General features: G+C 58.7%; 43 protein-coding genes, 1 tRNA gene and 1 pseudogene (2 of these 45 cut by a window edge). 19 read left to right on the top strand and 26 right to left on the bottom strand.

Annotated elements, in window-relative coordinates:
* Together KBY08_RS05605 and KBY08_RS05600 are read right to left on the bottom strand one after the other, a co-directional pair.
* Positions 1-736: the 5' portion of a stage II sporulation protein M gene (locus KBY08_RS05605; protein ID WP_111522087.1), read on the bottom strand. 245 nt of this gene lie to the left of the window's left edge; 736 of the gene's 981 nt are visible here — the first part of the coding sequence; its start codon is at positions 734-736; its stop codon lies off the left edge, out of view.
* Positions 733-1,458 (bottom strand): RDD family protein, encoded by a 726-nt coding sequence (locus KBY08_RS05600; protein WP_011268792.1) that lies wholly within the window; start codon positions 1,456-1,458, stop codon positions 733-735. Before KBY08_RS05600 ends, KBY08_RS05605 begins: the two co-directional genes overlap by 4 nt.
* Positions 1,459-1,637: 179 nt before the next feature.
* Between KBY08_RS05600 and sbcB the strand changes: the two genes are divergently transcribed.
* Positions 1,638-3,068, top strand: a complete 1,431-nt coding sequence (gene sbcB, locus KBY08_RS05595; RefSeq protein WP_054091832.1) for an exodeoxyribonuclease I — start codon at positions 1,638-1,640, stop codon at positions 3,066-3,068.
* Between the two features lie 73 nt (positions 3,069-3,141).
* Here sbcB and mvaT read toward each other — a convergent pair whose 3' ends face one another.
* The gene (gene mvaT, locus KBY08_RS05590) at positions 3,142-3,522 is read right to left on the bottom strand and encodes a histone-like nucleoid-structuring protein MvaT (protein WP_002554971.1); all 381 of its coding nucleotides are present in this window, start codon (positions 3,520-3,522) and stop codon (positions 3,142-3,144) included.
* Between the two features lie 358 nt (positions 3,523-3,880).
* Here mvaT and purU point away from each other — a divergent pair, with 358 nt between their 5' ends.
* Positions 3,881-4,732 carry a formyltetrahydrofolate deformylase gene (purU, locus tag KBY08_RS05585; protein ID WP_003406331.1) on the top strand — a complete coding sequence of 284 codons (852 nt, stop codon included), beginning with the start codon at positions 3,881-3,883 and terminating at the stop codon, positions 4,730-4,732.
* Positions 4,733-4,809: 77 nt separating this feature from the next.
* On the top strand, positions 4,810-5,010 hold the full coding sequence (locus tag KBY08_RS05580; RefSeq protein ID WP_011268790.1) for a hypothetical protein: 201 nt from the start codon (positions 4,810-4,812) through the stop codon (positions 5,008-5,010).
* 222 nt (positions 5,011-5,232) lie between these two features.
* On the opposite strand, the gene KBY08_RS05575 is transcribed toward KBY08_RS05580, so the two are convergent.
* Positions 5,233-6,705 (bottom strand): inorganic phosphate transporter, encoded by a 1,473-nt coding sequence (locus tag KBY08_RS05575; RefSeq protein WP_003363847.1) that lies wholly within the window; start codon positions 6,703-6,705, stop codon positions 5,233-5,235.
* A 207-nt stretch (positions 6,706-6,912) separates the two neighbouring features.
* Entirely contained in the window at positions 6,913-7,110 is a 198-nt protein-coding gene (locus KBY08_RS05570) for a hypothetical protein (RefSeq protein ID WP_002554967.1), read from the bottom strand.
* 855 nt (positions 7,111-7,965) lie between these two features.
* Here KBY08_RS05570 and pcaR point away from each other — a divergent pair.
* The 5 genes from pcaR (at position 7,966) to KBY08_RS05545 (ending at position 13,312) form a co-directional block, all read left to right on the top strand.
* Positions 7,966-8,808 carry a pca regulon transcriptional regulator PcaR gene (pcaR, locus tag KBY08_RS05565; RefSeq protein ID WP_003363842.1) on the top strand — a complete coding sequence of 281 codons (843 nt, stop codon included), beginning with the start codon at positions 7,966-7,968 and terminating at the stop codon, positions 8,806-8,808.
* Between the two features lie 155 nt (positions 8,809-8,963).
* Positions 8,964-9,824, top strand: coding sequence for a CoA transferase subunit A (locus tag KBY08_RS05560; protein ID WP_024641851.1), 861 nt, complete (start codon positions 8,964-8,966; stop codon positions 9,822-9,824).
* Positions 9,821-10,600, top strand: a complete 780-nt coding sequence (locus KBY08_RS05555; protein WP_003406327.1) for a CoA-transferase subunit beta — start codon at positions 9,821-9,823, stop codon at positions 10,598-10,600. Before KBY08_RS05560 ends, KBY08_RS05555 begins: the two co-directional genes overlap by 4 nt.
* Positions 10,597-11,799 carry a 3-oxoadipyl-CoA thiolase gene (gene pcaF / locus KBY08_RS05550; protein ID WP_172452242.1) on the top strand — a complete coding sequence of 401 codons (1,203 nt, stop codon included), beginning with the start codon at positions 10,597-10,599 and terminating at the stop codon, positions 11,797-11,799. Before KBY08_RS05555 ends, pcaF begins: the two co-directional genes overlap by 4 nt.
* 211 nt (positions 11,800-12,010) lie before the next feature.
* On the top strand, positions 12,011-13,312 hold the full coding sequence (locus tag KBY08_RS05545) for an MFS family transporter (RefSeq protein ID WP_024650600.1): 1,302 nt from the start codon (positions 12,011-12,013) through the stop codon (positions 13,310-13,312).
* A gap of 63 nt (positions 13,313-13,375) precedes the next feature.
* Here the strand turns inward: KBY08_RS05545 and KBY08_RS05540 are convergent, their stop codons facing one another.
* Genes KBY08_RS05540 through KBY08_RS05530 form a run of 3 tightly spaced genes read right to left on the bottom strand, consistent with a single transcriptional unit; the run spans position 13,376 to position 19,131 of the window.
* Positions 13,376-14,836, bottom strand: coding sequence for an AdeC/AdeK/OprM family multidrug efflux complex outer membrane factor (locus KBY08_RS05540; RefSeq protein WP_011268788.1), 1,461 nt, complete (start codon positions 14,834-14,836; stop codon positions 13,376-13,378).
* Positions 14,833-17,967: an efflux RND transporter permease subunit gene (locus tag KBY08_RS05535; protein ID WP_011268787.1), complete on the bottom strand. Its 3,135-nt coding sequence runs from the start codon at positions 17,965-17,967 to the stop codon at positions 14,833-14,835. The genes KBY08_RS05540 and KBY08_RS05535 overlap by 4 nt, the downstream gene beginning before the upstream one ends.
* Before the next feature lie 3 nt (positions 17,968-17,970).
* On the bottom strand, positions 17,971-19,131 hold the full coding sequence (locus KBY08_RS05530; RefSeq protein ID WP_024650601.1) for an efflux RND transporter periplasmic adaptor subunit: 1,161 nt from the start codon (positions 19,129-19,131) through the stop codon (positions 17,971-17,973).
* Between the two features lie 255 nt (positions 19,132-19,386).
* Between KBY08_RS05530 and KBY08_RS05525 the strand changes: the two genes are divergently transcribed.
* Both KBY08_RS05525 and KBY08_RS05520 read left to right on the top strand, forming a co-directional pair.
* Complete coding sequence (locus KBY08_RS05525; RefSeq protein WP_003406317.1) at positions 19,387-20,046, top strand: TetR family transcriptional regulator; 660 nt, start codon at positions 19,387-19,389, stop codon at positions 20,044-20,046.
* A gap of 479 nt (positions 20,047-20,525) precedes the next feature.
* The gene (locus KBY08_RS05520; protein ID WP_024639163.1) at positions 20,526-21,659 is read left to right on the top strand and encodes a DUF3396 domain-containing protein; all 1,134 of its coding nucleotides are present in this window, start codon (positions 20,526-20,528) and stop codon (positions 21,657-21,659) included.
* Positions 21,660-21,673: 14 nt separating this feature from the next.
* Here the strand turns inward: KBY08_RS05520 and KBY08_RS05515 are convergent, their stop codons facing one another.
* Both KBY08_RS05515 and KBY08_RS05510 read right to left on the bottom strand, forming a co-directional pair.
* A complete protein-coding gene (locus KBY08_RS05515; protein WP_003406314.1) occupies positions 21,674-23,170 on the bottom strand; it encodes an MDR family MFS transporter in 1,497 nt (498 codons plus the stop codon).
* Positions 23,171-23,297: 127 nt separating this feature from the next.
* Positions 23,298-23,468, bottom strand: coding sequence for a hypothetical protein (locus KBY08_RS05510; protein WP_162885101.1), 171 nt, complete (start codon positions 23,466-23,468; stop codon positions 23,298-23,300).
* 164 nt (positions 23,469-23,632) lie between these two features.
* Here KBY08_RS05510 and KBY08_RS05505 point away from each other — a divergent pair, with 164 nt between their 5' ends.
* Positions 23,633-23,872, top strand: a complete 240-nt coding sequence (locus KBY08_RS05505) for a hypothetical protein (RefSeq protein WP_024641535.1) — start codon at positions 23,633-23,635, stop codon at positions 23,870-23,872.
* Here the strand turns inward: KBY08_RS05505 and KBY08_RS05500 are convergent, their stop codons facing one another.
* The 9 genes from KBY08_RS05500 to bglX form a co-directional block, all read right to left on the bottom strand.
* On the bottom strand, positions 23,873-24,496 hold the full coding sequence (locus KBY08_RS05500) for a flavin reductase family protein (protein WP_003406312.1): 624 nt from the start codon (positions 24,494-24,496) through the stop codon (positions 23,873-23,875).
* A 145-nt stretch (positions 24,497-24,641) separates the two neighbouring features.
* Positions 24,642-24,959: a hypothetical protein gene (locus KBY08_RS05495; protein ID WP_003406310.1), complete on the bottom strand. Its 318-nt coding sequence runs from the start codon at positions 24,957-24,959 to the stop codon at positions 24,642-24,644.
* Between the two features lie 592 nt (positions 24,960-25,551).
* Positions 25,552-26,877 carry an MFS transporter gene (locus KBY08_RS05490; RefSeq protein WP_024641536.1) on the bottom strand — a complete coding sequence of 442 codons (1,326 nt, stop codon included), beginning with the start codon at positions 26,875-26,877 and terminating at the stop codon, positions 25,552-25,554.
* Positions 26,878-27,092: 215 nt separating this feature from the next.
* Complete coding sequence (locus KBY08_RS05485; RefSeq protein WP_058822879.1) at positions 27,093-28,640, bottom strand: J domain-containing protein; 1,548 nt, start codon at positions 28,638-28,640, stop codon at positions 27,093-27,095.
* Complete coding sequence (locus KBY08_RS05480) at positions 28,637-30,331, bottom strand: molecular chaperone HscC (protein WP_024641538.1); 1,695 nt, start codon at positions 30,329-30,331, stop codon at positions 28,637-28,639. Before KBY08_RS05480 ends, KBY08_RS05485 begins: the two co-directional genes overlap by 4 nt.
* Before the next feature lie 166 nt (positions 30,332-30,497).
* Positions 30,498-32,888: a PAS domain-containing protein gene (locus tag KBY08_RS05475; RefSeq protein WP_011268781.1), complete on the bottom strand. Its 2,391-nt coding sequence runs from the start codon at positions 32,886-32,888 to the stop codon at positions 30,498-30,500.
* A 225-nt stretch (positions 32,889-33,113) separates the two neighbouring features.
* Complete coding sequence (locus KBY08_RS05470) at positions 33,114-34,448, bottom strand: sigma-54-dependent transcriptional regulator (RefSeq protein ID WP_103377943.1); 1,335 nt, start codon at positions 34,446-34,448, stop codon at positions 33,114-33,116.
* A gap of 6 nt (positions 34,449-34,454) precedes the next feature.
* Complete coding sequence (locus tag KBY08_RS05465; protein WP_111522085.1) at positions 34,455-36,212, bottom strand: ATP-binding protein; 1,758 nt, start codon at positions 36,210-36,212, stop codon at positions 34,455-34,457.
* A 69-nt stretch (positions 36,213-36,281) separates the two neighbouring features.
* Positions 36,282-38,579 carry a beta-glucosidase BglX gene (gene bglX, locus KBY08_RS05460; RefSeq protein ID WP_111522084.1) on the bottom strand — a complete coding sequence of 766 codons (2,298 nt, stop codon included), beginning with the start codon at positions 38,577-38,579 and terminating at the stop codon, positions 36,282-36,284.
* 330 nt (positions 38,580-38,909) lie between these two features.
* Between bglX and KBY08_RS05455 the strand changes: the two genes are divergently transcribed.
* Both KBY08_RS05455 and KBY08_RS05450 read left to right on the top strand, forming a co-directional pair.
* On the top strand, positions 38,910-39,593 hold the full coding sequence (locus tag KBY08_RS05455) for a TPM domain-containing protein (protein ID WP_032607961.1): 684 nt from the start codon (positions 38,910-38,912) through the stop codon (positions 39,591-39,593).
* Positions 39,594-39,618: 25 nt separating this feature from the next.
* Positions 39,619-40,236: a TPM domain-containing protein gene (locus tag KBY08_RS05450; protein ID WP_003406246.1), complete on the top strand. Its 618-nt coding sequence runs from the start codon at positions 39,619-39,621 to the stop codon at positions 40,234-40,236.
* A 59-nt stretch (positions 40,237-40,295) separates the two neighbouring features.
* Here the strand turns inward: KBY08_RS05450 and KBY08_RS05445 are convergent, their stop codons facing one another.
* Complete coding sequence (locus KBY08_RS05445) at positions 40,296-41,312, bottom strand: alpha-xenorhabdolysin family binary toxin subunit B (protein WP_060406367.1); 1,017 nt, start codon at positions 41,310-41,312, stop codon at positions 40,296-40,298.
* Positions 41,309-42,529, bottom strand: a complete 1,221-nt coding sequence (locus KBY08_RS05440; protein ID WP_024639172.1) for an alpha-xenorhabdolysin family binary toxin subunit A — start codon at positions 42,527-42,529, stop codon at positions 41,309-41,311. The genes KBY08_RS05445 and KBY08_RS05440 overlap by 4 nt, the downstream gene beginning before the upstream one ends.
* 296 nt (positions 42,530-42,825) lie before the next feature.
* On the opposite strand from KBY08_RS05440, the gene KBY08_RS05435 reads away from it, so the two are divergent.
* From KBY08_RS05435 to KBY08_RS05410, 6 genes are all read left to right on the top strand, one after another.
* Positions 42,826-44,046 (top strand): class I SAM-dependent methyltransferase, encoded by a 1,221-nt coding sequence (locus KBY08_RS05435; protein ID WP_111522083.1) that lies wholly within the window; start codon positions 42,826-42,828, stop codon positions 44,044-44,046.
* 151 nt (positions 44,047-44,197) lie between these two features.
* Positions 44,198-45,346, top strand: a complete 1,149-nt coding sequence (gene yiaY / locus KBY08_RS05430) for an L-threonine dehydrogenase (RefSeq protein ID WP_003406228.1) — start codon at positions 44,198-44,200, stop codon at positions 45,344-45,346.
* Positions 45,347-45,370: 24 nt separating this feature from the next.
* The gene (locus tag KBY08_RS05425) at positions 45,371-45,817 is read left to right on the top strand and encodes a GNAT family N-acetyltransferase (RefSeq protein WP_103377947.1); all 447 of its coding nucleotides are present in this window, start codon (positions 45,371-45,373) and stop codon (positions 45,815-45,817) included.
* 118 nt (positions 45,818-45,935) lie between these two features.
* A complete protein-coding gene (locus KBY08_RS05420; protein ID WP_111522082.1) occupies positions 45,936-47,201 on the top strand; it encodes a right-handed parallel beta-helix repeat-containing protein in 1,266 nt (421 codons plus the stop codon).
* Between the two features lie 111 nt (positions 47,202-47,312).
* Positions 47,313-50,576, top strand: a complete 3,264-nt coding sequence (locus tag KBY08_RS05415) for an AAA domain-containing protein (RefSeq protein WP_111522081.1) — start codon at positions 47,313-47,315, stop codon at positions 50,574-50,576.
* 798 nt (positions 50,577-51,374) lie between these two features.
* Positions 51,375-53,732 (top strand): DUF4214 domain-containing protein, encoded by a 2,358-nt coding sequence (locus tag KBY08_RS05410; protein WP_011268771.1) that lies wholly within the window; start codon positions 51,375-51,377, stop codon positions 53,730-53,732.
* A gap of 358 nt (positions 53,733-54,090) precedes the next feature.
* Here KBY08_RS05410 and KBY08_RS05405 read toward each other — a convergent pair.
* The 5 genes and pseudogenes from KBY08_RS05405 to KBY08_RS05385 all read right to left on the bottom strand — a co-directional run.
* Positions 54,091-54,164, bottom strand: a tRNA-Gly gene (locus tag KBY08_RS05405).
* 158 nt (positions 54,165-54,322) lie between these two features.
* On the bottom strand, positions 54,323-55,204 hold the full coding sequence (locus KBY08_RS05400; protein ID WP_011268770.1) for an alpha/beta fold hydrolase: 882 nt from the start codon (positions 55,202-55,204) through the stop codon (positions 54,323-54,325).
* A 126-nt stretch (positions 55,205-55,330) separates the two neighbouring features.
* Positions 55,331-56,023, bottom strand: a complete 693-nt coding sequence (locus KBY08_RS05395; protein WP_103360003.1) for a pseudouridine synthase — start codon at positions 56,021-56,023, stop codon at positions 55,331-55,333.
* A 242-nt stretch (positions 56,024-56,265) separates the two neighbouring features.
* Positions 56,266-56,451: pseudogene (locus KBY08_RS05390) on the bottom strand (cysteine-rich CWC family protein); the annotation flags it as partial.
* A gap of 41 nt (positions 56,452-56,492) precedes the next feature.
* Positions 56,493-57,671 carry the 3' end of a dermonecrotic toxin domain-containing protein gene (locus tag KBY08_RS05385; protein ID WP_111522079.1) on the bottom strand. 2,157 nt of this gene lie beyond the right edge of the window, so the window shows 1,179 of its 3,336 coding nt (coding positions 2,158-3,336); its start codon lies off the right edge, out of view — the gene reads right to left on this strand; the stop codon is at positions 56,493-56,495.

Genomic DNA, 57,671 nt, shown 5'->3' with positions numbered 1-57,671 from the left:
CCAGCTTGAGGCCCGCAGCCCCGGCAAGAGCGATGGCCGTCAGCTCGAAGGCGCCGTGACCGATGACGAAGGGCCAGAAGGTCTGTCCGTAACCGATGTCTGTCAGGTGCCCGGCGATTGCGCCGGTCATCAAGCCGTTGAAGAGCAGGAAAAACAGACTGCCCAGCCCGAACAGCAAGCCGCTGGCATAGGTCTGGAAGGCGATGCCGATGTTGTTCATGATGTAGTAGCCGAACATCATCCAGTCCGTATCGGAACCCCGTTCGACGGGCTGTCCGACACGACTGGCCGACGGGTCATACATACTCTGCATGTCTGCCAGTTGTTCGGGGCTGACGACGCTGTAGATCAGTTGTGGAAAACCATAGACCAGCAACGCCATGCCGATCAGGCTACCGAACAGCAGCAGGCTGGCAACCAGCACAAAGCGCCACTCGGCCCGCACGCGTCGCGGAAAGCCACTCAGAACGAAGCTCAGCAGTCGCACTCCGGCAGTGCTGCGGTGACGGTAAAGTTGCTGATGACCGCGCATGGCCAACTGATGCAGGGGGTCGACCAGATGGCTGCTGTAGCCGCGCTCCTGGGCCAGCGCCAGATGGTGGCAGAGGCGTCGATAATCGCCGGGAAAGGTCGCGCCGCCGCTGACATCGCCCTTGCCCTGTTCAAGGGCCGTCAGGCGCTGCTCGAAGCGTTGCCACTCCTGCTGATGGCGGGTTTCAAACAGGCTCTGCTTCATGTAGGCCCCAGCAGGTTGCGGGCGATGCCGTTTACATGAGCGACCGCCGTGTCGGCGGAGACACGCAAGGGTTCGGCAAGGATGGCCGCGAGTTCCTGGGTTCGCGCGCTGGACAGTTCAGCCTGCCGTTCCGCCAGGCCGAGCACCGCCCGCTGTTCATCCAGATGCAGGGCAAAAGGCACGATGACCGGATCGGCCTGCGGCAGGGTAGGGCGCGCTACCGGCCGGTCGCTGTAAATCACCAGCGTTCCCGCTGCAAGATCGCCCAGCCGTTTGAAGAACGGGTGGTTCAGACAAGTAATCGCCCCCAGCCCGTAGCCCAGCGGGAGCATGTCGACGAAGCGCAGCAGGTTACGGATCAGCGACGAAGACCAGTCGATGGGCGTGCCGTCGTCGTGCACCACCCGCAGCCCGAGCAGGCGCTTTCCGGGTGTGCGTCCCTGGTTGAGCACTTCAAACAGCACCATGTACCACCAGTTCACCAGAAAGAACACCAGAGCGGCCAGACCCATGCCGAGCTTGTCGAGTAACTGCAGAAGCACAAAGAACAGGCCGACGAGGGCTGCGCGAATGGCGAAGTCGATGCCGAACGCCAGTGCGCGGGAAACCAGCCCGGCAGGGCGCAGAAGCATATCGATGCCTTCTGGCGTCTCGATTTCAATGCGCGTGTCCAACGGCGTGGGCAGCGCTGCATTCCTTGGCGAAGCGGGACGGGATGACATTGTCGAAGGACGCGCCTGAAAACGAAAACTGATGCTAGCTAGCGCAGCGGAGCTAAGCAACCGACCATTCAATACGCGGGCTGTAAGAAAACATTTCCCGGTGCGCCGGATACGACCCGATTAGCCAATGACACCTGTCACGCCCTACACTTCGCGGGTCTTTTGTTCAGGATCAGCCCGTGACCTCCAGCATCTTCTGGTACGACTACGAAACCACCGGTATCAACCCGCGCAATGACCGTGCGCTGCAGATGGCCGGAATTCGCACGGATACCGACCTCAATGAAATCGCGCCGCCGGTCAATCTGCACTGCCAGCTCAGCGATGACATCCTGCCTCATCCTGTCGCCTGCATGATTACCGGAATCACTCCGGCCACGCTGGCAGAAAAAGGCTTGTGCGAGGCCGATTTCATGACGCGCGTACATGCCGAGCTGTCTGCGCCGGGTACCTGTGGCGCGGGTTACAACACCTTGCGTTTCGATGACGAAGTCACGCGCTACAGTTTTTATCGCAACTTCTTCGACCCCTATGCACGCGAATGGCAGGGGGGCAACAGTCGCTGGGATCTGATCGATGTCGTGCGGGCCGCCTATGCATTGCGCCCCGATGGCATTGTCTGGCCGGAACAGGACGGCCGGGTCACGCTGAAACTGGAGCGGCTGACGGCTGCCAACGGTATTGATCATGGACAGGCGCACGATGCGTTATCCGATGTCCGTGCAACGATTGCTCTGGCACGTTTGATTCGTGAAAAGCAGCCGAAGCTTTATGACTATCTGTTCGCCTTGCGCAGTAAGCAGAAAGTCCAGGAACAGGTTCGCCTGATGCAGCCTCTGGTGCATATTTCGGGACGCTTTTCTGCGGCGCGCAATTACCTGGGTGTGGTGCTGCCGTTGGCCTGGCACCCGCATAATCGCAATGCGCTGATCGTGTGTGATCTGCACCTGGATCATGCACCGTTGTTGCACGAGGACGCTGAAATACTCAAGCGCCGTTTATATACGCGGCACGATGCGCTGAGCGACGGCGAATTGCCCGTGCCGCTCAAACTGTTGCATATAAACCGTTGCCCGGTGATCGCGCCGCTGGGGGTGCTGCGCAGCGAAGATCAGCAGCGGCTGCAACTGGACATGGCCGGCTATCAGGCACGCGCAACGCAATTGAGTGAAAACCGCGAAGTTTGGCACGGTAAACTGGCTGCCATTTACGGCAAGGACGATTTCGCCGCAAGTGAAGATCCCGAACAGCAGTTATATGACGGTTTTATCGGGGACCGTGATCGTCGACTGTGTGAGCAAGTTCGACAGGCCGAGCCAGAACAACTGGCGCGTGATGCGTGGCCGTTTGATGATGCCCGATTGCCTGAATTGTTATTCAGGTATCGCGCTCGTAACTTCCCTGACACCTTGAGTGGCGAAGAGCAAACACGCTGGCGGGATTTCTGTCAGCAGCGCTTGCGCAACCCGGAATGGGGCGCTCCCAACACCCTGCATGACTTTACGGCCGCATGGGTAGAATGCTCCCTTAGTGCCGGGCCAGAGCAGCTGGAGGTGTTGCGGCAGTGGCAGGATTACGCACACAGGCTGAGTAACCGTCTGGGCGTATAAAAAATACCGGGCAATAAAAAACGCCAGCAGGCTGGCGTTTTTTCAATCGCAATGAACCGCGACCTGGTGAAGCTTAGCCCAGCAAAGTGGCCCAGCTTTCAACGTCGTCGCTGCCCCACTTGGCTTTCCACTCTTTCAGCGTCTTGTGGTTGCCGCCTTTGGTTTCGATGACTTCACCGTTGTGCGGGTTCTTGTATTGCTTGACCTTACGGGCGCGCTTGGTGCCGGCAGGTTTAACAGCGCCGCCACGAGGGGCCTTGTTTACCTTGGCATCCGGATCCAGCAGGGCAATGATGTCACGCAGCGACTTTTGGTATTCGCCCATCAGCGTGCGCAGTTTGCCTTCGAATTCCAGCTCGGTTTGCAGTTTGTCGTCTTGCGACAGGTTCTTCAAACGGGCTTGCAGTTCTTTGATGGCTTCTTCTGTAGCGCGGTATTCGTTGATCAGGGACATGAGGAGACCTTATGTTGTGAGGGTTGCAGGGATACAGTGCGGCAATAATAGTCACTGTAAATGAGCAAGTAAACATTAAATAAAAGTTTTATTTGAATTATTTAGCAATATACACACGTCCTACAGACGCCTGAACTAGGGACGCGTCACGCTTCCTTCAAAAGATCGCCGCTATAAAGCCCTTCTTATTACAGGTTTTGTTTAGCGGTGCGCACCCGGAAAACGCATACTGGCACGGTGCAATCTTTGGCCTTGGCGGTGTGCTTTTTCGGCCTCTGCATTCAGGCAACAGAGATACTGCAGTTTTGCTGCGCAGCCGCTAGAATAGCGGCTTTGCGAAGTTCTGGAGTTTCCCCCAATGCGCACTTTTCGTCTGGTGATTGCTTGCCCGGACCGTGTAGGCATCGTTGCCAAAGTCAGTAACTTTCTGGCGTCCCATAACGGCTGGATCACCGAAGCGAGTCATCACTCGGACAATCTCAGCGGCTGGTTTTTCATGCGTCACGAGATCCGTGCCGACACCCTGCCTTTTGATCTGGACGGGTTCCGTGAAGCCTTCACGCCGATTGCCGAAGAATTTTCGATGGACTGGCGCATTACCGACTCGGCGCAGAAGAAGCGCGTCGTGCTCATGGCCAGTCGCGAATCACACTGTCTGGCCGACCTGCTGCACCGCTGGCACAGTGACGAACTCGACTGCGACATCGCCTGTGTGATTTCAAACCACCAGGACCTGCGCAGCATGGTCGAGTGGCATGACATCCCTTACTACCATGTTCCGGTTGACCCGAAAGACAAGGAGCCGGCATTCGCCGAAGTGTCGCGTCTGGTCGGTCATCATCAGGCCGATGTCGTGGTTCTCGCGCGCTACATGCAGATTCTGCCGCCACAGTTGTGCCGTGAATATGCCCATCAGGTCATCAATATCCACCACAGCTTCCTGCCATCGTTCGTGGGTGCCAAGCCGTACCATCAGGCCTCGTTGCGCGGCGTCAAGCTGATCGGCGCGACCTGTCACTATGTGACCGAAGAGCTCGATGCCGGTCCGATCATCGAGCAGGACGTCGTGCGCGTCAGCCATCGTGACAGCATCGAAAACATGGTGCGCTTCGGTCGCGACGTGGAAAAGATGGTGCTGGCCCGCGGCCTGCGCGCTCATCTGGAAGACCGTGTGCTGGTTCACGACAACAAGACAGTCGTCTTCGGCTGATCTATCTTTTCGGGAGCGCGTCTGTCGCGCTTCCGACTCAGCTGTCGGCAATGGTGTAACGCGCAAGGTGACAGCCAATGACCGATCCTCTCGACAAAGCCACTTCCACCGCTCCGGCAACGCTTGGCGAGGGCTGCCTGAGCCGCTATGACCCTGCGGAACTGACTGCGGAAAATGGCACTGAGTTCGACGGTGCCGCAGCACTGTGGCGCGAGCTGCAGCAAGCGCAAGCGCCTGGTGAAGGGCTTGAGGAGGAGGGGGAGCAAGAGGATAAGTGAGTCAAACCCTTGAGCGGTGCAAGGCATGCACCGCCCGAAGGGTTTTAGGCTCTTTACGAAAAGTGGCTGCGCTCGGTGATGCTTCGTTAAAAACAGGCTCGGATGCGAGTCCAATCGGAATGCTCATTTACAACACGTAGAGTCGATCGCGACCCCGGCCGTTCCTCGCCTGTTTTTGCCTCGCCTGACCTTCGCTCGCCGACTTTTCGTACAGAGCCTAGATCAGGCCAGGGCCTTGGAAGCCAGCCAGAACAGCGCTGCGGACAAGGCGACCGTTGCCGGCAGGGTCAGCACCCAGGCCAGCAGGATGGTGCGCACGGTTCCGCCCTGAAGGCCGCTCTTGTTGGCGACCATGGTGCCGGCCACACCCGACGACAGAATGTGCGTGGTGGACACCGGAAGGCTGAACACGTTGGCCAGACCGATTGCGCAGGCGGTAGTGATTTGCGCGGACATGCCTTGTGCGTAAGTCATGCCCTGCTTGCCGATCTTCTCGCCGATCGTCAGGACTACACGCTTCCAGCCGACCATGGTGCCGATACCCAGCGCCAGTGCGACCGCCAGAATCACCCAGAACGGTGCGTACTCGGTGGTGGTGGTCAGGTCCTTGCGAAGCTTCTCCAGATCGGATTTTTCACGCGCTGACAGGTCTGGAAGTTTGCCGACCTTGCGGGCGGTGTCGTCCAGGCACAACAGATAGCGACGCACTTCGATGCGGCTTTCAGGGGCCAGCGCGTGGTAGTCGGACACGCCCTTCAGGCGGTCGAGCAGCGCGTCGATGGTAGGTTCGGTCTGCTTCGGATTACACGCGGAGCTGGACGGCAGGTCGCCTTTTTCGGCTTTGCCCATGGCCAGATATTCGCCCAGCGTGCTGCTGTTGCGCTGATAGAACTGGCTCAGATGCTGGGTCGCATCGCGGGTACGTTCGATCTGGTAGGTCGTGCTGGTCAGGTCAAGCACGAACTGGCTGGGCACGATGCCGATCAGCACCAGCATGATCAGGCCAATGCCTTTCTGGCCGTCATTCGAACCGTGTACGAAGCTGACTGCCATGGCGGAAATGACCAGTACCAGACGGTTCCAGAACGGAGGGTGCTTCTTGTCGTCCAGCTTGCGGCGCTGGTCAGGGGTCTTGTGCATCTTCGACAGCGGGCGCCACCATTTCAGGGCAACCAGCACCAGACCCGCAACGATAAAGCCGGCCAGCGGCGAGAACACCAGCGAAGCGCCGATATCGATCGCTTTCTGCCAGTTCACGCCATCGGCCAACGGGATATCGTTGAGCAGGGCATTGGCCAGACCCACACCGAGTATCGAGCCGATCAGCGTGTGCGAACTGGAGGCCGGAATACCGAAGTACCAGGTCCCGAGGTTCCAGGTGATGGCCGCCGCCAGCAGCGAGAACACCATGGCCAGGCCATGTCCGGTGTTGACGTTGATGAGCAGTTCGACCGGCAGCAGATGGACGATGGCATAGGCAACGCCCACGCCGCCCAGCAACACGCCGAGAAAGTTGAATACACCGGAGAAGAACACGGCCAGATGAGGCGGCATTGCTTTGGTGTAAATGACTGTCGCCACCGCGTTGGCGGTGTCATGAAAGCCGTTGATGAACTCGAAGGTGAGGACGAAAGCCAGGGCGAGCAACAGGCTCACAAGCACCCAGGCATCAAGCCCGCTGAATAAATCGATCATGTAGGTTTTCTGACCGGGTCTGAAGGGGGCGCGATTATGACAGAAAAAATACCGAACGACTTGTCGTCACCGCGAGGTGTCGCCTCAAACCAAAAAAAAGACGCATGAGCGCCGCCCCGTTGAATGCTCAATGAGGCCGTGAGGCGTGTAATTCCGGGTGCTGGAAGTCGAAGACGTAATCGGGCAGGGATCATCGGACCCGTGCTGTTACGGCTCTTCTTTCAGGCCTTCTTCCATCTTTTGCAGTTCTTGCTTGAACGCCTGGTCCAGCAGGCTGGCTCTCTTGCGCCAGGGCTTGCGTTCCGGTTCCGGTTGCGCGGCGTAGGTGGTGATTTCACCGCCGTAGACATCCTTGTAGCGTTGTTCCTGGCGCTCAAGTTCCGCGCGCAGTTCATCTTTAGTCACTTTAATACCTGATCGAGTCGAATGGGCTCTGGCGATGACGCAAAACAGTGCAAGTATGTTCACTCCAGTCTGGCTGTATACCCAATACAGTCAGCGACCTGTTCGGGCGATTGCGCGAAAGGGTTACTGGACATGCCTGTTGTTGTCTGCGGCTACGTGCACCAGAGAGAAATACCTGTCGTAGCGACACACGTTTGATTTCAAGCACAGGGCTTGCGCTGGCAGGCTTGCTGATGGTCTCGCGGCGATGGTGCACCGTGACAACGCTTCGACAGGACAGTCGAGGCAGAAATCGGGTGAATGGATCAATCGTTGCGAGGGTATTGCCAACCAACTGACCGATACTATCTCCAAGAACTTCTGCTACGTCAACAACAGAGGTTGAATGAGTTCACAGGTCTGGTTTTTTTGTACGATTGTTCCGAAGTTTCAGTGAGCCGTTTATATGACATAAGTTTTATAAAACAGTTTTCATTTTCGACGACAAAATGTTGGCGAAGAAATTCACCGTTTTTTATATGCAGGATGTGTGGAGTTGCGCGGCGGGCGCTGATCGAGAGCGGGAGGGGGAGGGTGTCGCGAGCATCGGGCACACAGCAAGCGCCTGAGTAATGAAAACGGCCTTGCTTGGTGAGCAAGGCCGCTGCCTTGGACTTCTCAGTGGGTACCTGACCAGTATTTCCAAGAAGTCACTTCATGGCAGAGGTAAAGGTATAAGTATATTTACATGGGGTCAATTGCGATTATCGGCCACCTGTTCGATAATCGCACAACCGGGGGTTGGCTTCGCTCCCCTGCAAAGAGCTGAAACCTGCGGTTTACAGGGCCTGAAAGGCAGTTACATAAGGTGTGTCAATGAACGACGAACTGCGTAAATCTTTTGCCTCATTGGCACCGCCCATCGTGGCGTCGCCCGCAAAGCGCATTCAGGCGCTGACCGGTGATCCGGATTTCATGACCTCGCTGGCGCGTGGGCTGGCCGTGATTCATGCCTTTCAGGAGCGCAAGCGGCACCTGACCATTGCGCAGATCAGCCATCGCACGGAGATCCCCCGTGCGGCAGTGCGTCGTTGTCTGCACACCCTGATCAAGCTCGGTTATGCGACCACTGACGGCCGTACCTACTCGCTACTGCCCAAGGTGTTGACGCTGGGCCACGCCTATTTGTCATCGACGCCACTGGCAACCTCGTCGCAGCCTTATCTGGACCGTATGAGCGACCAGCTGCACGAGGCGTGCAACATGGCCACGCTGGAAGGCGACGACATTCTTTATATCGCGCGCTCTGCCACCACGCAGCGGCTGATCTCGGTCGACCTTTCCGTGGGCGGTCGTCTTCCCGCGTACTGCACGTCCATGGGCCGCATTCTGCTGGCCGCACTGGATGACGTGTCGTTGCATGAATACCTTGACCATGTCGATCTGCAGCCCAAGACCAGCCGCACCATTCGCACCCCGGAAGCCTTGCTCGAATGTCTGCAACTGGTTCGGCAACAGGGCTGGTGCATTGTCGATCAGGAACTGGAACAGGGGCTGCGTTCAATTGCGGTACCGGTCTATGATGCGTCGGGCCAGGTGCTGGCGGCGCTGAATGTCAGCACCAGCGCCGGACGTGTGGCACGCAGCGAGCTGGAACAGCGCTTTCTGCCGATCATGCTCGATGCCAGTCGCGACTTGAGTACGCAGCTGTTTACCTGAAGTGGCCGTGTTTTGGCTGATTGAATTTGTTCGATTACCGAACGTTTAGTCGATTATCGGATTGTTTGCCCTCTTGCTCAGGCATAACCTCATTTTCATTCCGGCGCAGGTCTTCGCGCTGATCATTGAACGTGATGTTGGGTTCGGAGCACCTCATGGCAGACATTCTTTCTCTACGCGATGCGGTGAAGCAACTGGTCAACGATGGCGACACCGTTGCGCTGGAAGGCTTCACTCATCTGATCCCCACGGCCGCTGGCCATGAAATCATCCGTCAGGGTAAAAAGGACCTGACCCTGGTGCGCATGACTCCCGACCTGATCTACGACCAGTTGATCGGCGCCGGTTGTGCGAAGCGGCTGATTTTTTCGTGGGGCGGCAACCCTGGCGTTGGCTCCTTGCACCGTTTGCGCGATGCCGTTGAAAAACAGTGGCCGCGCGCGATGGAAATTGAAGAGCACAGCCATGCCGACCTCGCCAACGCCTATGTAGCCGGTGCGTCCGGTCTGCCGTTCGCTGTGCTGCGCGCTTACGCCGGCTCTGACCTGCCCAAGGTCAACCCGCTGATCAAGACCGTCACCTGCCCGTTCACCGGTGAGGTGCTGGCAGCGGTGCCTTCGGTGCGCCCGGACGTGACCGTGATTCATGCACAGAAAGCCGACCGCAAGGGCAACGTGCTGTTGTGGGGCATTCTCGGTGCGCAGAAAGAAGCCGCGCTGGCTGCACAGCGCTGCATTGTGACGGTGGAAGAAATCGTCGATGACCTGAACGCCCCGATGAACTCCTGCGTGCTGCCGACCTGGGCGCTGAGCGCTGTGTGTCTGGTGCCAGGCGGTGCTCACCCGTCTTATGCGCACGGTTACTACGAACGTGACAACCCCTTCTATCAGGCCTGGGACCCGATCGCCAGAGACCGGGAGACCTTCACCGCGTGGATCGATGAATACATCCACGGCACCGCAGATTTCAGTGAATTCCAGAGCAAGCTGGCTCGCGCTTCGGAGGCCAAACAATGACTTACTCCACCAGTGAAATGATGACCGTCGCCGCAGCCCGTCGCTTGCGCAATGGTTCTGTGTGCTTCGTCGGCATCGGCCTGCCTTCGAAGGCGGCGAATCTGGCACGTCTTACCTCTGCGCCTGACGTGGTACTGATCTACGAGTCCGGTCCGATTGGTGCCAAGCCCACGGTGTTGCCGCTGTCTATCGGCGATGGCGAGTTGGCTGAAACCGCAGACACAGTGGTATCCACCAGCGAAATCTTTCGTTACTGGCTGCAGGGCGGTCGCGTCGATGTCGGCTTTCTCGGCGCAGCGCAGGTCGACCGCTTCGGCAACATCAACACCACCGTGGTCGGTGATTACCACCATCCCAAAGTGCGTCTGCCGGGCGCCGGTGGTGCGCCGGAGATCGCTGGGTCGGCCAAGTCAGTGCTGATCATTCTCAAGCAGTCGGCGCGTTCGTTCGTCGACAAGCTGGATTTCATCACCTCGGTCGGCCATGGCGAAGGCGGCGATTCGCGCAAGCGTCTGGGCCTGCCCGGTGCCGGCCCGGTGGGCATCATCACCGACCTGTGCATCATGGAGCCGGAAGCCGGCACCCACGAGTTCGTCGTGACTACGCTGCACCCTGGCGTGACCCGTGAGCAGGTTATCGCCGCAACCGGTTGGGCGATCCGCTTTGCCGACACCGTTGTGGTCTCCGAAGAGCCTACCGAGGTCGAGCTGACGGCGCTGCGTGATCTGGAAGCACGGACTGCCGCGGCTCACGGTCAGGTTGCAGGAGAAGCGTGATGCGTGAAGTGTTTATTTGCGATGCGATTCGTACGCCCATCGGTCGCTTTGGTGGCGGGCTGTCTTCAGTGCGTGCAGACGACCTGGCGGCGGTGCCGATCAAGGCGCTGATGGAGCGCAACCCGTCGGTCAACTGGGAGGAGATCGACGAAGTGTTTTTCGGCTGTGCCAATCAGGCCGGCGAGGACAACCGCAACGTTGCGCGCATGGCCGCACTGTTGGCCGGGCTGCCACAAAGCGTACCGGGGGTCACCCTCAATCGCCTGTGCGCGTCCGGGATGGACGCCATCGGCACCGCTTTCCGGGCCATCGCGTCAGGTGAAATCGAGCTGGCAATCGCCGGAGGCGTCGAGTCGATGTCCCGCGCGCCCTTCGTGATGGGCAAGGCCGATGCCGCGTTTTCGCGCAACATGAAGCTGGAAGACACCACCATCGGCTGGCGCTTTATCAATCCGGCGATGAAAGCACAGTACGGCGTGGACTCAATGCCCGAGACGGGCGACAACGTTGCAACCGACTTCAGGATTTCTCGAGCCGATCAGGACGCTTTCGCCCTGCGCAGCCAGCAACGCACTGCCGTTGCCCAGGCTGCGGGCTTTTTCGAGGAAGAGATCGTGCCGGTGCGAGTCGCGCACAAAAAGGGCGAGACCCTTGTCGACAAGGATGAGCATCCGCGTGGCGATACCAGTCTGGAAACCCTGAGCAAACTCAAGCCGGTCAACGGCCCGGACCGCACGGTGACTGCCGGTAACGCGTCCGGGGTCAACGACGGTGCTGCTGCGCTGATTCTGGCGTCGGCCGAAGCGGTGAAAAAGCATGGCCTGACGCCGCGTGCCCGCGTGCTCGGCATGGCCAGCGCGGCGGTTGCACCTCGGGTGATGGGCATTGGCCCGGTGCCAGCGGTGCGCAAGCTGGTCGAGCGTCTGGGCCTGGCGGTGACTGATTTCGATGTCATCGAACTCAATGAAGCGTTTGCCAGCCAGGGGCTTGCGGTCTTGCGCGAACTGGGTCTGGCCGACGATGCACCGCAGGTCAATCCCAACGGCGGGGCGATTGCCCTCGGCCACCCGCTGGGCATGAGCGGCGCGCGGCTGGTGCTGACGGCGCTGCACCATCTGGAGAAAACCGGCGGGCGCAGAGGCCTGGCAACCATGTGCGTCGGCGTCGGGCAGGGGCTTGCACTGGCCATCGAGCGGTAAACCCTCCTGCTTCAACCTGTTGTCCAGCAACCCGGATCGTTTGTCTGCCTCCACGAAAAGGCGGGCTGATGATCCGGGTTGTTGTTCGTCCGGGCGCGGAATGTTCAACGATACCGCTATTCCTGTCGGCTGAATTGGCCTGACTGATTGTGCTCGATTAAAGACGGTGTTACAGATTGTTTCTTATGGACAGTTCTGCTTGGGGAAAATAATGACTACAACATCAAAAGCACCGCATTACACCGGCGAGGAGCGAAGCAAAAGAATTTTCGCGATTGTCGGCGCCTCATCCGGCAACCTGGTCGAATGGTTCGACTTCTATATCTACGCTTTCTGCGCAATTTATTTCGCACCGGCTTTCTTTCCTTCCGATGATCCGACCGTTCAGTTGCTCAACACCGCGGGTGTGTTTGCCGCTGGCTTTCTGATGCGTCCGATTGGCGGCTGGCTGTTTGGTCGTGTCGCGGACAAACATGGGCGCAAGAACTCCATGCTGATTTCGGTCACCATGATGTGTGCCGGATCACTGATCATCGCCTGCCTTCCAACCTATGCATCGATTGGTGCCTGGGCGCCGGCCTTGCTGCTGATGGCGCGCCTGCTGCAAGGTCTGTCGGTAGGTGGCGAGTACGGCACCACGGCCACCTACATGAGTGAAGTGGCGCTGCGTGGCCAGCGCGGCTTTTATGCTTCGTTCCAGTACGTGACCCTGATCGGCGGGCAATTGCTGGCCGTGTTGACGGTGGTCATTCTCCAGCAATTCCTGACCACCGAAGAGCTGCGTGACTACGGCTGGCGCATCCCCTTCGTGATCGGTGCTGGCGCTGCGGTCATCGCCTTGCTGCTGCGTCGCACCCTCAATGAAACCACCACGGCCGAAAGCCGGCAGGATAAGGACGCGGGCAGTATTGCGGCACTGTTCAAGCATCATGCTGCGGCCTTCATCACCGTGCTGGGCTACACCGCCGGTGGCTCGCTGATTTTCTACACCTTCACGACCTACATGCAGAAATACCTGGTCAACACCGGGGGCATGGAAGCCAAGACCGCCAGCTACATCATGACCGGCGCGCTGTTTCTGTACATGTGCATGCAGCCGTTCTTCGGCATGCTCGCGGACCGCATCGGCCGTCGCAATTCGATGCTCCTGTTCGGCGCGCTGGGTACGCTGTGTACAGTGCCGATCCTGATGACGCTCAAGACCACCACCAACCCGTTCATTGCCTTCGTGCTGATTACCCTGGCGCTGGCGATCGTCAGCTTCTACACCTCGATCAGCGGGCTGGTCAAAGCCGAAATGTTTCCGCCACAGGTTCGTGCGCTGGGCGTAGGGCTGGCGTATGCGGTGGCCAACGCGGTGTTCGGCGGCTCGGCTGAGTGGGTTGCCCTGAAGCTCAAGAGTGCCGGAATGGAAAACAGCTTTTACTGGTACGTGACGGCGATGATGGCGGTAGCGTTCCTGTTCAGTCTGCGTTTGCCCAAAGAGCCCAAGTACCTGCATCAGGATCACTGATCGCAGGTGTGTTTCGGCCATAAAAAAACCCACCTGATCAGGTGGGTTTTTTATGCACTGCAATCAGAACAACTGAACCGAAGGCTTCTCCTTGGAGATGGTTTCGGTCTGCCCGGTTCTTTCATACCAGCCGCCGCCGAGGGCCTTGTACAGGTTGACCTCGCTGGTCAGCTGCGACAGGCGGTCGGTGATCAGCGTTTGTTGCGCACTGAACAGCGAGCGCTGGGCGTCGAGGAAGGTCAGGTTGCTGTCGATGCCGATCCGGTAGCGACGCTCGGCCAGACGGTAGTAATCCTGGTTGGCCGCGACGAAGTCACGTTGCGCCTGGAGCTGCTCGTCATAGGTCTTGCGCGAAGCCAGACCGTCGGACACTTCCTGGAAGGCGGTCTGAATCGCCTTCTCGTAGTTGGCGACGCTGATTTCCTTCTGGATTTTCGAGTAGTCCAGGCTTGCGCGCAGGTTGCCGGCGTTGAAGATCGGGATGTTGATGCTTGGCTGGAACAGCCAGGCGCCCGATCCGCCCTTGAACAGGCCGGACAGCTCGCTGCTGCTGGTCCCGGCACTGGCCGTCAGGCTGATGCTCGGGAAGAACGCTGCACGTGCCGCGCCGATGTTGGCGTTGGCCGCCTTGAGCGAGTGCTCGGCCTCGAGAATGTCCGGACGACGCTGCAGCAGGTCGGACGGCAGGCCTGCCGGCATTTCGGTCAGCATGTCGGAATCGAGCAAGTGGCTGGCCGGCAGGTTGTCGGGCAGGCTGGTGCCAAGCAGCAGCACCAGGCTGTTCTGATCCTGGGCAACCAGGCGCTGGTACTGGGCCAGTTTGGCGCGCGCGCTTTCGACGGCGGTGCGCGACTGGCTCAGGTCCAGTGCCGAAGAAACGCCGACTTCGCTGGCGCGCGAGGTCAGACGGAAGCTTTCTTCGTAGGTCTTCAGGGTGTCCTGCGTCAGCTTGAGCAGTTCCTTGTCGGCCTGCCAGGTCATGTAGGCATTGGCGACGCTGGCCACCAGACTGATCTGGGTGCTGCGACGCGCTTCCTCGCTGGCGAAGTAGGTCTCCAGCGCCTGCTCGCTGAGGCTGCGGACCCGGCCGAAGAGGTCCAGCTCGTACGAGCTGACACCCAGGGTGGCCGAGTAGCTGCTGGTGATGCCTGGCTGACCGGTCTGCGACTGATCACCCGGCACGCGCTGACGTGAGCCGCTACCGGTGGCCGAAACAGCAGGGAACAGGTCCGAGCGCTGGATACGGTACTGGGCGCGGTAGGCGTCGATGTTCAGCGCCGCAACCCGCAGGTCACGGTTGTTGAGCAGTGCAGTCTGAATCAGCTGTTGCAGCGCCGGGTCATTGAAGAAGTGCCGCCAGCCTTGCTCCGCGGCGGCCATTTTGGCGCCTTCGACCGGCGAGTACGCCGGCCCTTGCGGATATTGTGCCGCGACCGGTGCTTGCGGCTGCTTGTAATCGGGGATCAAAGAGCAGCCGCCGAGAATGAACGCGGTAACTGCAAGTGAGATCAATGACTTGCTCATTGGCCAGCCTCATCGTGTGAAATATGTTTCTGCTTGCTCTTGAAGAGCCCTGAAACCGTTACGAAGAACAGGGGCACCCAGAAGATCGCCAGAATAACTGCGGTGATCATACCGCCAATTACGCCAGTACCGATCGAATGCTGACTACCCGAACCTGCGCCCGAGGAAATCGCCAGCGGCACAACGCCAAGGATGAAGGCCATGGAGGTCATGATGATCGGGCGCAGACGCATGCGGCAGGCCTCGATCGCCGCGTCGACCAGGCTCTTGCCCTGTTCGTGAAGCTCTTTGGCGAACTCGACGATCAGAATGGCGTTTTTCGCCGCCAGACCCACCGTCACCAGCAACCCGACCTGGAAGAACACGTCGTTGGACAGACCGCGCAGGCTGGTTGCCATCAGTGCACCGATAACCCCCAGTGGCACCACGAGGATGACCGCGATCGGAATCGACCAGCTTTCATACAATGCCGCCAGACAGAGGAACACGACCAGCAGCGACAGGGCATACAGGGCAGGGGCCTGTGAACCGGACAGGCGTTCCTCGTAGGACAGACCGGTCCACGAGATGCCGATACCTTGCGGCAGCTTCTTGGCCAGCGCCTCGACTTCGTTCATCGCGTCGCCGCTGCTGTAGCCAGGGGCTGGAGTACCGAGTACTTCCTCTGCCGCCACGCCGTTGTAGCGTGACAGTTTCGGCGAGCCGTAGGACCATTTGCCGCTGGCGAAGGCCGAGAACGGCACCATCTCGCCCGCGCTGTTGCGTACGTACCATTTCTTCAGGTCTTCAGGCGTCATACGCGCACCTGCATCGCCCTGGATGTACACCTTCTTCACACGGCCACGGTCGATGAAGTCGTTGACGTAGCTGCCACCCAACGCGATGGACAGGGTGTTGTTGATGTCCGACAGGGTGATGCCCAATGCACTGGCGCGCTCGTCGTCGATGATCAACTGGTATTGCGGTTCGTCGTTCAGACCGTTCGGACGCACGCCCGCCAGAATCTTGCTCTGTGCAGCCATGCCGAGGAACTGGTTACGCGCTTCCATCAGCTTGTCGTGACCCACGCCGCCCTGATCCTGCAGGTAGACGTCGAAGCCTGTGGCGTTACCCAGTTCGAGTACCGAAGGCGGGACGACCGCAAACACCATCGCGTCGCGCAGGCTGAAGAAATAGCCTTGAGCCCGCTTGGCCAGTTCGAAAACGCTGTTGTTGGAATCACGCTCTTCCCACGGCTTGAGCATCACGAACGCAATCGCCGAGCTTTGACCGCGGCCCGCGAAGTTGAAGCCGTTTACCGAGAACACCGACTTCACCGCGCCGCTTTCCTTGGTCAGCAGGTACTCACGCATCTGATCGATGACTTCCTGCGTGCGCTCGGTCGAGGAGCCGGCCGGTGTCTGGATCTGGGCGAAGATAACGCCCTGGTCTTCTTCCGGCAGGAACGCAGCCGGAATACGCATGAACATGAACACCATGCCCGCGCAGATCAGTATGTAACCCAGATACGCAGGCCACTTGTGCTTGAGCATGTTGCCGACGCCGCGCTCGTAACTCAGAACGCTGCGGTCGAAGGTGCGGTTGAACCAGCCGAAGAAACCCCGTTTCGGTTGTCCGTGCTTCTCGTGATCGATGGGCTTGAGCATGGTGGCGCACAGCGCCGGGGTAAAGATCAGCGCAACCACGACCGACAGGGCCATGGCCGAGACGATGGTGATCGAGAACTGCTTGTAGATCACCCCGGTGGAGCCGCCGAAGAACGCCATCGGCAACAGAACCGCCGACAGCACCAGGGCAATACCGACCAGTGCACCCTGAATCTGTGTCATGGATTTGATCGTGGCGTCGCGCGGGGAGAGCTTTTCCTCCTCCATGACCCGCTCGACGTTTTCCACCACCACAATCGCATCGTCCACCAGCAAGCCGATGGCCAGCACCATACCGAACATGGTCAGGGTGTTGATGGTGAAACCGAAGGCCGCGAGGATGCCGAACGTACCCAGCAAGACCACCGGAACCGTCATCGTGGTGATGATGGTTGCGCGGAAGTTCTGCAGGAACAGGTACATCACCAGGAACACCAGCACGATCGCTTCGATCAGGGTGTGCACCACGCCGTTGATCGATTCGCTGACCACCGGTGTCGTGTCATACGGATACACGACTTTCATGCCAGGCGGGAAGAACGGCTCCAGCGAGGAAACGGTCGCGCGGATGGCCTTGGCGGTGTCCAGCGCGTTGGCGCCGGTGGCGAGCTTGATCGCCAGACCGGAAGCCGGTTTGCCGTCGAACTGCGAGTCGGTGCTGTAGTTCTCTGCGCCCAGGCCGACCGTGGCGACGTCTTTCAGGCGAACCTGCGAGCCGTCGGTGTTGACCTTGAGGAAGATGTTGCCGAACTGCTCGGCGGTCTGCAGACGGGTCTTGCCGATGATCGTGGCGTTCAGTTGCTGACCGCTGATCGATGGCAGGCCGCCCAACTGGCCGGACGACACCTGGACGTTTTGCGCGGTGATCGCGTCTTTCACGTCCACCGGGGTCAGCTGGAAGTTGTTCAGCTTGGCCGGGTCCAGCCAGATACGCATGGCGTACTGCGAACCGAACACCTGGAAGTCACCCACACCGGAGGTCCGCGAGATCGGATCCTGCATGTTCGACACGATGTAGTTGGCCAGGTCTTCCTTGCCCATGCTGCCGTCTTCCGACACCAGACCGATCACCATCAGGAAGTTCTTCACTGCCTTGGTGACGCGGATACCCTGTTGCTGCACTTCCTGTGGCAGCAGCGGGGTCGCGAGGTTGAGCTTGTTCTGCACCTGAACCTGCGCCGTATCCGGGTTGGTGCCCTGATTGAACGTCGCAGTGATGGTCATGCTGCCGTCGGAGTTACTTTCCGAGCTGACATAACGCAGGTTGTCGATACCGTTGAGCTGTTGCTCGATCACCTGAACCACAGTGTCCTGCACCGTCTGGGCAGACGCGCCCGGATAGGTGACCTGGATACCGATGGCGGGCGGTGCGATGCTCGGGTACTGGTTGATCGGCAGGCTGGAAATCGACAGCGCACCGACCAGCATGATCACGAGGGCAATAACCCAGGCAAAAATGGGTCGATCAATAAAAAATTTCGACATGGGTTATTCCCCTTTGCTGCCTGCGGCTTTATCAGTGGCCGGGGCAGGTGCCGGGTTTGCTCCTTTGACGTTGGTCGCTTCGGCGACTTTCACTTCGGCGCCTGGTTTGACGTACTGCAGGCCTTCGGTGATGACGCGATCACCTTCTTTCAGGCCGTCTTCGATCAGCCAGTCGCTGCCCACGGTGCGATTGGCCACCAGCGTACGCATTTCAACCTTGTTGTCCTGATTGACGACCATGGCGGTCGGCGTGCCTTTCAGGTCGCGGGTCACACCTTGCTGCGGTGCCAGGATGGCCTTCGAATTGACGCCAGCCTGCAATTGGGCGTGAACGAACATGCCCGGCAGCAGACGGTGCTCAGGGTTCGGGAACACGGCACGCAGGGTCACGGAGCCGGTGGTCTGGTCAACCGACACTTCGGCGAATTCCAGTTTGCCTTCCTGGCCATAGACGCTGTTGTCTTCCAGGGTCAGCTTGACCTTGGCCGCGTTGTCGCCGGCTTTCTGCAGCTTGCCGCTGTCCAGATCGCTGCGCAGCTTGAGCATGTCGGCAGACGACTGCACCACGTCGACATAGATCGGGTCGAGTTGCTGGATGGTTGCCATCGCATCGGTCTGCGCGCTGCTCACCAGTGCGCCTTCCGTCACCGCGGAGCGACCGATACGACCGGAAATAGGTGCCAGCACCTTGGTGTAGCGCAGGTTGATCTGGGCGGTCTGCAGGGCTGCCTGAGCTTCCTGGGTCGATGCCAGCGCCGTGTCGTACTCCTGACGGCTCACTGCCTGCTCGCTGACCAGTTGCTTGTAGCGATCGGACATCGACTTGGCGGACTGCAGGGTGGCCTTGGCGCTGTTGGCGTTGGCTTCATAGACAGCCGGGTCGATCTGGTAGAGCTGCTGACCGGCTTTGACATCGCCACCTTCGGTGAACAGACGCTTGAGAATGATGCCGTTGACCTGAGGGCGAACCTCGGCGACGCGGAATGCGGTGGTCCGGCCCGGCAGCTCGGTGGTCAGGGTATAGGGCTGTGCTTTGATGGTAACGACGCCTACCTGAGGGGTTTGCGCAGGCGGGGCGGCCTGTTCCTTCTTGCTACAGCCACTGAGCAGGGTTGCCAGGGCGATGGCAGTGACCAGAACGGTAACAGCTGGCTTGAATTGCATGAAGATCCTCGGGGCAGGAGCCTGTTTTCTCAACAGTACGTTGAAGTGTTAAAAAATATTTCGGCTAGATAAGTAGCATGCTAAGGAATATACTTACATTCGCGGCTGTTTGTAAACACCCGCTGTGCGCATTCGGCCACTATTCAGGAAGCCGGCAGCCAATTCGGGACAAGGCGAGACAAATGCCGCCCGGCCATATCTCGAGGCATGACGCAAGACGCGTGCCTGAGGTGAATTTTTTGAGGTCTTATTGCCATGGTTCGTCGCACCAAAGAGGAAGCTCAGATCACTCGCAGCCAGATTCTGGAGGCTGCCGAGCAGGCTTTTTATGAGCGAGGCGTCGCCCGCACCACGCTGGCCGACATTGCAACCCTTGCCGGTGTGACGCGAGGCGCCATCTATTGGCACTTTAACAATAAGGCCGATCTGGTGCAGGCCATGCTCGACAGTCTTCAGGAACCCCTCGACGAAATGGCGCAGGCCAGTCAGAGCGAGGAAGAGGAAGACCCGCTGGGCTGCATGAGAAATCTGTTGATTCACCTGTTTCATGAGCTCGCACTGGACCCGAAAACCCGTCGCATCAATGAAATCCTGTTTCACAAGTGCGAGTTTACCGACGAGATGTGTGATTTTCGTCGTCAGCGCCAGGACAACGCCATACAGTGCCACGATCGGATCACCCTGGGGCTGAACAATGCCGTACGCCAGGGGCAGCTACCCAAAAGGCTGGACACTGCGCGCGCTGCAGTGGCCCTGTTTGCCTACGTCAACGGCATCATCTATCAATGGCTGCTGGTTCCGGACAGCTTCTCGCTGCCTGCAGAGGCCGAGCAACTGGTCGACGTGTGCCTGGACATGCTGCGTTTCAGCCCGACGTTGCTGATCGATAATAACCGCTCGACAGTGGGTGCCTGACTGAACATGACCGGCGGGGCAACCGCCGGTTCCGCCTGCCAGCGACGCTGTGCAGAGCCTGACTCCGATTCGTGCCTCTTATAGAGTGTGTTTACCGATCGTTTGCCGGTATTCATTGATTGCGCCCACCGTGCAGGTATCAGCGAGCGTTGATCTGACAAGATATTGTAGGAAGCAGGTAGGACATTTCCTGATACATGTAGCTGATTTCCCAAAGTAAATTCCGAGTATTGCCCCGCAGGAAAACTCCCTTCACTCTTCGCCTCCTGAAAGAATCAGAAGAGAGGAAGGTTGCATGTTTTTGCCGAATCTTGCGCCTATGTGCCTTGAAATCATCGCCAGTTACGCTGATGTCCACTCGAGCTGGCAGGGCCATGGCTACCCAATGAGTGGGGACATTTCCGGCGTGACCGAAACCTGCGAAGGGCATGCAGGTACGCGCAAAAACCTGACCCCCGCGACTGATGGGAGGGCGGGGCATGTCGGACACTGCAACTGATGCTGTGAGGTTATTGGCCAGGGTTACGCAACAGTCCGAACGCGTGGCCATGGATTCCGTGTTGGGCACACCGGTCATACGGTTGGGATTGATCACTACGCTGTATTTTCGCAATGGCCACACCGTGGAGATGAAGCGTCGCGTCGAAGCCTGTTTTTCGCGCTTTTACGATGCGTTCAAAACCAGACTCAAATGGCAACTCTTCAAACGCATGCGCCGCCTGAGTGGCTCCGGTTTCGCCTCGACCCGGCGTCAGATTGTCGAGAGTCCGCCAGACGAGCAGTTCATCTGGTCTATCGCCAGCGCCACTCAGGCTGAAGTCGCCACCTATAGCCTGTTCGTGATGAACACCTCAGAGGGGCAGGCCGAAAACGATCGATCGTGTCTGAAAATGGTTCTGCCCTGGTCATACCTGACCGAGCCCGACGGCTTGAAACATTACGAGGAGTGGATCAGGTACCTCAGCAGCGAACTGCAGGCCGAGCACGGTTTTGGTGGTCTTGCTTGTGTGTTGCCTTGCGATGGCCATCAGTATTTGCCGTGGGAATTCCGGCTTGCTCAGGATTTTAGCGGGCTGATGGTCGACCCCGGCCCGCACATTGAAAGCCTGCGTCTGCTGGACCGCATCAAGGGCGTCAGCTGGTACACCGTGCTCGGTGATGCGTTCGTCAGGCAGTTGGGGGGCAGCGACAAAATGCGCGGCGAGATGAGTGCGCACAGTGAGATCGTTTTCCACACCTATCGCAACGGCCTGATCATTCGCGCCGGCGAGGTGCCTGAGCTGGGCGGGCGAGGGCTGCCGCCGCCAAAGCCTTATGTGACGGTCAACAGGATGATCAAGCCGATTCGCCTGCAGGACACCGGCAATCTTCATCCCTACCTGGCTCCCGGAATCGGTTTTACCGATGAGACCACTGCGCAGTGGTATGCGCGATTCGATGAAAAGCCGCTGCCGCCGGTCGATGCCGGGCAAGCATGCCCTCGCTCAGGCAGCTGGTTCAGCAGCGCACAGTCCGGCTCCCGTCGACACTTCGATGAGGGTGAACTGATGCCTGCGTTTGCCCATATAAAGAGCAAGAAAACGCAATGGTTCTGGGCCGGGATGCCTTCCTGAGCCGGAAAGGCCGATCAGTCCCGTCCTCGCAATAATGTATTGGGCATCACTGCGGCTGCCGCAAGACCGAGCAGCGAAATGGCCGCGCTGGTGATCAGCAGGTTTCTGAAGGTCACTGCCAGTTCGGTGCGCAGGGTTTCCAGCGCGGGGCCGGTTGCCGCGTTCAGACTGTCGAGCAGGACGTTGCCGGAGCTGCCTTCGCTACCCAGCGCTCCTGCGCCGAGTTGGCCGACCCCGGTGTGCTGCAACATGGCCAACAGCAGCGCCGACATCAGTGCCACGCCCACTGCACCACCCAGTGAGCGGAACAGATTGGTCGTGCTGGTCGCCACGCCCATATCCCGGGGCTGAACCGAATTCTGAGTGCCGACCAATGACGTGGGGAACTGCATGCCGGTAGCAACACCGGTGAGGACCATGAACAGGCTCATCACTATCAGCGATTGCGGCGGCGTGAAGGCCATGCCCAGAATCGCAACCGGCATCAACAGCGCACCGGTCAGGATCAGCGGCTTGTAGCGCCCGGTATGCGCGGTGCGTCGCCCGGCAAAATAGGCGCCCATCGGCATGCCAATCGCCAGTGGAAGCAAGTGCAGGGCGGCGCTGTCTGCGCCGCCCCCGGTAACGGTCTGGTAACGCAGCGGCATCAGGACAATCAGGGAGATGGCCTGAAAACTGGTGAAGAACACGGTGCACCAGCACAGCACGGCGCTCTTGTTGGTGAACAGATGCATGGGCAGCAACGGTTCGGCAGTGCGACGTTCGTACCAGACGAAAATGGCCAGCGTCAGCAGGGCCGTGCCCAGTAACAACTGAACCTCGGCATCGCCCAGGCCATGACCCTGGCCAATTTCGGTAATCCCCAACAGCAGCGCTGTCAGGCCGATGATCATCAGCACGGTACCCAGGTAATCGATGATCGGCTTGCGCTGCGGCACCGGCAGGCCAACCAGGGTCCGATACGCGACGATCAGCGCAGCGGCCCCCAATGGCAGATTGATCAGGAACACCCAGCGCCAGGACAGGTATTCAGTCATCAGGCCGCCAAGCACCGGCCCGGCGACGCTGGCCACGGCGTACATGCTGCTGAAATAACCCTGATAGCGGCCACGTTCGCGAGGTGGAACGATGTCGGCGATAATCGCCTGGCTGACCGAAACCATCCCGCCCGCGCCGATGCCTTGCAGGACGCGCGCCAGGACCAGTTGTTCCATGCTCTGCGCCAGGCCACAGAACAGCGACGCCAGGGTAAAAATCCCCAGCCCGAACAGCATCAGTTTACGGCGCCCGTAAAGATCGCCGAGTTTGCCGTAGATCGGCACGGCCACGGTCAGCGACACCATGTAGGCGGATATGACCCAGGCCAGTAGATCGATGTCTCTGAACTGGGCAGAGATGGCGGGCATCGAGACCGCGACGATGGTTTGGTCCAGCGCGCTGAGCAGGACTGCCATCATCAACGCAAACAGGATGCTGCGGATGGCCGGAGGCGTTTGATTAAGACTGGTCAAGGCAAAACCTGATGGCAGTGTTGACCCGCCGCAAGTGTGGCGGGAGAGTCTGGCCAGTCTAATCCGATAGCTTGCTAATCGATAGCTGCCTTTGCGCAATGGCGATGCAATTCACGCTGTGTGCGCCTCATCGCAAGGCGCTGAAGGTTGCATCGGTTGGCACGCAATGGCCAAACGTACAGCTGGAGACATAGGGGGCCTGGCGCGCCAGTTCGTTACGATAGGCACCGGCGCCGTATACAGCCAATACCGCCAGAGCACCTGCGACAACCATGCACTTTCTTGTTATTGCTTTCATGACGCACTCCTTACCTCGGCTACAGAGCAGTTTGAAAGGACTGATTAGAGTGTAGGACAAGGTTGGGTTTTGCGTCGGCTGCCTTATCGCTGCATGCCGCGTGTCGGACGAGCCGAAAGACGCGCTAGAATTCGCGCTTTGACGTATTGGCAGGGTTGAGAGACATGGCACGCAAGGAATACAACGGGTTTGAAGTGGTCTCGGCAGTGATGCCGTCCGAGCAGGGTTATAACGCGGCGATTGCCGTAAAGGCGCTGGGCGCCGGCGGCGCACCGCGTTTTCATGCGCTGCTGCCGGACCAGAAATTCAAGACCGCCGATGATGCCGACCTGGCCGCTGTGGAAGAGCTGCAGCGGCTGGTCGATATTGATGCAGAGGGCGAACCGGTCTGGGCTGACGCCTGATCAGGCGCCTGGGCGGAACATCTTGAACAGCGCTTCCGGGCCGAGCTGGAAGTAATCCGCCGGGCCGCCGCCGCGCAGAATCGGCTCGGCGGCGGCGGTATCGTAAACGCCGTCCTTGAGCAGCGACTTGTCGATGTGCACCGCCACCACCTCGCCGAGAATCAACCAGCTGGGCACCAGTTCCTTGTCGGCGCGTTGCAATTGAATGATCTGCGTGACCTTGCACTCGAACGACACTGGCGTTTCGAGTACACGCGGCACCGAGACGATCTGCGAGGCCAGTGGTGTCAGGTTTGCCAGTTCGAATTCGCTGACGTCCGGCGCCACCGGTGCGCAGCTCTGATTCATGGCTTCGGCCAGCGAGCGGGTCGCCAGGTTCCAGACGAACTCGCCGGTCTGCTCGATATTATTGAGGCTGTCTTTGCGGCCCACGCTGCAGAACCCGATGATCGGCGGCACGTAGTTGAACGCATTGAAGAAGCTGTAAGGTGCCAGGTTGAGTTTGCCGTTGGCATCCTGCGACGAAATCCAGCCAATCGGGCGTGGGCCTACAATCGCGTTGAACGGGTCGTGCGGCAGGCCGTGACCCTTGGATGGCTCGTAGGAGTGAATAGCGTCTGACATGCTCGGTTCCTGATGGGCTCAATAGTGGATGTCAGCATAGTGCTGCGCATTTGCAGAGGATGCCAGAGGGGCGTGTGTGTTTCATCCTGAGCCAGACATGAAGAAGCCCGACATCGGCCGGGCTTTGGGGGTATTGCGTGAGCGATCAGCCCAGACGATTGGCGCCTACGCGATCTGCACCGTCTGCAGCAAGACGATTGGCACCGACGTGGTCTGCACCATCGGCAGCCTGACGGTTGGCACCGACGCGGTCAGCGCCATCAGCGGCGAGACGGTTGGCACCGACGTGATCTGCGCCGTCAGCCGATACGCGGATCGAGCCGACGTTAGTGTGTTTGGTACCGCCTTCAGCAACGAGGGTGGCGCTGGACAGTTCGCTTTGAACGTGGGTGGCTGGAAGTGCAAATGCGCTGGAAGCCAGAACAGAGATAGCCAGACCAAAGATCAGTGTGTTGGTTTTCATGATGATGTCTCCAATGAGTGTCGGGTGAGTTGTCATCCCGGTATGGAGGCAATGCTACGCGCCAGCGGATTATTAAGAAGTTAATAGGATTGCTAGCGATCATCGCTGAAAATGATAGTTGTCTGTAATGCTCTGGTTTCGGGCCTTGCAGGCGGTGTTGCGTTATTGTGGTGCAATTTCTGAAAAGTCTTGTAATAAAGGCTCTTGACAAATTAAAAGCGCAGTTTATTCAAGCAGTTATTGCTGAAATTCGGCTAAATAACGCACCGCCCTGTAACACTCTGTTGCAGGTCCAGGATGTAATTGATTGTTTTGGAGCGGCTGATGTATCAATGCGGGCGATGATATTGATCGTTGTAAGTGAGCCTGAATGACTCTTCTGCCTGCGCGGAGTCCTCAGCGTTATACACACGTCTCGATAAGCCCAAAAAATAGAGTGAACGGGGCGGCGATCCCCATTGCTCATGAAGAGTCAGTCATAACGCTCTATTTCTGGAGGCTGTACCGGCCTCTTCGCGAGCAAGCTCGCTCCCACGAGATCTGTATATAACGATGAGAGCGGAGCCTGGGCACGAGAATCGTCGCAATCCGATCAGTCAGTTTCGATACGCGAGTGCTTACGCGTGTCTTTCATGAACACATACACCAGCAGCGAGCAGGCAATACAGGCAGTGACGTACCAGTAGTAACCGGTTTCCATCCCGATGCTCTTGAACCACAGCGCGATGTATTCCGCAGTGCCGCCGAAGATCGATACCGTCAGGGCGTAAGGCAGACCGACGCCCAGCGCACGGATCTCGGTCGGGAACAGCTCAGCCTTCACCACTGCGTTGATCGAGGTGTAGCCGCTGACAATGATCAGTGCCGCCATGATCAGGAAGAACGCACCCCACCATGTCTGAATGGTATGCAACGTGGTCAGGATCGGTACGGTACACAGCGTTCCCAACACGCCGAACGCGATCAGGATCGGACGCCGCCCGACCTTGTCGGACAGCGCGCCGATGACCGGCTGCAACAGCATAAACAGAAACAGTGTCGCCGCTGATATCGACGTCGAGTCGGTGATGCTCATGCCGACGGTGTTGACCAGATACTTCTGCATGTAAGTGGTGTAAGTGTAGAAAGCCAGCGTCCCGCCCATGGTAAGACCCACGACGGTCATCAGTTCCTTGGGATGGCGCATCAGCGTACGCATCAGGCTCTCCTTGGGCTTTTCCTTCTTCTTGCGCGTGAACGACTCGGTTTCTTCCATGCCGCGACGTAGGAACAGCGCGACGATTGCGCACAGGGCGCCGATGACGAACGGGATGCGCCAGCCCCAGGCATACAGCTGCTCGGTGGTCAGCGTCTGCTGCAGAACGATCAGCACGCCCAGCGCGATGAGCTGGCCGGAAATCAGCGTGACGTACTGAAAACTGGAGAAGAAGCCACGACGTTCCTTGGTGGCCATTTCGCTGAGGTAGGTGGCGGACGTGCCGTATTCACCGCCGACAGACAGGCCCTGCAGCAAGCGGGCGAACACCAGCAGAATCGGGGCACCGACGCCGATGCTTTCATAGCCCGGTGTCAGGGCAATGATCAGCGAGCCGAAGCACATCAGCAGCACCGATGCCATCAGTGCAGCCTTGCGGCCTTTGTAGTCAGCGTAAAGCCCCATCAGCCAGCCACCGATAGGCCGCATCAGAAAGCCGACGGCAAAGATCGCAGCGGTGTTGAGCAACTGGGCAGTGGTGTCGCCCTTGGGAAAGAAAGCTTTGGCGAAGTACAGCGAGAAGGCGGCGTAGACGTACCAGTCGTACCACTCGACCATGTTGCCGACCGAGCCACTGAAAATCGATTTGAGACGGCTGGAGGTGGTTTTCTGGCCAGCGGCAGTAGCAGCCGACCCATGGGAGGCGGGATTGGAGGTTTCCATGGTGTTCCTTGTTTTCATTATTTTTGGAAGGAGGCATTCGATGCCCTGCCCGTTACATAGCAGGAGCTGTGCCAGACCATGAAGGCTTGTTCTAGAGCGGTAGGACGACTTTGATGAGCAAGAATCCGCTTATCGGCCCGATTGGGATAAGCGGATTCTTGCCGATGGGAGCGCTCGCAGCAGGTTGTTCTGGTCGATTGCCGACAGAAGACCGCTCAAGCGCTCAGTTTAGAGGAGATCAACAGCGCTGCCATGACGATGCTGACAGTGCCGATGATCACCATGATCGTGTGCCTTGCATAAAACTGCCGAATCTTCTGCCGGGCAGGCGCCGTCTGAAACAGGTAGCGATAAGGCGACAGGGCGACCCACAGCACCGCCAGCAGCAGATAAGCCAGCAGCGTGCGCGGGCCGTCAAGCACGTGGACAAGGCCCAGAAACAAAAACGGAAGGCCATGCCGCAAGACCAGCGCCTGGGCACCGGGCCAGCTCAGCACCTTGGGCAGTAACTTGCTGCTCAGCCAGGCATCGGCAGGCTCTGCGAGAACCATCAGCGGACGCCATACGCAGATGAAGATGAAAAAGCCGACGGTTGTCCACAGCGATGTCAGGAACAGCGCGACGACCCGCGTTCCCGGATTGTATTCCACCCCTTCAGGCGCTAGCGGAGGGGCCAGCAACGCCAGCAGAAAAGCGCCGATGTAGACCCAGATGAGCGGCGTGAAATCGCTCTGCTCACGCATGAGTTTCCAGGCGTTCAGGTCTGCTTCGGGGTAGCGCTTGAGGATATCGGGGTAGTGGACGGTCAACTGCTCCTGAATATGCGCGCAGGCGTTCCACACCGAGGTGTCTTGCTTGACCGCAGTACGGATCCGCGCGGCCAGACGTGGCGGCTTGAACATCAAGTGCGCGGCCTTGCCTTCGGCAGTGCTCGGTTTGGTGTCGAGCAGGCGTTGCAGATGCTCGGCATACTCCACTTCTTCGTATCGCTGGCGCAGCGTCTGCCAGAGGTCTTCGGGGCCGGGGTGGAGGTTTTGCTGCAGGTTCCAGCCAAATACCGCGCGCGTCTGTTCCAGCAGGTCAGAGGTCACATGCTGGCTGGCAATCAGCAAGACCATGCACCTGCATTGCAAATGCTCGCGACGCTCCAGCTCTGTCAGCCAGGGCTGTTGCTCCAGCGTCTGAAGTTCTTCAATGAAGCGTGCATGCTGCCCGCTCTCGATGAGTGCGCTGAACGCTTCGAACGCCTCGCGCAATATCGCCTCGGCCAAGGCGTGCTGCTGGTAGCTGCTGATATGAATGCTTTGCCATACCGTCAGCCAGCGCAGATGCTGAAATGCAGCTTTGATCAACTCGACACGACGCGCCGAGTCGTTCAGGCACTCCAGCAGCAACAGTTGTTGAAAGCGCTCGGCCTGTCCATGCTCCATGGCGAGCTGCTGTTGCTCGAGCAGGTTCTGCGCTGTGGTTTGCCTGACCTGTTGAAGCCAGTCCAGGCCACCGGGCTGCTCGATAACGGTCGTTGTCAGAAGCGTGGCAGGCGAGGGCTCAGGCAAGGGCTGGCGCAGCATGACAGGCTGGTCGTCCTCATCCGCGCGTGATCGTGCCCGCTGCAGCGCCTCTTCATAGGCATCACGCAGATTCTGGAAGGCTACCGGGTCTTCATCAGGACGGTTGACCTTCAATAACCGGGCATATTGGCGTTTGATGCTGCGCTCGTCGGCATCGTGATTCAGCTCAAGTACTGACCAACAGTCGATCATCTTGCGCCCTGCTCGAACGTGTCGACTTCCTGTTTGAGTTGCTTGCGAATTTCGCTGATCTGCCGCTCGTCCTGCGTCTCCAGCACATGCTGGAACTGGGTGGTCCAGTGATCGATAAGTTCTCGATCGCTGCCCAGGCATTCCTGATACAGGCGTTCAAGTCTGGCGATCAGATGAGTGTTGGCCTGTTGTTCGCGCGGATGGACTTTGAGTGCTTCGAGTACCTGAAGGCGCTCCTGTATTTCATCAGGCGTCATCACGCCAGGGTTGTTTTCGATGACCAGCTTGTGACGTTCCCCGGTCAGCTGTGTCATCACGTCGGCCTCCAGCAGGCCGTTATTGTCATAGGTAAAACGCACATCCAGCGCCACTTCGCCGGCCTTCGCCTTGGGGATCGGGATAATGAGCTCGCCCAGGGCGATGTTGTCCTTGACCATACGGCTTTCGCCTTGAAAGATCCGCACCATAACGTGCTCTTGATCATCACTGACGGTCTGCACTGTTTTTACCCGGCTGACCGGTACGACGCTATTGCGTTCGATAATGGGCAGGTAGTGACCGCTTTCATAGCGATTGCCAACTTGCGTGATGGTCTCGATCCCCAGCGTGTAAGGGCACACATCGGTGAGGACGATCTCTTCCAGCGCTGCATCCCGGTGCTTGAGTGCCGCCTGCACCGCTGCGCCCTGAGCGACGATTTCATCGGGATTGAGAGCAATGGAAGGGAAGCGCCCGAACAGGCTCGCGGCAAGCTTGCGGATCAACGGCATGCGCGTCGTGCCGCCCACCAGCAGAATCTCATCCAGATCGGCGACGCGTATCCGCGCGTCTCGAAGCGCACGCTCGGCCGGCGCGCGAAGGCGGTTGAGCAGGGGCGCATAAAAATCGCTCATCTGCTCTTGAGTAATGGTCTTTCGCCATTCCCTGTCGGCGTGACGCAATACGAAGTCGGCACTTGCGTCCTGGCCCAAAGCCCTGCGCACCCGCTCGGCTTCGCGCCGCAAGGCCGGGGCAATCAGCTCCGTTGACGGGAAGTCCGGCTCATCGCGGTGCAGGTTCACAAAGTGCTCGACCATGACCTGATCGAAATCTTCACCCCCCAGAAAGTTGTCGCCCGCGCTGGCACGTACTTCCATCACGCCGTCGAAAAGTTCGAGGATCGAGATGTCGAAGGTCCCGCCACCCAGATCGAAGACCAGAAACGAGGTTTCGCCTTCCTTCTGGTGAAGGCCATACGCAAGTGCCGCCGCTGTCGGCTCGTTGATGAGCTTCTCGACCTTGAGGCCCGCCAGCTCTCCGGCAATACGCGTGGCTTTACGCTGAGCGTCGCTGAAATAGGCCGGAACGCTGATCACCGCTTCCGTGACCGGCTCGCCAAACGCGCGCTCGACATCAGCCTTCAGGCTTTTGAGCACCAGCGAGGACAGCTCTTCGGGGCGGTAAGTAGCAGAGCCGAGGCGAATTTCCTGGGCGCTGCCCATGTAGCGCTTGAACAGGGCGGCGGTTTTTTCCGGGTGGGTCTGCAGGCGTTCGCGGGCTGCCTTGCCGACCAGAATCTGCCCGTCGTCGTCCAGCCCGACAACGCTGGGGGTAAGTGTTTCTCCCAATGCGTTGGTCACCAGCTCGCTGCTGCCGTCGCGCCATACCGCCACCAGGCTGTTGGTGGTGCCCAGATCAATACCGACGATCATCTCGAAAATGCTCCCTGCTCTAAGAGTGTTGCGATGTTTTGCGTGATTCTGAATCAAGGCAACCGGTGTTGTCTTGGTTTTATGCGTCGGAAGTGCCGGGATTCACTCATGCGTATCAGGCATCAGTGAATCCGCTGGCGTGATGAATTGATGCGAATCCATCCCCTCAGTGTTCGCCGCTACGGCTCACCGCCTTGTGCAGAATCGCCGCCAGATCGTCTCTGGAGTAGGGTTTCTGCAACAGGTCGAAGCGCTGTGTTTCGTCCTGAGCGATCGTCGCGAACTCAGTGCTGTACCCGGTGGTAAGAACCACCGGCATCCACGGATAGCGCGCTTCGATTTCGGCGTACAGTTCCAGGCCGCTCATCCCCGGCATGGCGATATCCGAGAACACCACATGGAAGTTTTCCGGGTTGCCGGAAAGCTCTTTCAGCGCTTCGGCGGCACTGCTCACCCAGAGTACCTGAAAACCCAGTTGCTCAAGCATGGGGCGGGTATAGGTGCCGATGTCCTGATTATCCTCGACCATCAGCACGCACAGCCCGGGCAACGGGGTGAGGGTGTGGCGATGGTCTTCCTGGACGACTTCGTGATTCTGTGCGCTGGGCAGGCACAGCGTGAAGCGGCTGCCTTTGCCCAGCTCGCTTTCAACCAGCACTTCACCGCCCGACTGTTTGGCAAACCCGAATACCTGCGACAAACCCAGCCCCGTGCCCTGGCCGACACTCTTGGTGGTATAGAACGGTTCGAAGATCAGGCCCAGTTTCTCCTTGGCAATACCGGCGCCGGTATCGGTCAGCGATACCCTTACATAGTCACCCTCTATATAGTCACCCTCGCCGAGTGAAGCGGGTTGATCGTCGGCAGGACAGGCAGCGCATTCAACCTTGATGACCAGCCGCCCCGCGCCGGACATCGCATCGCGGGCGTTGACCACCATGTTGACCAGCGCAGTATCGAACTGGCTGCCATCGGCGAAGATGAAGCACGGCTCGGCAGGCAGGTCGATGCTGACCTGAATCCGCGCGCCGGTCAGCGTGTCCATCATCTCGCCAATGCGCGCCACGCTTTTGCACACATCGAACACTTCCGGCTGCAAGGCCTGACGGCGGGCAAACGCCAGCAACTGTCCGGTCAGGCGCGCGGCCCGGTCCACCGTGCTGGAAATGGCTTCGACGTACTTGACGCGACGGTGCTCTTCGAGGTTTGGCGACTTCAGCAGGTCGCTGCAAGAGCGGATCACCGTCAACAGATTATTGAAGTCATGCGCTACGCCGCCGGTAAGTTGGCCAATGGCTTCCAGCTTCTGCGCCTGATGCAGGGCGTCCTGTGAAAGCCGCAGCGCTTCATTGGCCTCTTCCTCGGCCTGAATGTCACGGCCGACGGCATGGATGAATTGCTTGTCCGGCACGGCCGTCCAGGAGATGGTCCGGTACGAGCCGTCCTGATGGCGATAGCGATTCTTGAAGTGCGGGATGGTGCGGCCGTTCTCCAGCCCGCTCATGGCGGCCAGCGTACTGTCCACGTCCTCAGGGTGCACCAGTGCCAGAAACTGGCTGTCGAGCAGTTGCTCTTCCGACCAGCCGAGGGCTTGCGTCCATGCCGGATTGACTGCCGAGATGATCCCGTCGAACTGTGCCACCAGCATCAGGTCGGTCGACAGCCGCCAGATGCGATCACGGTCCTGGGTGCGTTCGACCACGCGCTGCTCGAGCGTCTCGTTGAGCGACAGCAGGGCTTCTTCAGCGTCTCTGAGCTGGGTCATGTCCCTGGACACACAGAGGATCTTCTCCGGTTTGCCATCCTTGCCGAAAATCGGGCTGACCTGCACATGCCACCACTTGGTGGTGCCGGCCAGGGTTCGCGCCGATCCCGTAAAACTGGCGTTCTGACCCGCTCTGGCCGCTTCGACTGCCGCGATGGCGTCCAGATTGCCCTGTTCCTGCCAGAAGTCAGGCCAGGGGCAGCCGCGAATCGCGTTGAAATCGCTGACCTCCATGATCCGCTGACCGCCCTCACTCATGAAGGTCAGGCGCGAGTCCAGGTCCAGCACCTTGATGCAGTCGTTGATGCTCGACAGCACACGGTCCGTGAACGCTTCGTTTTCCGACTGACGTGCTTCAGCCATGACCTGCAAGGTGGTCTCGTTGACACGGCAGAACACGCCCTCGATCAGGCCGCTATCGCCATACAGCGGCGAGTAGGACAGCGACCACCAGGTCTGCTCGGGCTTGCCATTGCGCACGATGGTGCGCTGAATATTGTCGGACCGGCGGTTTTGTCCGGCCAGCGCCTGCTCGGCGAGCGGCCGCACGGCTTCCCAGGCATCGCCCCAGACCGAGGCAATGGGCTGCCCCTGCGCCTGTGCTGCCGCGATGGGCAGGACCTGAGCGTAAGCGTCATTGAAAAACAGGGTGTAGTCCGGGCCCCAGAGCAGGTACATGCTGTCAGGGCAACTGAGCATCAGATTCATTGAAGACAGTAGCGCTGCGGGCCATGCTTGCTTAGGTCCCAGCGCGGACGTCGACCAGTCCGTCTCTCGGATAAACCGACCCATTTCGCCGCCTCCCAATGGGAGGTCGAGGGGAGTATTCACGGTAGAAAATGCCCCATCTTTCGGACTGTCAAAGTGAGCTGAATAGCCATGCGGGCATGATGTCATTATGCCTTATAAGTATCCAGCCATCACGACCCTCATATAGCCGTGAACAGTATGCAGACCCGGCGCTGCAGGAAATGTTCGGTTATCGCCGGAACAAGCTGTACGGAATCTGCGCAGCCCTCATTCGAGGAACGTTTCGCGTACCAGAGCATGGCGCTGCATCTTCTCGTTCAGCGTCCTTCGAGGCAGTTGCAGCTCATTGAGCACCGCCTTGATGTCGCCTTTATGACGGGCCAGCGAAGCGCGCAGGCATTGTGCTTCGAAGGCTTCCTGACGCGTCGCCAATGAATGCCCCGGCCATTGAGTATCAGGTTGCGGCAGGGCCTGCTCCAGACCCAGCGCCTGCCGCTCGGCGGCATTGGCCAGCTCGCGCACGTTGCCAGGCCAGTCATGGCCGAGCAACTGGCTCAGGCGCGCTGCATCCAGCGCGGGCGCCTCCCGGCCCACGCGTTCGGCGGCGGCGCGGGCGAAGTGGCTGAACAGTTGCGCGATGTCTTCAAGACGCTCGCGCAGCGGCGGCAGGCGCAGTTCGGCAACATTGAGGCGGTAGGCCAGATCTTCGCGGAAGCGCCCGGCACGCGCTTCTTCGAGAAGGTCAGGCTTGGTCGCGGCAATGATTCGCAGGTCGACGTCGATACTCTGATTCGAGCCCAGCCGCTCAAGGCGCTTGTCCTGCAGAACGCGCAGCAGCTTGACCTGCTGTGCCATCGGCATGCTCTCGATTTCATCAAGGAACACCGTGCCGCCGTCGGCATACTCCAGACGACCGATGCGCTTGCCCTGTGCACCGGTGAAGGCGCCGCTCTCGTGGCCGAACAGCTCGGCTTCGAACAGGTGCTCCGGGATGGCCGCGCAGTTGAGTGCAACAAAAGGTCTGGCGGCGCGCGGCCCGAAATCGTGCAGGCAGCGAGCGACCAGTTCCTTGCCGCTGCCGGTTTCCCCGCGAATGATCACATTGACCGGCAGTTGCGCCAGTTCCAGCACCTGGCGGCGCAGTGTCTGCATGCCGGGCGATACGCCGAGCAGCGTGGCGTCCAGGCGGGTTCTGGCATCGGCCTGCTCATGCAGGCGGCGGTTTTCCAGCACCAACTGGCGTTTCTCGAGGGCGCGCCGCAGGTTGCTGATCAGGGTTTCCGGGCTGAAGGGTTTTTCCAGAAAGTCATAGGCCCCTTCGCGCATCGCCTCCACAGCCATCGGCACATCGCCATGACCGGTCAGGAGGATGACCGGCAGGTCGCGGTCTGCGCCTTGCAACCGGGTCAGCAGCTCCAGACCGCTCATGCCTGGCATGCGCACATCGGTCAGCACGACGCCGGGGAAGTGTTCCGGTAGGTGCGCCAGGCACTCTTCGGCGCGGGCGAAGACTTGCACCTCGAACCCCGACAGCGTCAGCCATTGTTCGACGGCTTGCCGAATGGGCGCCTCGTCGTCTACCACGATGACCGAATTCAACATGCCGGGTCAGGCCTCCAGAAAGTCGTTGGGCAGGCTGAACCAGAATTCGGCGCCGTCCGCATGGTTTTGCGCCGTCAGTTGTCCGCCCAGTTCATGAATGATGGCGTACGACACCGCCAGGCCAAGGCCCAGACCATCGCCTACCGGTTTGGTGGTGAAGAACGGATCGAAAATGCTGGGCAGATTTTCCGCAGCGATCCCGCTTCCGTTGTCCCTGACGCTGAGCCGCCACTGATTGTCGAGGGCGTCGATACGCACTTCAAGGCGCCTGGAGCGGCACTCGCGCATGGCGTCCAGTGCATTGCGCAGCAGGTTTATCAGCACCTGCTCCAGGCGGATGGCGTCGCCGCGCACCCATGCCGGGCGTGCCAGATGCAGGATGCAGTCGACGTGTTCCTCGCGCAGGCGCGGGTCGAGCAACAGCAAGGCCTGATCGACCACCGTGGCCAGGTCCAGCCTCTCGCGCAGGCCGCTGGGGCTCTTGCGTGCGAAGGTCTTCAAATGGCTGGTCAAGGCGGCCATACGTGTCAGTTGCTGATCGACGGGAACCAGCGCTTTGCAGGCTTCATCGATGCGGCCTTGATCGAGCAGCAGTCGCAGGGTCGCCAGCTGCATACGCTGGGCGGTCAGCGGCTGGTTGATTTCGTGGGCCAGCGCTGCCGACATCTGCCCCAGCGCCGCGAGTTTGGCCGACTGCACCAGACCGTCCTGCGCGGTGTGCAGATCGCGTGTGCGCTCTTGCACCAGGCGCTCCAGTTCATCCCGGTTGCGCTCCCTCAATCGCGCCAGTCGCCAGCGCTGATAGAGAAACAGGCTCAGAAATACCAGCGCCAGCCAGATGCCTGCGGCGGCCAGTCCTGCGTTGCGCACATCCTCGCTGGACGCGGGCGGCTTGCGCAACAGGTGCTGGGTCCAGTTCTCGTCCGCAAGGGGCAGCGACTGCCAGAGATAGTCCGTGGTGCCGTCCGGGCCGTCGACACGGCTCAAATGGCTGTTTTCGCTGAAGCTGTCGATGACCCGGCTGCGCAGCGGTGACAATACCTGCTTGTCGTACTGGCGGGTGCGCAACAGGGTGGCACGGTCTTCCACCGAGATCGGCTGCAGCTCGCGATAGCGCCAGCCTGGTTGATTGGCGATAAACACGATGCCTTTCTCATCGCTGACCAGCAGCAGGTCGCCGCCCTTATCCCACTCCTGCTCGAGGCTGGGGAACTCCAGCTTGACGACCATCGCCCCCATGAACCCACCGGTATCATTCAACACCGCGCTGGACAGAAAGTACCCTGGAATTCCGGTGGTCACCCCGACCGCATAAAAGCGCCCGGTACCCTTGGCGCGGGTCTGCAGGAAGTAGGGTCGAAAAGCGTAGTTGTGACCGACATAGCTGTTGGGCGTGCGCCAGTTGCTCGCGCCAATCGCCAGACCCTGCAGGTCGAGCAACTCCAGCGTCGACGAATGAGCCGCGTTGTTGATTTTTTCCAGCTTGAGGTTGAGTGCGTTCTGTACTTCACCGGTTACCGGGCCGCTCAGCGCGGCACGAATTTCCGGGTCCAGTGCCAGAACGGAGGGCAGGGCGCGGTAGCGCTCGATCAGGGTGTGCAGGGTATTGGCATACAGTGCCAGTTGTCCTTCGGCACGCGCGGCATCTTCAGACATTGCGTGACGCTGCGCCTGACGCATCGCGAGCCCGGCGCACAGGGCTGCACCGGCCAGAATCAGCAGCACGTACAGGGTAATGCGCCAGTAGCGATGCTTGAGCGTCATGTCGCAGCCTGATCGGACCCTGTTGGCGCGTTCCCGAGCGACTGCTCACGAACGCGCCATGCGCAGGGGTTACAACAGATTGAAGGTCGCTTCTTTCACAGCTTCGGAGTCCAGGCCGATCATGACCTTGAATTCGCCAGGTTCCGCCACGTGCTTGAGCTGAGTGTTGTAGAACTTCAGATCGTCTTCACTGAGGGTGAAGGTCACGACTTTTTCTTCTCCGGGCTCAAGCATCACTTTTTCGAAGTTTTTCAGTTCCTTTACCGGACGGCTGATCGACGCCGCTACGTCATGCAGATACAGCTGCACAACGGTAGCACCGGCAACCTTGCCGGTATTCTTCACGGTCACGCTGGCAGTGAGCTTGCCTTTGCGCGTCATGCTGGCGTCCGACAACGTGATGTCCGAGACGTCGAACTGGGTGTAGCTCAGACCATAACCGAACGGGAACAGCGGGCCATTGGGCTCCTCGAAATAGTGCGAGGTGTAGTTGCCTGGCTTGCCTTCGTGATACGGACGGCCGGTGTTCAGGTGCGCATAGTAGACCGGCAGTTGACCGATCGAGCGCGGAAATGTCATGGCCAGCTTGCCCGACGGGTTGTAGTCGCCGAACAGTACGTCAGCCACTGCATTGCCGCCTTCGGTGCCCGGGAACCAGGTTTCGAGCATGGCGTCGGCCTGTTCCTGTTCGTCGACCAGAACCAGCGGACGGCCATTCATCAGCACCAGCACCAGTGGTTTGCCAGTGGCCTTGAGCGCCTTGATCAGGTCGCGCTGTTTGCCCGGAATGTTCAGGCTGCTGCGGCTGGCCGATTCATGGGACATGCCGCGCGACTCACCGACCACGGCAACGATCACATCGGCCTGCTCGGCGACCTTGACCGCTTCGTCGATCATTTCCTGCGCCGGACGCGGGTCGATCTCTACTTCCTTCTCCATGAAGTTCAGGTAGTTGAGGACGTGTTCATTGTCACTGACGTTGGCACCGCGTGCGTAAACCAGCTTCGCCTTGTCGCCGACCGCGTTGGCCAGCCCTTCATACACTGTCACCGACTGGTTGGGACGACCGGCTGCCGACCAGCTGCCGAGCATGTCGAGGTGACTTTGCGCCAGTCCGCCGATCACCGCGATGGTGCCTTGCTTCTTGAGTGGCAATGTCTCGTTCTGGTTTTTCAGCAGCACCAGCGTCTTGCGCGCCACATCGCGAGCTTCGGCACGGTGCAGGCGGTCATCCGCATAGGTGTCGGCAGGGTCATCGGCGGCAACGCCGATGCGACCGTAAGGCGAGGCGAACAGGCCCATGTCGTACTTGGCACCCAGCACTTCACGCACGGCGCTGTCGATTTCCTTCATGGAAACCTCACCGTCCTTCACCAGCCCGGGCAACTGCTCGCCATAGGCCGCGTCGTTCATGCTCAGGTCGACGCCCGCCTTGATCGCCAGCTTGGCGGCCTCGCGGAAGTCCTTGGCCACGCCGTGGTCGATCAGCTCCTTGAGCGCGCCGTGGTCACTGATGGTCACGCCCTTGAAGCCCCAGTCCTTGCGCAACAGGTCCTGCATCAGCCATTTGTTGGAGGTCGACGGGACGCCGTTGATCGAGTTGAGCGCGACCATGATGCCGCCGGCGCCGGCATCGATGCCGGCCTTGTAGGGCGGCAGGTAGTCCTGGTACATGCGCGTCATGCTCATGTCCACGGTGTTGTAGTCGCGCCCGCCTTCTACCGCGCCATACAGGGCGAAGTGTTTGACGGCGGCCATGATGCTGTCATTGGCTGCGACGTTCTTGCCCTGGAAGGACTTGACCATCACGTCGGAAATGCGCGACACCAGGTAGGTGTCTTCACCGAAGCCTTCGGAGCTGCGGCCCCAGCGAGGGTCGCGGGAAATATCCACCATGGGCGCGAAGGTCATGTCGATACTGTCGGCACTGGCTTCTTTGGCCGAGACCCGGCCCATCGTCGCGATGGCGTCCATGTCCCAGCTGGCGGCCATGCCCAGGCTGATCGGAAAAATCGTCCGGTGACCGTGAACCACGTCGTAGGCAAAGAACATCGGAATTTTCAGACGGCTTTTGGCGACTGCGGCTTCCTGCAGCGGACGATTTTCCGAACGGGTAATGGAGTTGAACGTACCGCCGATTCTTCCGGCGGCAATTTCCTTGAGAATTTGCGGCTGTGGCATTTCCGAACTGATACTGATGAGTCGCAACTGACCGATCTTTTCGTCCAGAGTCATTTGTTTCATGAGTTTGCCGATGAAGGCATTCTTGGCCTGAAGCGTTGTATTGTCCGTGGCGGCAGCGGTCTGGGCCATCACCGACTGACTGGCCATACCGACCAGCAAACCTAATAAACACAGCTTATTCATGAATGATTTCTCAAGGCTTTTGTCAGTAACTCGCGTTTAATGTCCGACAGCCAGTTTTTGGGTTATGGACCTTTGGCGTTATGGTTCGTACAGGGTGCAAGGATAGTTGCTATCCGCTTGACTGTACGAAGTCTCCCCAGGGTGTGTACGAAAATGGCGGTCTGATTGATTTTTGTACAGACCCTGTTCGATCAAATAGTGAACGCACCAGGTGTTGGCGGTGGATTATGCCGGGGAACTTGTGTTTTGGCTAAGGCGTGTCGTTTCAATGGATTCAAAAAAACACCGGAGGTCTGGATTTTGAAGTCTGTTTCACAGTGGATGCTGTACATGGTGATGCTGTTGGGAGGGGTATTGCGGGCCGAGGCAGAGCCATCAGCACTGGTTTTTCCGCCGATGACCGGCAGTGTGGTGGATGCCGCACAGATGCTCGACAGCCAGACTACGGTTCGTCTGGCCAGACTTCTGAGCGCCCATGAAAAGGCGACCGGGGAGCGGGTAGTGGTGGTGACCCTCGCTGATCTGCAGGGCACGAGCATCGAAGAGTTCGGCTCTCGACTCGGCGACGCCTGGGGCCTGGGGCTGCACGGCAAGGATGACAGTGTTCTGCTGGTGGTCTATCGCGACAAGCGCAAGGTGTTCATGGAGGTCGGCGGTGCGCTGAAGGACCGTCTCAACGACGCCCAGGCGTCTCTGATCATCGACATGCTGATGACCCCCGAGTTTGACGACAACCGGTTTGCCGTCGGCATAGAGCGCGGTACGCGCGCGGTCATCGCGGCATTGGGTGGCCAGATACCCGATTATCCCGAGCCGACAGGGCAGATGTCCGACTATGACGAGCAGCCCGATGACGACCAGGTCTGGCTGATCGGTATCGTGTTGACCCTTATCGTGCTGGGGATTGTAATCATCAGTGTCAGACGGGGCGGCGCCACCCGGCCCGCACGTGAAAGAGCCGCCGATCGCAGTGGCGGACGCTTCGGCGGTGGCGGTGCTTCAGGCAACTGGTAGTTGATTGATTCGGAATGAGGGAACCATGGCTTTACTGAACAAAGACGAACAGCGGCAGGTTGCCGAAGCGATTGACCGCGTCGAGCAGCGCACTGACGCCGAGCTGGTCACGGTACTGGCCGCTCGCGCTGACGACTATGCCTACATGCCGTTGATCTGGGCCGGGCTGATCGGCCTGCTGCTGCCGGGCACGATCAACTACTGCCTTCAATGGTTGAGCGCGGACGAGTTGATGCTCGCGCAGATGAGTACGTTCATTATTGTCGCGCTGGTGTGTCGCCTGTCGAAGGTCTCCGCGTTGCTGGTGCCGCTTTCGGTGCGGCGCTGGCGGGCCGGGAATCTCGCGCGTCGGCAGTTTCTCGAGCAGAACCTGCACAAGACCCACGACGGAACCGGCATTCTGGTGTTTGTCAGCGAGGCCGAACGGTATGTCGAAATCCTGGTTGACCATGGCATTGCCAGTCGTCTGCACAACGACACCTGGAAGGCGATGGTTGACGTGTTTACCCAGCAGGTCAGAGACGGACAGACCTTGCAGGGGTTTCTCGGGTGTATCCATGCCTGTGGCGAGCTGCTTGCCGATCATGTACCAGTGACGCACGGCAGGAATGAATTGCCGAATCGGCTGGTGGTGCTGGGGTAACAACAAAAGGCAGGTGTCGATATGGATCAACGCCTGCCTTTATATTGAAGGCTGATGCGTCAGACGAGGCGCCTGATATCGTAGAACGATCTTATGTACGTCTTCAGTTTTTCGACAGGCGTGCTGATCGGTGCAGAAGCGTCATCTTGCGACGTGATCTGATCCAGAAAGTTGTAGAGCGATTGATAAACCTTCCTGGCCTCTTTGACCCAAAGTGCCTTGCTCTTGCTGATGTCAGCGATCCCGGTCAGCTCATCGAGCCTTCCGTTGATTGACTTTGCTTCCTGGGCGACCGTACGGGACTCGGCGAGCAGTGCGTTATAGCGCGACCTCAGTCTGTCGCGTTCTTCAGTAAGGTCAAGGTAGGTCAGGGCGCTGCTGATCTTGTCCAGGAGTTTTCCGAGTCTGGCAATTCCGGCGGTGATCAATGCAAGTTCCGGCGATGGCATGGTGACGATCTGCAGTTCTTCCTGAGTAGGCAGCATGTCCTTGAACAGGTCGGCAAGGTTGTACTTTTCATAGGTCTTGATAGTTGTGTCAAGCAGGCGCCGGTCTTCAGCGATGACACTCATCGCGCTTTCCAAAGCGGCTGAGCGTTGTGTCATGCCGTCAATCTGTTGCTGGAGTATGTCCTGTAAACGGTTGTCTTCCAGCGTGAGGTTTATCTGCGCCATATCATCGCTGCGCTCGGCAATGGTGTGAGCGCTGCTGCGCAAAACGGTGGTCAGATTCGAGAGCAGACGAATGCGCTCGCCGTTCAGCAGGCTGATCGCTTGCTTCTTTTGTTTATCGCTGAGTCGAGCGTCTGCTTCAATGTGCTGTTGCCTCAGATCGATCGGCTGCAGGTTCACGTTATTCAACTGTACAGTGATATCGGCCAGCGCTTCGCGATAGGCGTTGTCTGCACGCGTCAATGCGTTTTGAAGCGACAGCATTTTTTCTTTCATCGCCGGCAGAAAGTCCAGCTTCAACGTATTCACCTGGGCCAGAATATTCTGGCTGGCGGCATTCATGATTTCAGTATCGGGAGGCGTGAGGACCATCGGCTTACCCAAGGTTTCAGTGCTCATGGTCATTGTCCTTTCAGGCTGGATTGCTGTTCGTGTTGAAACTGGTCCAGCGCACTTTCAAATAGCTTCAGTAACTGGGCGGTCATGCTTTTTATTTCTAGCCACGGCGTGACTACGGCCTGAAACCGTATAGCGAAAATCATCAGTGCCTGATCGTCGCTGATCGCTGCCAGTTCATCTGCAGAGCTGTCAATGTATGCCGCCAGCAGGGTCCATAGGTCTTTCAGATTGGTCGCACTCTGATGAGCGTCCATCATGCGAATATTCATATCCTCGAAGAGTATCTGCAGGCTGCGTACGGCGGCGGCCAACGGAACTTTTTCCTTGAGTGTCTGAACCTTGAGGTTCTTGGAGGCGATCATCCGGTTTTTTTCTTTCCGGATTTTTTCCGCCTGGGCGCCAAAAATACCTCCCGTGATAGCAACCCCGATGGGCCCTCCGAAACCACCCCAGGCAATATTGGTTATGGCTGCCTTATATTCTTTGTTCTTGTGTTCTATATCGACGGTCAGCTGTTCGATGTCTTTTTCCAGTTCGCTGATCTGCTGGTCCAGATCAGAGCGCTTTGCCAGTTTTACCTTATCGTTGATGCCGGGAATGAGTTGAACGCTCAGGACGGTGCTGAAGGTATCGATGTGTTGCGCCAACGTGCTGGCCGCGTGCTGATGGTTCTTTATTTGTGACGCGGTTTCTTTCAGGAACTGGGCCAGCGTGATACAGACCTTCTGGTCGGTTTGCCCCAGTGGCGTGGGCGATGTATCGCGGACCTCTTCAAGGGTCAGATCGACAACGGTCAGACCCAGCTGCCTGGCAAAGTCCATTTTTTCAATGTAACTGATGATCTGCCGACCCTGATCCGAGAAGTGTGCGGCAAACAGGTCAATGGTGAAACCGCTGCGCTTGATGGCGTCCTCGATACCCAGCCAGCTTTTGCCGTGGTTGTGGATTGCCTTGTAAGTCACCAGCATGTCTTTAGGCTCAAGCCCGGGAATGCTACTGGTTGTAAAACCCAATTGCTGTTCGACGCGAGCGAGTGACGTGGGGATGTTAAGGGCGTGTCGTTCGTAACGTTTCAGACTAAGAATGTCTTCTTTGGTCAAAATAAGCGCGGCGCCACGGCCACCCTTTTTTTCATCATCAAGTATAAGGTTCAAATACTCTACGGGTTTTAAGGTGACCCGCGCGAGTGTGTCGTTTTCCAGCAGTGCTGCTTGACTCAACATAAGGCACGTTCCTTGTGCGGTTTATTCTGCCGGAGCAAAAGGCTCCAGAACTTTTATCTGATTAACTGTAATCAGCCACAACGACTATAAAGGTGTTTTTACACGGCGCAAGCAATGCTTCGCGGTTGTCGGTAGAGATTGTTTTACCGATCATGTGCGTGTCGCAATGGTGTGTAGGACCGCACTAACAGCCCGCGTAGTCTCTGAAAAATAAGGGTGCCCTTGACGTGCCGACGCGCCTAAAATGCCGGTCTGATTTTTCGAGTCCCGGACGGGACGCTTGAGGCACATTTTCAATGTCAGTCATTACCTCCACGTCACCCATCGCTGCGACCGATCACCTCGCGCAGTTCCTTGGCCTGCTGGACATCAGCCTGTCGCAGAACTCGCTGATCAAGCTGGTCCTGGCCAAATACGTGGGCAGCGAAGCCGACTTGCAGCGGATCATCATCAAGCCGCTGACCGTCAAGGAGCAACCGTGCCTGAGCTTCGTGTATCGCTACAAGACTCGCGACATCACCAAGAATTTTTCGCTTGCTGAAGCGGTGGCTGTCATTGCCAGCCTGATACCGGCGTCCTTCAAGAACGCGCACCTGTTGTCGCTGACCGACGAGGTGCAGTTGGAGTTCAGCAAGAAGGGCAAGACAACGCTGTTCAAAAGCAAGACTCAGCAGGAGCGCCAGGCTCCTTCGGCCGGGCATGACCGTGAGAAGAAACGCTACCTGGAGCTTACCCGGCCATTCCTGACTGACTTGGGTGTGACCAATCGCCAGCATGAGCTGATTCCGGCCATGTCGCGCAAATGGAAGCAGATTAACAAGTTCATCGAAGTGTTTTCCCATGCACTGAGCTCATCGCCGCTCAAGCTCGATCAGCCGATCAAGGTTGCGGACTTCGGCTCAGGCAAGGGTTATCTGACCTTCGCCATCCACGACTACCTGTGCAACACCTTGCAGGCGCAAGGGCAGGTGACCGGTGTCGAGCTGCGCGAAGACATGGTCACGCTGTGCAACGAGGCGGCGGCGAAGCTCGATCATCCGGGGCTGACCTTTGCGCAGGGTGACGTGCGTACAGTGGCGCCCAGCGCGCTGGACGTGATGATTGCGCTGCACGCCTGTGATATCGCGACAGACTACGCCATTCATATGGGCATTCGCTCCGGCGCCTCGATCATCATGTGCTCGCCGTGCTGCCACAAACAGATCCGCTTGCAGATCCAGAGCCCGACGCTGTTGAAACCGATGCTGCAATACGGTCTGCACATGGGCCAGCAGGCAGAAATGGTCACCGACAGCCTGCGCGCGCTATTGCTGGAAGCATGCGGTTACGAGACCAAAGTGTTCGAGTTCATCTCGCTGGAGCATACCAACAAGAACAAGATGATCCTCGCGGTCAAGCGTGCCGAGCCGGTCGATCCGGCTCAGTTACTGGCGCGCATTCAAGAGCTCAAAACGTTCTACGGCCTCAGCGAGCATTGCCTGGAAACGCTGCTCAAGGGCGACGGCTTTATTGGCTGAAAATAGCCGTCCTGTGCGCAGTGGCCGAAGCGTCTGCGACCAACGGTCTGGCGTTTGACTGCTTCGTTGCGCTGGATCAATGGTTGTACCTCGCGCAAGGCGGATGCTTGGCTCATCACCCCAGCATCCGCGCTACCCTCGAGGGTCCGTCATGATCAGCACTTTTTTCATCCCCGCTGTGAACATCATCGGCACTGGCTGCATTGACGAAGCCATGCTCGCCATACGCAAATACGGATTTCGCAAGGCCCTGATCGTCACGGATGCTGGCCTTGCCAGGGCCGGAGTAGCCAGTCAGGTCGCCGGGCTGTTGGTGGAGCAGGGCATTGACTCGGTTGTGTACGACGGTGCCCGGCCCAACCCGACCATCGCCAACGTCGAGAACGGTCTTGCCCTGTTGCAGGAGCGCCAGTGCGATTTCGTCATATCGCTGGGCGGTGGCTCGCCTCACGACTGTGCAAAAGGTATTGCCCTGTGCGCCAGCAACGGGGGGCATATCAGCGATTATGAGGGCGTCGACCGTTCGGCAAAACCGCAGTTGCCATTGATTGCCATCAATACCACCGCCGGAACCGCGAGTGAAATGACCCGCTTCTGCATCATTACCGACGAAGCCCGGCACGTAAAAATGGCGATCATCGACCGCAACGTCACGCCGCTGCTGTCCGTGAATGATCCCGACATGATGGTCGCCATGCCCAGGTCGCTGACTGCCGCCACTGGCATGGATGCCTTGACTCACGCAATCGAAGCCTATGTCTCCACGGCTGCCAACCCGATCACTGACGCCTGTGCGTTACAGGCTATGGCGCTGATCGCCAACAATTTGCGCGACGCATTCAACAACGGGGCCAATATCACTGCCCGCGAGAACATGGCGTATGCCCAGTTTCTGGCCGGCATGGCGTTCAATAACGCGTCACTGGGCTACGTGCACGCCATGGCGCACCAGTTGGGCGGCTTTTATGATTTGCCCCACGGTGTGTGCAACGCCGTATTGCTGCCCCATGTGCAGCGCTTCAACGCCAGCGTCAGCGCTGCACGCCTGACCGACGTTGCACACGCCATGGGCAGCAATATCCGCGGGCTCTCTCCGGAAGAAGGCGCTCAGGCAGCCATCGACGCGATTCGTGCATTGTCGGCTGCCGTGGAAATCCCGGCAGGTCTTGCTACGCTGGGCGTCAAGGAGGAAGACTTCCCGATGCTGGCCAGCAATGCCCTGAAAGATGCCTGCGGCCTGACCAACCCGCGTCCTGCCGATCTTGAGCAGATTCAGGATATATTTCGCCAGGCGCTTTAATCACCCCTGCAAAACAGGCCTGTCATGGACATGCTACGGCCGTACACCCTTGCAGATCGTGAGCGATGTCTGGATATCTTCGACACCAACGTCCCGCGCTACTTCGACCCTGCGGAGCGCGAGCAATTTGCCCGTTTTCTGATGGCCCCTTTGGGCCATTACTTCGTAGCCGAGCGTGACGGCGAGGTTGTCGCCTGTGGTGGATACCTGGTGTTGTCAGACCCTGAAGTGGCAGAGCTGACCTGGGGCATGGTCATCAGCGACCGCCACGGCAGCGGCCTTGGCAGGTTTCTGACCGAGGCCCGACTGCAACGCATGCAGGCATTACCGAGCGTCACCCGAGCCTTTATCGATACCAGCCAGCATGTTCAGGGGTTTTACTCGAACCTGGGCTTTGCCGTGGTCTCGGTCGATATCGACGGGCATGGGCGCGGGATTGACAGCGTCAGGATGGAGCGGGTGTTTTCGTGAGCGAGGGAGCCTGAACGTAGGCTGACCAACACCATGGAAGCGGAGCAGGCCAGGCCGCAGTCCGTTTAGCATCCAGATTGTCCCGCGATTCCCGCGGGCATGACTGGAAGCTCAACCGATGACGCCCCTGCGTTCTCTTTTGCAAAGCGGCTGTCTGAAGATCGCCCCCACTCTGGTTCTGCTCCTGTCAGGAGCGCAATGCCTGTGGGCAGCAGACATGCCTGAAGGTTTCGCCAAGGGCGTGACCGGCGGAGGCTCCGCGGCTGCCGTGCATCCCTCCACACCGGATGAACTTCGATCAGCACTCTGCTCGTCGCATGACTCACACGGGGCCTGCACCGATGACACACCCCGAGTGATTGTCCTGGACCACACATTCGACTTCCGCGCGAGCGTGATTACTAACGGCAATAGCACAACGACCGAGCCTGGCTGCGTCGTGAAACCCTGCCCGCAGGGTGGTGAGCAGCTTGCACTGAATGGTGCCAACGACTTCTGCCAATCAAGGCCGCCCGTCATGGTGACCTACGACAACGCGGGACTGAAACCACTGAAAGTCGGCTCCAACAAGACACTGATCGGGCTTGGCGACAGGGCAGGCATTCAGGGCGCTGGACTGTTCATTGGCGACGGTGCGCATAACGTGATCGTTCGTAACCTGACCCTTTCGGATATCAATCCGCATGTCGTATGGGGCGGCGATGCGCTGACCCTGAACAAGGCCGATGGCGTGTGGATCGATCACAACACCTTTGCGCGGATCGGCAGGCAGATGATCGTGACAGGCTGGGGCACTGCTTCACACGTCACCATTTCCAGCAATGAATTCGACGGCCGTACGCCATACTCGTCTACCTGCGATGGCCATCATTATTGGGTCTGGCTGTTCCTCGGCAGTCAGGACACGCTGACGCTGTCGAGAAACTACATACACGACACCTCCGGCAGAGCACCTCATTCCGGCGGGATGAAAAATGCGCAAATCCGCGCTCAACTGGTCAACAACGTCTTTCAGCGCATGACCTACCAAGGCGCAATCATGTCGCGGACCTCATCTTCACAGTTGCTGGTAGAGGGAAACGACTTCGAAAACGTAGCCCACCCACTGTTCAACGATACGGATCAGCCAGGTACGGCATTCGCCTTGTTCGAGCCGGTTTCGGCGGCTGCAAACAACGTGTGCATGAGCGTGATCGGCAGGCCTTGTGTGGCAAATCAGCAACAGGATAGCGGCGACGACTATCGCCCGCAGGATGCCTCTGCCTTGCAGGCGTTTCGCGAGTATCGGCAGTACCTGGTGGCGCCGGTTTCGGCGCAAGAGGCCAAGGCGCGGGTGCCGGGAGAGGCGGGGGTGGGTAAGGCCAGTGCCGGGCTGCTGCAATGACTTCGATGTTTGAGTTGCATTCACCGGTACCCAATCGTTTTACTATCACGCAATACCGCGCCTTCTAACACCTAAAAAGGCCCGATCAGTGAGTCAGGGGAAGTCATTTTGATGGATCAAGAAAGCATCGTCCGGTACTGGCATGCGGTCGAGTTGTTGCAACCACAATCAGCACCCAAGCTGAAAAAACGCGCTAATCGATACGAAGCGTTTATCCATGACACGTCAATTCAGCGCCCGCTGCTTCCGTGGACCCCGGAAAGTATCGTCAGTCAACAGGCGCTGCCCAAGAAGCGCATATGGAGCCACACGCTCTATGCTCATCTTTACGACAGTCGTCTCGTTGCCGAGAAGCTCGATGCGATGTACGGCGCCGATCAGGGCTATCAGGAACCCAGGTTTCGCGAGTCAGCCGTGTTTGCGGCAAAATTCACGATGGCGGGCCGACTGGTCGATGACAGCCTCGTGCTTTCAAGCGAAGCGTGGTTTCTTGGGCGGGTATTGACCGGCAAGGATTGGACCAGAGGGCTCGAGACCGACCAAAAGACCGTCAGGGAGCGCGCCAACACCCTGTTCGAAGGTGAGGTATCAAGCGCAGACTTGCGCGAACTGACTCACTGGACCCTCCAGTTCCTGGGGCTGGGGGACTTTTTTGGTGAGATGGACCACCATCATTTTCGCTTTCGCTCACAACCCGTCAAGCCCGACAAGCCCGAGTCGGAAGACGATCCACTGAACAGCTTTTTGCTGGACGATCTTGCCGATGTCGCCGATGCGATCTCCAGGGGGGTGAAAAGCGAACCACTGGATCAGTACCTGCGCTATCACGATCCCGAGCTTCGCCTGCATATGGACGATAAGCGTGCATCGTTGCCACTGATGGGGCGACTGATGCCGGATGCTTACGCCAGTAGCTGTTGGCCTACCGAGCACCATTTGGGCCTGGTGCATTCCCAGCAGCTGGCCGTCAACACAATCCAGTCCACCCTGGCCGATGGTCAAGGGCTGCTTGGCGTCAACGGCCCACCTGGAACGGGCAAGACGACGCTGTTGCGCGACCTTATTGCAGCGATTATCACCAGCCGCGCCGATGCGTTTGCCAAGCTACGCCGTGCTTCCGATGCATTCGCAAGCGACGGACGCGAAGCTGCCAACGACGGTGGCAGGCAGCAATACAGTTTCAGGCTCAACCCCGCACTGTATGGCTTCGAAATCGTAGTCGCTTCATCCAACAACGGTGCCGTGGAAAATGTGACGCTGGAGCTGCCGCAGCGGGACAAGATTGATGAAAGCTGGTTGCCAGAAGCAGAGTATTTCGCCGAGCTGGGGGAGCTGGTCTCGGATAAACCTGCGTGGGGACTGATTTCCGGTGCACTGGGGAGCAAGGCACGACGCAACAAGTTCGTAGATCGTTACTTCTATGGCCAGCGCCCGTTTGGCAGCGCAGACGAGGCTGCAGTGGAGGTAGAGGACGAGACTGAGGTCGACCCTGATGAAGACGTCGACAACATTGTGGAGGCACTCTTTTCGGCCTCCTCTGCGGAGATGGAGAACGCCGACGACAGCGAGAACCAGAGCGAAGATGCTCTACCCGAGGAAGAGAAGGGCCCGAAGGGATTTTGGGGTTGGCTCAATGTGAGTGCCGAGGTAAATGCGGTCCGCTCTCCAGAGCAACGTCAAGCGCTGTGGCAGCAAGCAGTCTCTGACTACGAGGCGATCAAGGCGCAAGAACGCAAAGCATGCAGTGACGCCAGTCGGATTCGTGAGTTGATCCTGGCCATCCTCGAGGTCAGGAAGAAGATTGCCGAAGACTCCGAAAAGCTCCGGTCATTCGAACAGTCACTGATTGAGATAGCAAATGAACTCTTGCGCCTGGATAACGAGGAAGGTGGCCCCGCTAATATGGCACTCAAGAAGTGTCTTGACGCACTTGGGGAACTCCCGCGCAGGCCCGGTTTCTGGTCAAATTTATTCAGCCTGGGAAATGCTCGGCGCGACTGGAATGCCGCTCGGGAACTGCTGGAAAGCCAGCGGGATATTGCCAAAGCCGAGTTCGAGCGGATCACACGTCTCACTCAACAACTCGATATCGATAAGGTCCAAGCGCAAAGAACAATCACTGAAGCGCGCCGAGTGCTTCAGGGATCGCAGCAGCAGGACCAAACGCTTACGCGCGATGCCATGGAACTGGCAACCAGTCATCAGGCCGAGCATCTGCTCGCTTGGTTGAAAGACAATGCTATCGGGGATGGGGATGCCATTGAACTGGCCGAACCCTGGCGCATTCAAGGCTGGCGGAAGGCTCGGGCGCGGGTTTTCATCCAGGCCCTGAAGCTCCACCAGACGTTCTTCGAACTTGAGGCTTCAAGGCTGCGTTCCAATTTATTCATGATCAACAGTCTGTTGACCGGTTCGCGCTTCCAAGGCTTGTCGCGCGATGCAATCCGTTCGGCGTGGGCTTCTTTGTTCATGGTCGTTCCGGTGTTGAGCAGCACCTTCGCATCATTCGCCCGTTCGTTTGGCTCGCTGGGTGCCAGTGAAATTGGCTGGTTACTCGTGGATGAGGCAGGTCAGGCCGCTCCGCAACAGGCTGTCGGCGCACTGTGGCGGTCCCGACGTGCGTTGCTGGTGGGAGACCCATTGCAACTCAAGCCCATCGTCACCGTATCCGATGCGGTGCTGGAGCACATGCGTACGCGTTACGGTGTTGATGCACACTGGATTCCCAATCAAAAATCCGCACAGGTCCTGGCTGACGAAGCCACCCCTTGGGGGCGCATGGCCGGGCCTGCCGGTGGCAAGACGTGGGTAGGATTGCCATTGGTTGTGCATCGCCGCTGCGACAAGCCTATGTATGCACTCGCCAACCTTATCGCCTACGACGGAGCGATGGTGTATGGAACGATTGCACCGCATGCCGACAAAGAAACCCTCGCCAGTCTGCCGACAGGGTGGATACATGTCAGTGGGGCTTCCGAAGGAAATTGGGTGCCTGCGGAAGGCCAGGTCTTACGCGACCTGCTCAAGCGGCTGCATGGCGATGGCGTAGAGGCGAAAGATATTTCAGTCATCACGCCTTTCAAGGCTGTGCAGCAAAACCTCAAGCGCATGCTCCGAGGCAAGCTAGTGTCGGGCACGATCCACACGATGCAAGGCAAGGAAGCATCGATCGTCATCGTCGTATTGGGCGGCAACACTGCCGGAGCTGGCGCTCGCGACTGGGCTGTTTCGGAACCTAACCTGCTGAACGTGGCGGCAACGCGCGCCAAGCGACGCCTCTATGTGATTGGCGACAGAAACGACTGGAAGCACCGGCAATTGTTCTGTGACGTCATGGATCTGCTGCCGCTGCAGGATATTCAAGCACACCGGTAACGGGCTTAACGCATGAATGCCCCGCGCCACCAGATGCAATGCAGCAGCGTCAGCTGAGCGGAGATCAGTGGTTCGGGGGGGCGTGTGAATTTGTCCTTGACCCGATTGAACGCGATAGCGAGCCGGGACAGTGATGAGAAGGACGTAGATTCCGTTCGAACGGCGGGGGAGGTCATTGCGCTGTGTCACGTTGAAGGAGCGCTTTGCAGGAGGACTACGTGACTGTCTCGCTGTTACTCAATGGATTTCAGTAAAACGATGGGGCAGGAAAAAGGTGGAGCGGGTAGAGGGAATCGAACCCTTATTGGACAGCATTATTTGAATCTGTGTATGTATGTAGGTATTGCCCCTGATTAGGCCGAACAACAACGTGAACAGCTGCGCCACAGCATCATCCACCCCAGCCAATTTTTTACACAGCCAGAGATGCTGCCGAGCAGGACGCAGTAAGGGGGGAGGCGTAGTGACAGCCCGGCGGGCGGCCTGCCCGCCTGCCCAGCCAGAACGCTTCCTCCAGCCTCCTCCAGCTGTATTTCATCGGTTCCAGGAAACACCGCCTTAAGTCGCAAGAAAGCATGCCGACAACCTCATCAGCAATGAGATTGACGGTCTTGGACCGCGTCCTGGCGTACCTTCTCGAAGAGCAACACGATCATCAAGATCAACGCGGAGCAAACGCGCGTGAAGGTCATGAAACCAGCTTTCAAACCCGTCTCAGCGGCTTGAACTCATTCCCTATCCGTCCCCGATTCTTGCGTAATTAACTTGGCCAGGCATCCGTTGCCCCGGAGTTTCTACATGTGTTCGATGTGCGATGCACTTACCCAACTTTGGGACGAAGGAGCGACTGGCCAGGGTGCGGCTAAACAGACAGCCACCAACCAAGCGGCGCTTGGGCACCTGACGCTCGACCAACAAGCCTACTACCTTACTGATGGCTATTGGCACGACGCCTATGGCGGTTCCCAGCACCATTTTGACGTGCACGCCGGAGGGTCGCTCACTGTCAACCTGGCAAGTTTGAGCGCAAGCGCTCAGGTTGTTGCTCGATATGCGCTGCAAACCTGGACCAATGTCAGCGGCCTAAACTTTGTGGAAACCACCGCTGCCGCTGCGATCAATTTCAGCGAACAAAAAAGCGGTGCGTACAGCAACTCCAATTATGCAGGCAGCATCATCTCGGACAGCAGCGTCAACATCGCTTCCGATTGGGTGAAATACGGTTTGTATTATCAGCAAACCTACATTCATGAAATCGGCCACGCGCTGGGGTTGGGCCATGCGGGCAATTATAACGGGAGCGCGACCTTCCCCAACAATGCCTTCTATCAAGAGGACAGCTGGAAATACTCGGTGATGTCCTACTTCAGCCAGGACGAGAATACGTATTCCAGCGCCTCTTTCGGCTATGTCGCTACCCCCATGCTCGCGGACATCGTAGCCATCCAGTCACTGTACGGCACCGCCGTTACCCGCACAGGTGACAATACCTACAGTTTCAACAAGACTTCCATCAACACCGGAACCGACTTCGTGCCCGGCCTGGTGGCCACGATCTATGATTCGGGCGGCAACGACACGATCAACGTCAGCACCTATGTCGGCGCTCAGACAGTCGATCTGAGAAGTGAAGCTTTTTCCAGCCTATACGGCGGTCTATCGAATATTGCAATCGCGCGCGGTACGGTTATCGAAAACGCCATAACTGGTGCAGGCGCAGATACGCTGATAGGCAACGCCAGTGACAACTTTCTAAATGCAAACGCGGGCAATGACCAGTTGCAAGGCGGCGATGGCAATGATCGGCTGATGGGTGGGGCGGGCTCGGACGTGCTCAATGGTGGCAACGGCATCGACACCGCCTTGTATACCGAGGCAGGTGCTCGCTACTTTGCAACCTACGATACCGCGCTGGTGAGGAATGGCACCCTCAGCGTTCATGATGCGCAAACGTCCGATGTGGACACACTTTCAAGCGTCGAAAGGCTGTCTTTCAGCGACCGCAATGCCAATCTTGACGAACTGCTCATGGCTTTTCACAGCCGTTATGGCGCCTTCAACGCCGAGAGTGACGCCACTGTTTCGTTGAGTTTTAGCACCGATCTTCATCACATCGCGCTCACCGAGGATCAGGCTGACATTGCCAGGCTTTATTCACTGTTCGGTCGGACGCCCGATTATCAGGGGTTGAATAACTGGCTGACGCAGCAGGCGATCGGCAGTTCGGATGCAGAGATTCGCGATGGCTTTCTGAATTCCATTGAAGGGATGCAGCGCTACAGCGGGCTTGGTGATCGGGACTTTGTCCTTGATCTCTATCAGACCGTATTGCATCGCACAGGCGAAGAATCAGGTGTGTCGTCCTGGAACACGCTGTTGCAGGCGGGTGGGAGTCGAGCAGCGGTCGCTGATGGCTTCCTGAATTCGCGCGAGAGCCGTGACCTCTCGGAAGGCGAGACGGGGTTCATCAGGATCGTGGCTCATAACGCCTGGAACAATCTGGATATGGTCGTAGGCAAGGGCGTGGCTACCGGCACGGCTGGGGATGATCAGATCAGTGAGCAGGAAGTCAGGCTGGACAGCAATGCGGTTTCGCATCTGGCGGGCAACGCTGGTATCGACACCTTTATTTTCAACGACGCTGCATCCGCCTACACGATCAGCGCGCTTGATACCGACACGCTATCAGTCAGTCGTTCCACTGGAGCGGCGGCGAAATTCGAACTGAGTGGGTTCAATGTGCTCGATTTCGCAGATCGCGAACTGTTCGTCCTCGACTCTGCGCAGGCAAGCATTGGTCGTCTGTATACCATTCTGGATCGTGCTCCCGATATTGAAGGCCTGAAGTCCTGGCTGTCTCACGGCGCCGCAGGCGCAACCGGTGCCCAGGTTGCGGGTGGTTTTGTGCAGTCTGCCGAATTTTCTCAAAGCCTGCCCAATGGCAGCAGCAATACAGCCTTTGTCGAACAGCTGTATCACAATGTCCTGGACAGAGGCAGCGACGCTAACGGCCTTGCCTATTGGGTCCAATCGCTGGACGGCGGCACGAGCCGTGGACAGGTCGCATTCAATATCGCCAACTCCGCGGAGTCTGCTGCACTGACTCAAGGCGATGCCGGCTTCATTCACTTGGTAGGGCATGCTGATTGGGTTTGACTTCGCGATGGCTGCAAACCTTCCGTTCGCCGGGGTTGCAGACCACTTGGGGATTTCTCTCTCCGCTTCTAAACACGTCGAGCTGAGCGAGGCATCGGAGAAGATTTCGTCGATTGAGTTGTACCCTGACGCTGTCCGGGCGATCGTTGAGCTTCAAAACTCAGACATCCTGGTAGGGGTTTATTGAGTGATCGAAGGGGAAACGCGGGTCAGACAAGACGCCGTGTCGAGGGAGTCGACGGTGCATCAAATTTTTGGGGATTCCGGGAGAACTGATGGTGGGGCGGCGAGAAGGTATTGATGGCCTTAGGCGCTAGGGCGAAATTGCCTGGAATGCCCGGGATCATTGGCTGGAAGATGGAGCGGGTAGAGGGAATCGAACCCTCAACTAAAGCTTGGGAAGCTTTCGTTTTACCACTAAACTATACCCGCTCTGAGAGCTGCTCTGAGCGGCTGACTTTGTACCAGAACCCTGCCTCGATTTGAAGCGCTAATTTCACTGCGCAGCGCTTTGCCCCCTGATACTCACCCTGAAAACCAACCGCCAGATGACAATGCTCCGCAGCTGACGGTGGCTCCGTGTGCGGTTTTCAGAAGGTCAGGGACGGATAGTCCTGAACCCGGTTATGGCCGTCGCGTGACACCTGTGCCGGTTGCAGGAAGTTCATCAGTACCTGTTTCGAGTCGCGGCAGGCGGCCTTGTGTTCCATGTCCAGAAAGTGGCCGGTGGCGTCGATGGTGCTGAAGCTGCAATCGTGCAGGTACCGGGAGAACTGCGCTGCGTCGTGCGCGCAGGTGTACTCATCCAGGGCACCGTTGATGAACAGCACGGGGGCGGTGATGTTCTTGCCTGCGGTCAGGTAATTGTCCGGGTCGAGCTCCAGGACCTGGCTGAAGTGGTAATGCATCTGGTCATACTCGTGAGCATCCAGGCTGCTGATATGACGGAAATTGAAGCGCTTGAACAACGTAGGCAGATGCTTGCCGACGGTGTTGTTGATCAAGTGGCCCATGTCATAACGGTTATGCGCGCCCAGGTGCGTGATGCCGTGACACAGGTAGTCATGCATCTTCTCGTTGATCACTGGGGAGAACGAACTGATCACTGCGCTTTCGATGCGTTTTGGCCGATGCGCCAGGGCAACCAGCGTCGCTGCGCCGCCCCATGAGAAGGACAGCACGTGCTCGGCGTTGAAGTGATCGATCAGTTCCAGCAGCAACTGGCCTTCCTCTTCCCGGGTCAGTGGCGCGCCATGCAGGTTGTGCGGTTTGGATTTGCCTGAATAGGGCTGATCGTAAAGCACCACGTTGAAGGCCGGATGAAGGCTGCGGACGGTCTGGGCAAATGATGCGGTAGTGGCCAGCGAGCCGTTGACCAGAATGATGGTCTTGGCGGCGGCATCGGTGCGGTAGAGCTCGGTATAAACCCGAAACTGTCCTTGAATGTCGAGCACTGCTTTTTCTGGCGACATAGGTTTCACTCCTGGCGTAGACAGGTATGCGTGCCTATGACATTGCCCGCGTTTCGTGACAGACATGCGATAGTCGATCAAAGGCCTGTGCCGATCCGACCAGCGTCTGCCAGGCGGCTATGACGTTCAAAACAGGCCGATTTCCCCGGCGTTCAGCGCACGGTAGCTGCCGGGGCGCAGGTCGGGGTCCAGCAGCAGCGCGCCGATGGTTTCCCGATGCAGGCGCAACACTTTGTTGTCGAAGTGGCCGAACATTCGTTTCACCTGATGATAGCGGCCTTCGACAATGCTCAGGCGCGCACTGCGCTGCCCCAACAAGGTCAATTGCGCCGGTTGCGTGGTGATGCCTTCGAATGCGAAATACAGGCCTTCGGCGAATTTCGCGGCGTAGCGTTCATCGATCGGTTGCTCGGTCTCGACGTAATAGACTTTGGGCATTTTGCTCTGTGGCTGAGTCAGGCGCCGCGACCATTGACCGTCGTTGGTTATCAGCATCAGGCCGGTGGTGTTGAAGTCCAGCCGTCCGGCGATGTGCAGTTCGTGCTTGTCAGGCTCGTCCAGCAAATCGAGCACGGTCGGATGCTGCGCATCGCTCGTCGCGCTGACGCAGCCTTCGGGCTTGTGCAGCATGAAGTAGCGGGGGACTTTGCCTGCCTGGAGGATTTCTTCGTCAAGCGCCACACAACTGAATTCGCGTACTTCGTGGTGCGGGTCGCGGGTTGCCTGGCCGTCTACCTGCACCCGTCCGCTGGCCAGCGCCAGGCGCACTTGCTGACGATTGAAGCGTGGCAGGTTGCTGAGGAAACGATCAAGGCGCATGGCGATAACGGCGAGCGAAGGACGGGGCGCGCATCTTACTCTGTGCCCCGGCGTTTCTGTGGACTAGGCTCTGTACGAAAAGTGGCTGCGCTCGGTGATGCTTCGTTAAAAACAGGCTCGGAATGCTCATTTACAACACGTAGAGTCGAACGCGACCCCGGCCGTTCCTCGCCTGTTTTTGCCTCGCCTGACCTTCGCTCGCCGACTTTTCGTACAGAGCCTGGCGCAGCATCCTTGATCCCGGCGCAGCGCGGGCAAAGACAGGCTTTGTCGCGAAGGTTATCCGGCAGCGCTGCCAGCAATGCCGGGTCGATACTTTGCGAAAAGCACCAGCAGGGCTGGTCCACGGTGCGCGGATCGGCCAGGCTGCATTGGTTGCTGAAGCCGCAGAGGGGGCACAGCGCGGTGTCAGGGGAGGCCGTTGTCATGTCGAGAGTAAGCGCCTTGCTGGATGATCGGGGTGTTCGGTTCAGGCCATATTAGCAATCACCGAGCTCGCTGCCGGGGCATGATAGACGGGTGAGCGGTTCATCAGCGCCGATATCGCCGCACACCGGCAGTGCACCAGCAATATTCTGTCGTAATGGATGCCTTGCATGGACAGGCTTTCGAAAAGGTCGGCCAGCGATGGCGGGGGCATGCCGAAGCGATTGCGCACTGTCAGAACATCCATCGGCGTCGGCGGCAACCAGCCGCGCAGGGGCGAGGCGCGCGAATTGCCCACCACGCTTGCGATCTCGTCATAGGTCTCGCTGGTCGTCGTCTGAAACTTGGACAGGCTGTAGTTCTTCAGCCTGCCGGGCAGCGAAGTGCCTGCTATCAACTTGTCGGTGAGAAGCAGTGGTTCAAGCGGTGTGGGCTGCATCACGCTGTGCACCGCCGTGTTGGAACGGGCGAATGGCCGGGCGTTCTTATTGACGACCCGATGCAGCTTCGGGTCCACCAGTTCGTAGCCATGCGGCGCGTAGGTGCGAATCTCGGTGCCATTGGGGATCTTCACCGTTCGGGACCACGGCGTGTAGTACCCATGGCTGCTGACCACCAGAGTGCGCGCCTGACCTCTGTCGGACGTCCATAAGAGGAACCTTTTACCCAGCTTCCAGGCATGGACCTGCAACAGGTTTGACGAGACGGCAGTGCTGACCGTCCAGCGCTTGAGCAGGGCGTCGGTGTGAAAGAATTTCTCCAGCCGGGTCTGCCGCGGCGTGACAAATTGCCTGCGCAACGGCCGGGTGCCGAGCGCCCGGTTGAGTGTAATCGCGGTGGTTTGGCGGTTACGCACGGCAGGTTTGACGATTCGGCTCAGTGAGCGCAGCAGCCTTGGCGTGTGCGGAGCCAGTTGCAGCAAGCCCAGCGTCAACGTGGCCAGCAACGCCTGGTTTTTCTCTGCGTAACGGCTGCCCGGCAGATGGGTTGCAGCAATGGCCAGCGAGGTGATGCCAATTTCCGTCGCCAGGGAGGCAACGAGCGCAGGTGTCAGCAACAAGGACATAGGCACCAGCAGCCGCTGTAATTGCTGCAGCCGGTCGGTCCAGTCCGCCAGGGTTACCTGCGTTGACGTAACGATCTGATCCTCTGCGTCATCCAGCGCGTTCTGTTTGAGCAGTTGGTGTAGAAAAGCGAATGGCGTGTCTTCCAGCCTTTTTTC

This window comes from Pseudomonas sp. P135 (assembly GCF_020312125.1).
In the GTDB taxonomy this organism is placed as follows: domain Bacteria; phylum Pseudomonadota; class Gammaproteobacteria; order Pseudomonadales; family Pseudomonadaceae; genus Aquipseudomonas; species Aquipseudomonas fragariae.
Note: the sequence above shows the minus strand (reverse complement) of the source record. Positions and strands in the feature narration are given on the sequence as shown.

What these genes read in the sequence shown, in the direction of transcription:
- KBY08_RS05600 (WP_011268792.1), bottom strand. Translation starts at nt 1,458, where the DNA reads ATGTCATCCCGTCCCGCTTCGCCAAGGAATGCAGCGCTGCCCACGCCG.
- mvaT (WP_002554971.1), bottom strand. Translation starts at nt 3,522, where the DNA reads ATGTCCCTGATCAACGAATACCGCGCTACAGAAGAAGCCATCAAAGAA.
- purU (WP_003406331.1), top strand. Translation starts at nt 3,881, where the DNA reads ATGCGCACTTTTCGTCTGGTGATTGCTTGCCCGGACCGTGTAGGCATC.
- KBY08_RS05580 (WP_011268790.1), top strand. Translation starts at nt 4,810, where the DNA reads ATGACCGATCCTCTCGACAAAGCCACTTCCACCGCTCCGGCAACGCTT.
- KBY08_RS05575 (WP_003363847.1), bottom strand. Translation starts at nt 6,705, where the DNA reads ATGATCGATTTATTCAGCGGGCTTGATGCCTGGGTGCTTGTGAGCCTG.
- pcaR (WP_003363842.1), top strand. Translation starts at nt 7,966, where the DNA reads ATGAACGACGAACTGCGTAAATCTTTTGCCTCATTGGCACCGCCCATC.
- KBY08_RS05560 (WP_024641851.1), top strand. Translation starts at nt 8,964, where the DNA reads ATGGCAGACATTCTTTCTCTACGCGATGCGGTGAAGCAACTGGTCAAC.
- KBY08_RS05555 (WP_003406327.1), top strand. Translation starts at nt 9,821, where the DNA reads ATGACTTACTCCACCAGTGAAATGATGACCGTCGCCGCAGCCCGTCGC.
- KBY08_RS05545 (WP_024650600.1), top strand. Translation starts at nt 12,011, where the DNA reads ATGACTACAACATCAAAAGCACCGCATTACACCGGCGAGGAGCGAAGC.
- KBY08_RS05540 (WP_011268788.1), bottom strand. Translation starts at nt 14,836, where the DNA reads ATGAGCAAGTCATTGATCTCACTTGCAGTTACCGCGTTCATTCTCGGC.
- KBY08_RS05535 (WP_011268787.1), bottom strand. Translation starts at nt 17,967, where the DNA reads ATGTCGAAATTTTTTATTGATCGACCCATTTTTGCCTGGGTTATTGCC.
- KBY08_RS05530 (WP_024650601.1), bottom strand. Translation starts at nt 19,131, where the DNA reads ATGCAATTCAAGCCAGCTGTTACCGTTCTGGTCACTGCCATCGCCCTG.
- KBY08_RS05525 (WP_003406317.1), top strand. Translation starts at nt 19,387, where the DNA reads ATGGTTCGTCGCACCAAAGAGGAAGCTCAGATCACTCGCAGCCAGATT.
- KBY08_RS05520 (WP_024639163.1), top strand. Translation starts at nt 20,526, where the DNA reads ATGTCGGACACTGCAACTGATGCTGTGAGGTTATTGGCCAGGGTTACG.
- KBY08_RS05510 (WP_162885101.1), bottom strand. Translation starts at nt 23,468, where the DNA reads ATGAAAGCAATAACAAGAAAGTGCATGGTTGTCGCAGGTGCTCTGGCG.
- KBY08_RS05505 (WP_024641535.1), top strand. Translation starts at nt 23,633, where the DNA reads ATGGCACGCAAGGAATACAACGGGTTTGAAGTGGTCTCGGCAGTGATG.
- KBY08_RS05500 (WP_003406312.1), bottom strand. Translation starts at nt 24,496, where the DNA reads ATGTCAGACGCTATTCACTCCTACGAGCCATCCAAGGGTCACGGCCTG.
- KBY08_RS05495 (WP_003406310.1), bottom strand. Translation starts at nt 24,959, where the DNA reads ATGAAAACCAACACACTGATCTTTGGTCTGGCTATCTCTGTTCTGGCT.
- KBY08_RS05490 (WP_024641536.1), bottom strand. Translation starts at nt 26,877, where the DNA reads ATGGAAACCTCCAATCCCGCCTCCCATGGGTCGGCTGCTACTGCCGCT.
- KBY08_RS05485 (WP_058822879.1), bottom strand. Translation starts at nt 28,640, where the DNA reads ATGATCGACTGTTGGTCAGTACTTGAGCTGAATCACGATGCCGACGAG.
- KBY08_RS05480 (WP_024641538.1), bottom strand. Translation starts at nt 30,331, where the DNA reads ATGATCGTCGGTATTGATCTGGGCACCACCAACAGCCTGGTGGCGGTA.
- KBY08_RS05475 (WP_011268781.1), bottom strand. Translation starts at nt 32,888, where the DNA reads ATGGGTCGGTTTATCCGAGAGACGGACTGGTCGACGTCCGCGCTGGGA.
- KBY08_RS05470 (WP_103377943.1), bottom strand. Translation starts at nt 34,448, where the DNA reads ATGTTGAATTCGGTCATCGTGGTAGACGACGAGGCGCCCATTCGGCAA.
- KBY08_RS05465 (WP_111522085.1), bottom strand. Translation starts at nt 36,212, where the DNA reads ATGACGCTCAAGCATCGCTACTGGCGCATTACCCTGTACGTGCTGCTG.
- bglX (WP_111522084.1), bottom strand. Translation starts at nt 38,579, where the DNA reads ATGAATAAGCTGTGTTTATTAGGTTTGCTGGTCGGTATGGCCAGTCAG.
- KBY08_RS05455 (WP_032607961.1), top strand. Translation starts at nt 38,910, where the DNA reads ATGGTGATGCTGTTGGGAGGGGTATTGCGGGCCGAGGCAGAGCCATCA.
- KBY08_RS05450 (WP_003406246.1), top strand. Translation starts at nt 39,619, where the DNA reads ATGGCTTTACTGAACAAAGACGAACAGCGGCAGGTTGCCGAAGCGATT.
- KBY08_RS05445 (WP_060406367.1), bottom strand. Translation starts at nt 41,312, where the DNA reads ATGACCATGAGCACTGAAACCTTGGGTAAGCCGATGGTCCTCACGCCT.
- KBY08_RS05440 (WP_024639172.1), bottom strand. Translation starts at nt 42,529, where the DNA reads ATGTTGAGTCAAGCAGCACTGCTGGAAAACGACACACTCGCGCGGGTC.
- KBY08_RS05435 (WP_111522083.1), top strand. Translation starts at nt 42,826, where the DNA reads ATGTCAGTCATTACCTCCACGTCACCCATCGCTGCGACCGATCACCTC.
- yiaY (WP_003406228.1), top strand. Translation starts at nt 44,198, where the DNA reads ATGATCAGCACTTTTTTCATCCCCGCTGTGAACATCATCGGCACTGGC.
- KBY08_RS05425 (WP_103377947.1), top strand. Translation starts at nt 45,371, where the DNA reads ATGGACATGCTACGGCCGTACACCCTTGCAGATCGTGAGCGATGTCTG.
- KBY08_RS05420 (WP_111522082.1), top strand. Translation starts at nt 45,936, where the DNA reads ATGACGCCCCTGCGTTCTCTTTTGCAAAGCGGCTGTCTGAAGATCGCC.
- KBY08_RS05415 (WP_111522081.1), top strand. Translation starts at nt 47,313, where the DNA reads ATGGATCAAGAAAGCATCGTCCGGTACTGGCATGCGGTCGAGTTGTTG.
- KBY08_RS05410 (WP_011268771.1), top strand. Translation starts at nt 51,375, where the DNA reads ATGTGTTCGATGTGCGATGCACTTACCCAACTTTGGGACGAAGGAGCG.
- KBY08_RS05400 (WP_011268770.1), bottom strand. Translation starts at nt 55,204, where the DNA reads ATGTCGCCAGAAAAAGCAGTGCTCGACATTCAAGGACAGTTTCGGGTT.
- KBY08_RS05395 (WP_103360003.1), bottom strand. Translation starts at nt 56,023, where the DNA reads ATGCGCCTTGATCGTTTCCTCAGCAACCTGCCACGCTTCAATCGTCAG.